General features: G+C 61.2%; 53 protein-coding genes and 1 tRNA gene (1 of these 54 only partly in view). 31 read left to right on the top strand and 23 right to left on the bottom strand.

The features are described from left to right. Positions 1-776 carry the 5' portion of a selenide, water dikinase SelD gene (gene selD, locus I6J28_RS09810; protein ID WP_204609585.1) on the bottom strand. The gene continues 208 nt to the left of window position 1, outside the view, so only the first 776 of its 984 coding nucleotides appear in the window; the start codon lies at positions 774-776; the stop codon falls past the left edge of the window. 169 nt (positions 777-945) lie between these two features. On the opposite strand from selD, the gene I6J28_RS09805 reads away from it, so the two are divergent. The 3 genes from I6J28_RS09805 to selB all read left to right on the top strand — a co-directional run bounded on the left by I6J28_RS09805 (position 946) and on the right by selB (position 4,155). Next, positions 946-1,040, top strand: a tRNA-Sec gene (locus I6J28_RS09805). Positions 1,041-1,065: 25 nt separating this feature from the next. Further along, on the top strand, positions 1,066-2,382 hold the full coding sequence (gene selA, locus I6J28_RS09800) for an L-seryl-tRNA(Sec) selenium transferase (RefSeq protein WP_204609583.1): 1,317 nt from the start codon (positions 1,066-1,068) through the stop codon (positions 2,380-2,382). Next, positions 2,383-4,155 carry a selenocysteine-specific translation elongation factor gene (selB, locus tag I6J28_RS09795; RefSeq protein ID WP_204609581.1) on the top strand — a complete coding sequence of 591 codons (1,773 nt, stop codon included), beginning with the start codon at positions 2,383-2,385 and terminating at the stop codon, positions 4,153-4,155. A 27-nt stretch (positions 4,156-4,182) separates the two neighbouring features. On the opposite strand, the gene I6J28_RS09790 is transcribed toward selB, so the two are convergent. Continuing rightward, positions 4,183-5,268: a hypothetical protein gene (locus I6J28_RS09790; protein WP_204609579.1), complete on the bottom strand. Its 1,086-nt coding sequence runs from the start codon at positions 5,266-5,268 to the stop codon at positions 4,183-4,185. Between the two features lie 194 nt (positions 5,269-5,462). Here I6J28_RS09790 and I6J28_RS09785 point away from each other — a divergent pair, with 194 nt between their 5' ends. Beyond that, a complete protein-coding gene (locus tag I6J28_RS09785) occupies positions 5,463-7,400 on the top strand; it encodes a BCCT family transporter (protein WP_204609577.1) in 1,938 nt (645 codons plus the stop codon). 34 nt (positions 7,401-7,434) lie between these two features. Further along, on the top strand, positions 7,435-8,232 hold the full coding sequence (zupT, locus tag I6J28_RS09780; protein ID WP_204609575.1) for a zinc transporter ZupT: 798 nt from the start codon (positions 7,435-7,437) through the stop codon (positions 8,230-8,232). A gap of 27 nt (positions 8,233-8,259) precedes the next feature. Here zupT and I6J28_RS09775 read toward each other — a convergent pair whose 3' ends face one another. Genes I6J28_RS09775 through I6J28_RS09765 form a run of 3 tightly spaced genes read right to left on the bottom strand, consistent with a single transcriptional unit; the run spans position 8,260 to position 10,476 of the window. Next, positions 8,260-9,207: a DUF808 domain-containing protein gene (locus I6J28_RS09775; RefSeq protein ID WP_204609573.1), complete on the bottom strand. Its 948-nt coding sequence runs from the start codon at positions 9,205-9,207 to the stop codon at positions 8,260-8,262. A gap of 3 nt (positions 9,208-9,210) precedes the next feature. Beyond that, positions 9,211-9,747: a DUF402 domain-containing protein gene (locus I6J28_RS09770; protein ID WP_204609571.1), complete on the bottom strand. Its 537-nt coding sequence runs from the start codon at positions 9,745-9,747 to the stop codon at positions 9,211-9,213. Beyond that, positions 9,748-10,476 carry an Rv1157c family protein gene (locus tag I6J28_RS09765; protein WP_204609569.1) on the bottom strand — a complete coding sequence of 243 codons (729 nt, stop codon included), beginning with the start codon at positions 10,474-10,476 and terminating at the stop codon, positions 9,748-9,750. 275 nt (positions 10,477-10,751) lie between these two features. On the opposite strand from I6J28_RS09765, the gene typA reads away from it, so the two are divergent. Next, on the top strand, positions 10,752-12,662 hold the full coding sequence (gene typA, locus I6J28_RS09760; protein ID WP_204609567.1) for a translational GTPase TypA: 1,911 nt from the start codon (positions 10,752-10,754) through the stop codon (positions 12,660-12,662). An 11-nt stretch (positions 12,663-12,673) separates the two neighbouring features. Here typA and I6J28_RS09755 read toward each other — a convergent pair whose 3' ends face one another. Beyond that, positions 12,674-13,336 carry a GOLPH3/VPS74 family protein gene (locus I6J28_RS09755; protein WP_204609565.1) on the bottom strand — a complete coding sequence of 221 codons (663 nt, stop codon included), beginning with the start codon at positions 13,334-13,336 and terminating at the stop codon, positions 12,674-12,676. Between the two features lie 89 nt (positions 13,337-13,425). Between I6J28_RS09755 and I6J28_RS09750 the strand changes: the two genes are divergently transcribed. The 7 genes from I6J28_RS09750 to I6J28_RS09720 are packed head-to-tail and all read left to right on the top strand — an operon-like array spanning position 13,426 to position 19,188. After that, entirely contained in the window at positions 13,426-15,057 is a 1,632-nt protein-coding gene (locus I6J28_RS09750; RefSeq protein WP_204609563.1) for an ABC transporter family substrate-binding protein, read from the top strand. After that, the gene (locus I6J28_RS09745) at positions 15,047-15,916 is read left to right on the top strand and encodes a PIG-L family deacetylase (RefSeq protein ID WP_204609561.1); all 870 of its coding nucleotides are present in this window, start codon (positions 15,047-15,049) and stop codon (positions 15,914-15,916) included. The genes I6J28_RS09750 and I6J28_RS09745 overlap by 11 nt, the downstream gene beginning before the upstream one ends. Continuing rightward, a complete protein-coding gene (locus I6J28_RS09740; RefSeq protein WP_204609559.1) occupies positions 15,916-16,293 on the top strand; it encodes a hypothetical protein in 378 nt (125 codons plus the stop codon). Before I6J28_RS09745 ends, I6J28_RS09740 begins: the two co-directional genes overlap by 1 nt. Positions 16,294-16,346: 53 nt before the next feature. Continuing rightward, positions 16,347-16,670 (top strand): ferredoxin, encoded by a 324-nt coding sequence (gene fdxA / locus I6J28_RS09735; RefSeq protein WP_005327491.1) that lies wholly within the window; start codon positions 16,347-16,349, stop codon positions 16,668-16,670. Between the two features lie 3 nt (positions 16,671-16,673). Further along, the gene (gene dapC / locus I6J28_RS09730; protein WP_204609557.1) at positions 16,674-17,762 is read left to right on the top strand and encodes a succinyldiaminopimelate transaminase; all 1,089 of its coding nucleotides are present in this window, start codon (positions 16,674-16,676) and stop codon (positions 17,760-17,762) included. Further along, the gene (locus I6J28_RS09725; protein ID WP_239280077.1) at positions 17,719-18,594 is read left to right on the top strand and encodes a pseudouridine synthase; all 876 of its coding nucleotides are present in this window, start codon (positions 17,719-17,721) and stop codon (positions 18,592-18,594) included. The genes dapC and I6J28_RS09725 overlap by 44 nt, the downstream gene beginning before the upstream one ends. Before the next feature lie 30 nt (positions 18,595-18,624). Further along, positions 18,625-19,188, top strand: coding sequence for a GtrA family protein (locus tag I6J28_RS09720; protein ID WP_204609555.1), 564 nt, complete (start codon positions 18,625-18,627; stop codon positions 19,186-19,188). Between the two features lie 311 nt (positions 19,189-19,499). Here the strand turns inward: I6J28_RS09720 and I6J28_RS09715 are convergent, their stop codons facing one another. The 6 genes from I6J28_RS09715 to I6J28_RS09690 all read right to left on the bottom strand — a co-directional run bounded on the left by I6J28_RS09715 (position 19,500) and on the right by I6J28_RS09690 (position 25,196). Next, the gene (locus I6J28_RS09715) at positions 19,500-19,982 is read right to left on the bottom strand and encodes a transcriptional regulator (RefSeq protein ID WP_204609553.1); all 483 of its coding nucleotides are present in this window, start codon (positions 19,980-19,982) and stop codon (positions 19,500-19,502) included. Further along, complete coding sequence (locus tag I6J28_RS09710; protein ID WP_049377975.1) at positions 19,975-20,184, bottom strand: helix-turn-helix transcriptional regulator; 210 nt, start codon at positions 20,182-20,184, stop codon at positions 19,975-19,977. The genes I6J28_RS09715 and I6J28_RS09710 overlap by 8 nt, the downstream gene beginning before the upstream one ends. Before the next feature lie 57 nt (positions 20,185-20,241). After that, complete coding sequence (locus I6J28_RS09705; protein ID WP_204609551.1) at positions 20,242-21,099, bottom strand: type IV toxin-antitoxin system AbiEi family antitoxin domain-containing protein; 858 nt, start codon at positions 21,097-21,099, stop codon at positions 20,242-20,244. A 318-nt stretch (positions 21,100-21,417) separates the two neighbouring features. Next, positions 21,418-22,749 carry an amino acid permease gene (locus tag I6J28_RS09700; protein ID WP_239454674.1) on the bottom strand — a complete coding sequence of 444 codons (1,332 nt, stop codon included), beginning with the start codon at positions 22,747-22,749 and terminating at the stop codon, positions 21,418-21,420. Positions 22,750-22,848: 99 nt separating this feature from the next. Continuing rightward, entirely contained in the window at positions 22,849-23,820 is a 972-nt protein-coding gene (dapD, locus tag I6J28_RS09695; protein ID WP_204609547.1) for a 2,3,4,5-tetrahydropyridine-2,6-dicarboxylate N-succinyltransferase, read from the bottom strand. 17 nt (positions 23,821-23,837) lie between these two features. Continuing rightward, a complete protein-coding gene (locus I6J28_RS09690; RefSeq protein ID WP_204609545.1) occupies positions 23,838-25,196 on the bottom strand; it encodes an amino acid permease in 1,359 nt (452 codons plus the stop codon). Between the two features lie 89 nt (positions 25,197-25,285). Between I6J28_RS09690 and dapE the strand changes: the two genes are divergently transcribed. From dapE to I6J28_RS09655, 7 genes are read left to right on the top strand one after another with little or no spacing between them, the layout of a single operon-like run. After that, positions 25,286-26,374, top strand: a complete 1,089-nt coding sequence (gene dapE, locus I6J28_RS09685) for a succinyl-diaminopimelate desuccinylase (protein WP_204609543.1) — start codon at positions 25,286-25,288, stop codon at positions 26,372-26,374. A gap of 3 nt (positions 26,375-26,377) precedes the next feature. Then, the gene (locus tag I6J28_RS09680) at positions 26,378-27,142 is read left to right on the top strand and encodes a TIGR00730 family Rossman fold protein (RefSeq protein WP_198492838.1); all 765 of its coding nucleotides are present in this window, start codon (positions 26,378-26,380) and stop codon (positions 27,140-27,142) included. A 14-nt stretch (positions 27,143-27,156) separates the two neighbouring features. Beyond that, on the top strand, positions 27,157-27,969 hold the full coding sequence (gene folP / locus I6J28_RS09675; protein WP_200435252.1) for a dihydropteroate synthase: 813 nt from the start codon (positions 27,157-27,159) through the stop codon (positions 27,967-27,969). Further along, on the top strand, positions 27,966-28,688 hold the full coding sequence (locus I6J28_RS09670; RefSeq protein WP_204609541.1) for a glucosyl-3-phosphoglycerate synthase: 723 nt from the start codon (positions 27,966-27,968) through the stop codon (positions 28,686-28,688). The genes folP and I6J28_RS09670 overlap by 4 nt, the downstream gene beginning before the upstream one ends. 3 nt (positions 28,689-28,691) lie before the next feature. Further along, positions 28,692-28,985 carry a DivIVA domain-containing protein gene (locus tag I6J28_RS09665; protein ID WP_005327512.1) on the top strand — a complete coding sequence of 98 codons (294 nt, stop codon included), beginning with the start codon at positions 28,692-28,694 and terminating at the stop codon, positions 28,983-28,985. A 12-nt stretch (positions 28,986-28,997) separates the two neighbouring features. Then, complete coding sequence (locus I6J28_RS09660; RefSeq protein ID WP_005323535.1) at positions 28,998-29,165, top strand: DUF3117 domain-containing protein; 168 nt, start codon at positions 28,998-29,000, stop codon at positions 29,163-29,165. A gap of 9 nt (positions 29,166-29,174) precedes the next feature. Beyond that, positions 29,175-30,041, top strand: a complete 867-nt coding sequence (locus I6J28_RS09655; protein WP_204609539.1) for a methyltransferase domain-containing protein — start codon at positions 29,175-29,177, stop codon at positions 30,039-30,041. A 353-nt stretch (positions 30,042-30,394) separates the two neighbouring features. On the opposite strand, the gene I6J28_RS09650 is transcribed toward I6J28_RS09655, so the two are convergent. Together I6J28_RS09650 and glgA are read right to left on the bottom strand one after the other, a co-directional pair. Next, positions 30,395-31,837, bottom strand: a complete 1,443-nt coding sequence (locus I6J28_RS09650; RefSeq protein WP_204609537.1) for a GH32 C-terminal domain-containing protein — start codon at positions 31,835-31,837, stop codon at positions 30,395-30,397. A gap of 12 nt (positions 31,838-31,849) precedes the next feature. Further along, positions 31,850-33,004 carry a glycogen synthase gene (gene glgA, locus I6J28_RS09645; protein WP_204609535.1) on the bottom strand — a complete coding sequence of 385 codons (1,155 nt, stop codon included), beginning with the start codon at positions 33,002-33,004 and terminating at the stop codon, positions 31,850-31,852. A gap of 109 nt (positions 33,005-33,113) precedes the next feature. On the opposite strand from glgA, the gene glgC reads away from it, so the two are divergent. After that, a complete protein-coding gene (gene glgC / locus I6J28_RS09640) occupies positions 33,114-34,331 on the top strand; it encodes a glucose-1-phosphate adenylyltransferase (RefSeq protein ID WP_204609533.1) in 1,218 nt (405 codons plus the stop codon). Here the strand turns inward: glgC and I6J28_RS09635 are convergent. Further along, positions 34,328-34,975, bottom strand: a complete 648-nt coding sequence (locus tag I6J28_RS09635) for an O-methyltransferase (RefSeq protein WP_204609531.1) — start codon at positions 34,973-34,975, stop codon at positions 34,328-34,330. The two genes, glgC and I6J28_RS09635, sit on opposite strands and share 4 nt — an antisense overlap. A 151-nt stretch (positions 34,976-35,126) precedes the next feature. Here I6J28_RS09635 and sigE point away from each other — a divergent pair, with 151 nt between their 5' ends. The 3 genes from sigE (at position 35,127) to I6J28_RS09620 (ending at position 36,899) form a co-directional block, all read left to right on the top strand. Beyond that, a complete protein-coding gene (gene sigE, locus I6J28_RS09630) occupies positions 35,127-35,756 on the top strand; it encodes an RNA polymerase sigma factor SigE (RefSeq protein WP_204609529.1) in 630 nt (209 codons plus the stop codon). 100 nt (positions 35,757-35,856) lie between these two features. After that, positions 35,857-36,306 carry an anti-sigma factor family protein gene (locus I6J28_RS09625; RefSeq protein WP_034668126.1) on the top strand — a complete coding sequence of 150 codons (450 nt, stop codon included), beginning with the start codon at positions 35,857-35,859 and terminating at the stop codon, positions 36,304-36,306. Between the two features lie 23 nt (positions 36,307-36,329). Beyond that, entirely contained in the window at positions 36,330-36,899 is a 570-nt protein-coding gene (locus tag I6J28_RS09620; protein WP_204609527.1) for a twin-arginine translocase TatA/TatE family subunit, read from the top strand. Between the two features lie 4 nt (positions 36,900-36,903). Here the strand turns inward: I6J28_RS09620 and I6J28_RS09615 are convergent, their stop codons facing one another. Continuing rightward, entirely contained in the window at positions 36,904-38,034 is a 1,131-nt protein-coding gene (locus tag I6J28_RS09615) for an Mrp/NBP35 family ATP-binding protein (protein WP_040425048.1), read from the bottom strand. Between the two features lie 106 nt (positions 38,035-38,140). Between I6J28_RS09615 and I6J28_RS09610 the strand changes: the two genes are divergently transcribed. Next, on the top strand, positions 38,141-38,881 hold the full coding sequence (locus tag I6J28_RS09610; protein ID WP_204609525.1) for a hypothetical protein: 741 nt from the start codon (positions 38,141-38,143) through the stop codon (positions 38,879-38,881). 343 nt (positions 38,882-39,224) lie between these two features. On the opposite strand, the gene I6J28_RS09605 is transcribed toward I6J28_RS09610, so the two are convergent. Both I6J28_RS09605 and I6J28_RS09600 read right to left on the bottom strand, forming a co-directional pair. Further along, entirely contained in the window at positions 39,225-42,947 is a 3,723-nt protein-coding gene (locus tag I6J28_RS09605) for a multifunctional oxoglutarate decarboxylase/oxoglutarate dehydrogenase thiamine pyrophosphate-binding subunit/dihydrolipoyllysine-residue succinyltransferase subunit (protein ID WP_410493291.1), read from the bottom strand. Positions 42,948-43,124: 177 nt separating this feature from the next. Then, positions 43,125-43,859 carry a hypothetical protein gene (locus I6J28_RS09600; RefSeq protein ID WP_204609521.1) on the bottom strand — a complete coding sequence of 245 codons (735 nt, stop codon included), beginning with the start codon at positions 43,857-43,859 and terminating at the stop codon, positions 43,125-43,127. A 116-nt stretch (positions 43,860-43,975) separates the two neighbouring features. Between I6J28_RS09600 and I6J28_RS09595 the strand changes: the two genes are divergently transcribed. The 3 genes from I6J28_RS09595 to I6J28_RS09585 all read left to right on the top strand — a co-directional run bounded on the left by I6J28_RS09595 (position 43,976) and on the right by I6J28_RS09585 (position 47,626). After that, entirely contained in the window at positions 43,976-45,679 is a 1,704-nt protein-coding gene (locus I6J28_RS09595; protein ID WP_204609519.1) for a carboxylesterase/lipase family protein, read from the top strand. An 81-nt stretch (positions 45,680-45,760) separates the two neighbouring features. Next, positions 45,761-46,609, top strand: a complete 849-nt coding sequence (locus tag I6J28_RS09590) for a DNA primase (RefSeq protein ID WP_204609517.1) — start codon at positions 45,761-45,763, stop codon at positions 46,607-46,609. A 174-nt stretch (positions 46,610-46,783) separates the two neighbouring features. Further along, positions 46,784-47,626 carry an ECF transporter S component gene (locus I6J28_RS09585; RefSeq protein WP_204609515.1) on the top strand — a complete coding sequence of 281 codons (843 nt, stop codon included), beginning with the start codon at positions 46,784-46,786 and terminating at the stop codon, positions 47,624-47,626. Here the strand turns inward: I6J28_RS09585 and I6J28_RS09580 are convergent. Beyond that, complete coding sequence (locus I6J28_RS09580) at positions 47,623-48,141, bottom strand: hypothetical protein (protein WP_234447197.1); 519 nt, start codon at positions 48,139-48,141, stop codon at positions 47,623-47,625. The two genes, I6J28_RS09585 and I6J28_RS09580, sit on opposite strands and share 4 nt — an antisense overlap. 113 nt (positions 48,142-48,254) lie before the next feature. On the opposite strand from I6J28_RS09580, the gene I6J28_RS09575 reads away from it, so the two are divergent. Continuing rightward, positions 48,255-49,496, top strand: coding sequence for an MFS transporter (locus tag I6J28_RS09575; RefSeq protein ID WP_204609513.1), 1,242 nt, complete (start codon positions 48,255-48,257; stop codon positions 49,494-49,496). Positions 49,497-49,510: 14 nt separating this feature from the next. On the opposite strand, the gene I6J28_RS09570 is transcribed toward I6J28_RS09575, so the two are convergent. Continuing rightward, on the bottom strand, positions 49,511-50,320 hold the full coding sequence (locus tag I6J28_RS09570; protein ID WP_204609511.1) for an Nramp family divalent metal transporter: 810 nt from the start codon (positions 50,318-50,320) through the stop codon (positions 49,511-49,513). Between the two features lie 232 nt (positions 50,321-50,552). Here I6J28_RS09570 and I6J28_RS09565 point away from each other — a divergent pair, with 232 nt between their 5' ends. Next, positions 50,553-51,287, top strand: coding sequence for a hypothetical protein (locus tag I6J28_RS09565; protein WP_049361434.1), 735 nt, complete (start codon positions 50,553-50,555; stop codon positions 51,285-51,287). 743 nt (positions 51,288-52,030) lie between these two features. Here the strand turns inward: I6J28_RS09565 and I6J28_RS11910 are convergent. Continuing rightward, entirely contained in the window at positions 52,031-52,273 is a 243-nt protein-coding gene (locus tag I6J28_RS11910; RefSeq protein WP_255712070.1) for an Nramp family divalent metal transporter, read from the bottom strand. A 153-nt stretch (positions 52,274-52,426) separates the two neighbouring features. Then, positions 52,427-55,549, bottom strand: coding sequence for a DEAD/DEAH box helicase (locus tag I6J28_RS09555; RefSeq protein WP_204609509.1), 3,123 nt, complete (start codon positions 55,547-55,549; stop codon positions 52,427-52,429). Positions 55,550-55,864: 315 nt separating this feature from the next. Here I6J28_RS09555 and I6J28_RS09550 point away from each other — a divergent pair, with 315 nt between their 5' ends. Continuing rightward, positions 55,865-56,119: a hypothetical protein gene (locus I6J28_RS09550; RefSeq protein ID WP_239454591.1), complete on the top strand. Its 255-nt coding sequence runs from the start codon at positions 55,865-55,867 to the stop codon at positions 56,117-56,119. Here the strand turns inward: I6J28_RS09550 and I6J28_RS09545 are convergent. Next, positions 56,106-56,501, bottom strand: coding sequence for a (deoxy)nucleoside triphosphate pyrophosphohydrolase (locus I6J28_RS09545; RefSeq protein WP_204609507.1), 396 nt, complete (start codon positions 56,499-56,501; stop codon positions 56,106-56,108). The two genes, I6J28_RS09550 and I6J28_RS09545, sit on opposite strands and share 14 nt — an antisense overlap. Positions 56,502-56,570 lie beyond the last annotated feature (69 nt).

Below are 56,570 nucleotides of genomic sequence, written 5' to 3'. Positions count from 1 at the left end.
GCTTCCTTTGCGCTCTCGATGGTGGGCACGGCGGAGAAATCGAGCTCGGCGGCGATGCCGGAGGCGCGGCACATCTTGTACAAGTGGCCGAGCAGCCCGAAGCCGGTGACATCGGTGGCCGCGCGTACGCCCGCCTCCACCGCGGCGTGGGCGGCCTCGCGGTTCAAGGCGGTCATGGAATCTACCGCGGCCTGGGATACCTCGCCGGTGGCCTTGTGCTTGTTATTGAGGATGCCTACGCCGATGGGCTTGGTCAGCGTGATAGGAAGACCAGCCTTAGCGGCGTCGTTTCGCATGAGCTTATCGGGGGCGACGATACCGGTGGCGGCCATACCGTAGAGCGGCTCAGGGGCGGTGATGGAATGGCCACCGGTAATGGAGATGCCGGCTTCGGTGGCTATGTCCATGCCGCCGCGCAAGACCTCGCGCAGGACATCCAGGCCAAGCTTTTCATTGGGCCAGCCCACGAGGTTGATGGCGGTAACCGGGGTACCGCCCATGGCGTAGACATCAGAGAGTGCATTGGCCGCGGCCACCCGTCCCCAGTCATAAGGATCATTGAGCATAGGAGTAAAAAAGTCAGCGGTGGAGATAACCGCCAGACCATCTTGAATCTTGACGGCCGCGGCATCGTCGCCATCGTCCAAGCCAACCAGCACGTTGGGGTCGGCCTTGCCAATGAGGCCCTCGACGGCGGATTCGAGCTGGCCAGCGGGGATCTTACAAGCGCAGCCGCCGCCGGCGGCAAAAGAGGTGAGCTTAATATCTTCGGTCATACGGCTATTTTACTAGTTCTACGGGAGCCCCTTGCTGCGTATTAGCGGGAATAATGCGCAGCAAAGGAATCTCCTCGGGCGCCGCAGGAGCCACCGTGGCGCACCGCGGTGAATGTAGCGTCTGGTAGGTGTCTCGGTACCGAGGAATGCCCGTGTAAGGTGAGCACACGGAGGCGTACGTGTCCTGGTGGGCGCCCCGGTCTTCAAAACCGGTGAGGCCGAGCATCTCGGTCTGGCAGGTTCGATTCCTGTCCGTCTCCGCCACCCGCGCGCAAGGAGGAATGCCACAGTGCCCACGCCCACGCCTGCTGCCAGCCCGGATCCCCGCAGGAATATCCCCCGCATGGACGAGCTACTCCAGCTGCCGGAAGTAGAATCCGCGCGCCACCGCCTAGCCGAGCACACCATCCGCGCGATAATCCAGGGCGCAGTCACCCAAGCGCGCCGCGGTCAGCTGCCGGTCAGCGATATACCCGCAGAAATTGCGCAGCGCCTGGAACAAAAGAATGCGCATTCCCTGCAGCCGGTCATTAACGCCACCGGCGTCATCATTCATACGAACCTAGGGCGTGCCCCGCTTCCCGGCGCCGCGGTAGAGGCCCTGCACGCCGCTGCCTCCTATACGGATGTGGAAATGGACCTGGACTCGGGCAAGCGATCCAGAAATCGCGGTACCGGCGCCACGGCAGCGCTGCTCGCAGCCTGCCCCGGTGCAGAAGATGCCCTCGTGGTCAATAACGGCGCTAGTGCCCTGTTGCTGGCCACCGCTGCGCTCGCTCCCGGCAAAGAGGTCATCATCTCGCGCGGCGAGCTCATTGAGATCGGTGCGGGCTTTCGCCTGCCGGAGCTCATCGAGTCCACGGCCACGCGCCTTAAAGAAATTGGGGCGACTAACCGTACGCACCTGGCCGACTACGAGCGCGCGCTGGGCGTCAACACCGGCGCCATCTTGAAGGTGCACCCTTCCAATTTCCGCATCGAGGGCTTTACCTCCGCAGTCGGGGTAGAGGAACTGCACCGCCTAGCGGTGGAGCACGATACGCGACTCATCGTGGACTTGGGCTCCGGCCTGCTCACCCATGACCCGGCGCTGCCAGAAGAACCAGATATCCAGGCTCAGCTGCGCGCCGGGGCCGATATCGTCATAGCCTCCGGCGATAAGCTACTTGGTGGCCCGCAGGCAGGAATCTTGCTCGGCACCAAGGAAGCGATTGCCGCGGTGAAGAAGCACCCGCTGGCGCGTGCGGTGCGCATAGATAAGCTGCGCCTCAACGCGCTGGAGGCGGCCATTTCGACGCCCTCGAATGCGGTGCAGGACGCCCTCCACCTCGATCCTCAGACCCACCGCGAGCGCACGGAAGCCATCGCGCAGGCAGTTGGGGCAGAAGTGGTGCCTCATGATGGCCGCGTGGGCGGTGGCGGGGCGCCCGAATACCCGCTGCCGGGCTATGCAGTGAGCCTGCCTGAGCACTATGCGGACGCGCTGCGCCGCCAGGACCCGCCCGTGGTAGGCCGCGTGCATCAGGGCCGCTGCTTGGTGGATATTCGCTGCGTTCCCGCTCACCACGACGCCACGGTTATTGCCGCTATTAAGGCGGTGGGCTAGGTGTACGTCGTCGCTACTGCCGGCCATGTGGACCACGGCAAATCCACCCTGGTCCGGGCTCTTACGGAGATGGACCCGGACCGCTGGGAGGAAGAAAAGCGCCGCGGCCTGACCATTGATTTGGGGTTTGCCTGGACCACGCTGCCTTCTGGCGCGGATGTGGCTTTCGTAGATGTGCCCGGCCATGAAAAATTCCTGGGCAATATGCTCGCTGGCGTGGGCCCAGCCCCGGTCGTCCTCTTCGTGGTGGCGGCCGATGAGGGATGGCAGGCCCAGTCCACCGACCACCGCGATGCCTTGCGTGCGCTGGGAGTAAAGCATGGCATTATTGCGCTAACTCGCAGCGACCGCGCCACCGTGGACCGCACCGCAGAAATCCGAACGCAGCTGGCCGGCACCCCGCTTGCCGACGCCCCCATTATCCCCGTATCCGCCCCTACCGGCGACGGCATTGCGGCGCTGCGGCAGGCGCTCGATGAGGTCCTTGCCACTGTGCCCGCTCCCGATGAGCAGGCACCCGTGCGCCTGTGGGTGGACCGCGCCTTTAGCGTGAAGGGCGCGGGCACCGTGGTGACCGGAACGCTTGCCGCGGGCACTCTGCGCGTGGGCGATAGCCTTAAGGCGGCCACGGCTGGTGGGGAAAGGGCCGTGGAGATCCGTGGCCTGCATAGTGAAAATCGCGCGCAGGATTCACTCGGCCCCGTCACCCGCGCGGCCGTCAATCTGCGTGGGGTGGACGCTGCCGATATCCACCGCGGCGACGTGCTGCTTACCCCAGGTGCGTGGCGCATGGTGAACCACCTGGATGTCCGCCGCACCTTTGGCGCGGAGCTCGATGCGCTTCCCGATAACCTCGTCATCCACACCGGTACCGCCGGAGTCGAGGCTCACCTGCGGCCGCTGTCCGCCGATTTCGCGCGTCTCAGCCTGGCGCATCCGTTGCCGCTGCAGCTCCTTGATCGCTTCGTAGTGCGCAGCCCTGGTGGCCGGCACGTCGTCACTGGGGTAGAAGCCGTAGATCTCCGCCCGCCGGAGCTTAACCGGCGCGGTGCCGCCCGCCGCCGCGCAGAAGAGCTCAGCACCCAGGACTCATTCCGGGATCCTGCCTCTTACCTGCGCCGCGTCGGCTTCGCCCGGGTGGATGGCCTAGCTCGCGACGGCTTTACCACAGCGGCGCCGCCGCAAGGCATTATCGCCTTCCGCGACTGGTGGATTGCCGCCTCCCAAGTTACGCGGTGGAAGCAATCGCTTATCGACGCCCTGCATGCCCACACCGCCGCACATCCCCTGGCACCGGGAATGCCCCGCAAGGCTGCCATGGACGCCCTCGGCCTGCAAGAAGAAGGCTTGCTGGGGCTAGCCATCGCCGCTGCGAAGGCGGAAAGCAGCGAGGGAGTGTTGCGCCTTCCCGGGCAGCGGGCGGACCTCGGCGCGGCGGAGCGTGGGGTCGCTGCCATCGAGGAAAGGCTAAAGGCAGAACCCTTTGCGGCACCCGAGGCAGATGACCTAACGGAGCTGGGCCTGGGCCCAAAGGAACTTGCCGCCGCCGAGCGCGCCGGGCGCCTCCTGCGCCTCAGGCAGGGAATCGTGCTCTTGCCCTCGGCACCGGAGGAAGCGCGCCGGCGCCTTAGCGAACTGGAGCAGCCCTTTACGCTTTCGGCAGCCCGTAAAGCGCTGGGCACTACGCGACGGGTAGCCATCCCGCTGCTGGAATACCTCGACGCCCAGCGGATTACTCGCCGCGGCGACGGGGGCCAACGCACATTGCGTTAGCGTGGCCTCTGTGGCTGAGCATCGCACCTATTTGCGGTGATTGCCCCCGCGGTGGTGAGACGTGTCGCGTGCCACGCGCCGGGCCCGCACGCGCGCGGATTCGGAGGAAAAGCGGCCCGGTTCTTCGGCTACCGGCAGCGCACGCCAGCTGAAATTCTGCTCACCTGGGATAGAGGAGACCAACTCCGCCAGCTTGGCGCTGGCCTGCGGTTGTTGTGCTTGCTCATTGTGCTGCTGAGCTGGTGCATCTGGCTTAGCGGGTGCAGCCGGCTGGGCCTGTGGCCCTTTGGGGCGGCGCGAGCCGGTGGGCAGCGCCGTCACGATGACTTCGCCGGAAAGCGTGTGCTCCCAGACCTCGGGCTGAGCCGGCGTGGCTGCGCGCGCGGCGGCGGGAATCGCAGGTTGTGGCGCAGGCACGCGCAGTGGTGGAACAGCGGGGGAGAAGAGCTCCGCGGTGGTGGCCTCATCGGCGGGGATATCGACGGCAAGCATGCCGCGGCTCGCGTAGGCGCGGGCAGAAAGCCGCGCCCCAGAACCGTGTGCGGCAGCGAATGCGGCGCGCAGTCCAGGGAGCGCGGCACTGTCGCCGAGGGGGCCGAGAACCAGGTCATCGCAGGTCGCCACCGCGGTGCCGGCAAGGTCGTCCAGTGTGACGAAGAACTGCTGCGTGCCCATCTGCTCAAGCTGGGCGGACGATAGGTCGCCGGCGCCGGCATCGATCAGCACGCCTCGTCCGCCGGAGAGCAGCGCGGTTCCTTGCGGTTGGTCATTGACCGGCACCATCCACGGCCACAGGCCCAATGACACGGCAACCTCGACCTGGCCGTCAACTACCTCCACGGTGGCGATCGTCTGCGGCTGTGCAGAGGAGGCCTTCAAGCGCTCCAAGGCGGGATACTCCGCCGCCTCGACCTCGTCCAGAAACCCTAAGAAGCCGAAGTCTGAGCGAACGCGCCAGCCGTTGGTGTAGGTATCGGGTTCTAGGGAGACGTCGACAAGCGCAGCGTGCTCTGCCACGCCGGGGATGCTCAACGCGGTGCCCACCACTGGGTGCTCGAGGACCGCAACATGCTCCACGCCGAAGTAACTAGTCGCGAGCGGGTATAGCGCCATAGAAAGTCACTCCCAAGGTTAAAGGCCGGTAAACAATGCGTAGCTCATTTTACGCATATGGGGGATAGGGCTGGCGCCAGCTTTATATCCTGCGAGTTTTTATTAATGTATAGACAGCTCTCTTAAAGGTGAAACCCGGAAAACAGAATAGGAGTAGAACCATCTCTTCTTCACCGTCTTCCTCATCCCGCCCTATGCGTGGGGTAAATAATTCGGAGGAAAGCAAAAAGCGTACCCGCAACGCCAAGCGCATCTTAAAGGACATTATGTACCCGCATAATATCCACCCCGCGCTGGTACCGGGCGTCTCCATTGAGGACCAGAAGGTCAAGTACGGCGTGGATAAACCGATCCTCTTTGTGGTCGGCGGACTGGTCGTCGCCTTCGTAATCTGGGGTGTGATTGCGCCCGAGCAGGTCTTCGATGCTTCTTCGGCAGCGCTCGATTGGGTGATGCGCAACTTGGGCTGGATCTTTACCGCCCTCGCGACGTTCCTGATGTTTTTGCTCATCATCTTGGCTTTTTCAAAGTACGGCAAAATCCCTCTCGGGCTAGATGGGGAGAAGCCGGAATTTTCTACGGTGAGCTGGGCGGCGATGCTCTTTGGTGCCGGCATTGGCATCGGCATTATCTTCTTCGGCCCCTTTGAGCCGCTGAGCTACTACCTTTCGCCGCGCCCAGGCGCTTATGAGGCCGCGAGCGATGAAGCGGTGCTCGGAGCGATGGCGCAGGCCGCCATGCACTGGGGCATTAATGCCTGGGCAATCTACGCCATCGTGGGCCTGTGCGTGGCCTACGTGTCCTTCCGCCGCGGCCGCGTGCCGCTGATGAGCTCCATCCTGATGCCGCTCTTTGGCAATCGCTCCTCTGATTCCCTGCCCGCGCGCATCATCGATGGCCTGGCCATTATTGCCACTCTCTTCGGCACCGCCGCCACGCTGGGCATCGGTGCGCTGCAGATCGGCCGCGGCGTGGAATTGGTCAGCGGCTGGTCCACCACCGGCAATACTGCGGCGCTGGTGATCATCGTGGTGCTGTCCATCGGAACGATCTTTTCGGCCGTCTCCGGCGTGGCCAAGGGCATTCGGTGGCTCTCCAATATCAACTTGGTGTTGGCCATGGCGCTGGCCCTGTTCTTCTTCGTCGTGGGGCCGACCGTCTTCTTGGCCAATATGCTGCCGGCCGTGGTGATTGAATATCTCGATGAAATGCCCCAGATGCTCTCTGCCAATATGGGCCAGGGGGAAGACATGGTTGCGTTCCTGTCCTCCTGGACCACCTTCTACTGGGCTTGGTGGGTATCGTGGTCGCCATTCGTGGGCGTCTTCGTAGCCAAGATTTCGCGCGGGCGAACCATCCGCCAGTTCGTGCTCGGTGTGTTGCTTATTCCCTCGGCCATCATTGTTGCCGCTTATACCATCCTGGGCGGTACCACCATTTGGCTGCAGCGCCGCGATGGCGATATCGCCCCAGATGGCACTATTGATTCCATGCCGGCGGCAGAAGACATCTTTTTCAAGGTCTTGGACCACTTCCCAGGGGCGGAGTGGATGGCGCCCATCGTCATCGTCATGCTGGTGGTCTTCTTCATTACCACGGCTGACTCCGCATCCATTGTGAACTCCCAGCTCACCCAGCGCGGCAACCCCAAGCCCAACCCGGTCGTTACGGTCTTTTGGGTGGTATGTATGGCTGGCATTGCCGTGGTCATTTTGCTCGCCGGCGGCCGTAATGCGCTGCAGGGTCTGCAGAACCTTATTACGGTGACGGCGTTGCCTTTCGCGGTCATCATCGTGCTTATGTGCATAGCGTTGGTGCGCGAGCTGCGCCATGATCCTGCCTCCATTCGTCATTTCTACGAGGGCGAAGCGGTCTCTAATGCGATCGTGCGGGGCGTGCGCGATTATGGCGATAACTTTGCCCTGTCTATCGAGCCGACAGACGGCGACTACGCAACGGGCGCGCACTTTAACTCCACTGCGGCAGAGGTGACCGATTGGTACGCGCGCACGGACGAAGAAGGCCGCGCCGTGGGCTATGACTACGAGGCGGGCGAGTATGTGGACAACGATCCATCTATCAAGAATGGCGAGTTCATCTCTCCGGTGCCGGAAGATAAGAAAGAAAGTTAATGCTTGACAATTATTGTCAGGTAGGGTGCCAGCTATGACTTTTAGTACCTTTGCCTTTGCCTTCGCCTTGGTGCTGCTGTCGGGTCTATCGACCTCGATTGGCGGCGCTTTGGCGGTGGGAAGGCGCCAGCCTGGGCCGGCTTTTATGGCCGCTGCACTGGGGCTTTCGGCCGGCGTGATGCTGTATGTCTCCTTTATGGAGATCCTGCCGGAAGGCATTGCGCAGCTTTCCGACGCCCTCGGCGGCGAAACCACCGGCACCTGGGCCGCCGTCGGGGCGTTCTTTGCTGGCATCGCCGTCATCGCCATCATTGACCGGCTCGTGCCGGAGGAGATTAATCCCCATGAGCCGGCCACCACGGCCGAAGAAGCTCGCCGCAAGAAGCTAATGAAAACTGGCGTATTTACCGCCTGCGCGCTGGGCCTGCACAATTTCCCCGAGGGGTTTGCCACCTTCCTATCCGGCCTGGAATCTAAGGAAGTTGCGGTGCCGGTGGCGGTGGCCATCGCCATTCACAATATTCCGGAAGGCATTGCGGTGGCTGTTCCGCTGCGCGAGGCCACTGGCTCCCGCAAGAAGGCCTTTTGGTGGGCCACCTTGTCTGGACTGGCCGAGCCGCTCGGCGCGCTCATTGGCTTTGGCCTTCTCATGCCGGTCATTGGGCCGGCGACGATGGGTATTAGTTTCGCCGCCATCGCCGGCATTATGGTCTTCATCTCGCTGGATGAGCTATTGCCCACCGCTGAGGAGACCGGCGAGCACCATCACGCTATCTACGGCTTGATTGCCGGCATGGCCGTGATGGCGGTTTCGCTGATGCTGTTTATGTAGCCGGCTACGCAGCCGGGCTACGGCTTTTTAAGCCTCCGCCGGCTGGGCGGAGGTGGCCGAGGTCTTGCCAAAGGAGGCCTTGACCGCCATCACGATGGTGGCAACCACTACGCCTAGCACCAGGCCGCAGACCATGGACATGCCGGTATCTGCCAGCCACGCCAGGGCGCCATTGGAGATCTTCTCAGTTACGGACGCGATGAATTCATGTGGCTGATCCATACCGAATTCGTGCAGGCCCTTGACCACGATGTGGCCGCCTACCCACAGCATGGCGGCGGTACCGATGACGCCGATGATATCGAGAACGATCGGCATGCCCTTGACCAAGGCGTTGCCCACCGTGGACTTGCCATTGTGGCGCTTATTAAGGGCCATGCCAATATCGTCCATCTTGACCAAGAGGCCAACGGCGCCATAGACGCCCAGGGTCAGCAAGATGCCGACAAAGATGAGGGCTCCCAGGCGCATCCAGAATGGCTCGTTGATGACCTCATTTAGGGAAATAACCATGATCTCGGCAGACAAGATGAGGTCAGTGGTAATCGCGGACTTGACCAAGCTATCTTCGGCGTCTGCGCCCTTTTCCTGGACTGATTCAGTTTCCTTCTCTCGGTGGGGTAGAAGGTGATGCAGAATTTTTTCCGCGCCTTCGAAGCACAGATAGGTACCGCCACACATCAAGATGGGAGTAAGTGCCCAGGGGGCGATCCAGGAGAGGATCATCGCGATGGGCAAGATGATGACGAGCTTATTGATAAGCGAGCCCTTGGTGATGCGCCAGATCATCGGCAGCTCGCGCTGGGGCTTAATTCCCTCCACGTATTGTGGGGTTACGGCAGCATCATCGACTACCACACCTGCGGCCTTTACGGAGGTCTTACCCGCAAGGGCGGCCACATCGTCAACGCTAGAGGCAGCGGAGCGGGCGATCAGGGCGACGTCGTCAAGCAGGGCAAAAAGGCCACCAGCCATAAATTATCCTTCTGGGGTTAGGGTGATGTTATCGGACCACGTTAAGTGTATTCCCTGATGCGCCAACCAAGCCATCGCATCATCACCGCTGCGAGTAATGCCCTCGACCGCGGCAAGTGTAGTGTCGATCGCTTTCTCGGCGTCTTCGGCAGAAATCAAGCCGGCGGAGGTAGCGGCAGAGAGTTCATCAATATCGAGCACGGAAATGGGCTCGCCGCGCGTGGCTACTAGATCCACATAAAGGTCGCGGGTGGTCCACACCGTGCCATCGCGTTGGATTTCGGCCACATCAATATAAAAGTCCTGGTCGACGTCTACACCGGGGCGGAAATGGAAGATATTGGCGCGCAGGTTGAGATCGGGCAGCAGCCACGATTCCAGGTAACCAAAGCGCGGGTGATCGGCGCCGCGAGCCATGTAGAGGCCGAAATCCGTCTCGGTGTACGTGTCGACCTCGCGCAGGAATCCCTTGGGATCGGTATTGGTGTACTCGGCGGTATTAAAGGTCTCGCGCTTGACCGGATGGAGATCCACCGGCATCTACTTCACCTCAAGGAAGGCGGCGGTCGGGGCAAAATTGCAGCGGGATTCCTGGGTGTTCACGCCGCCAGAAAGCAGCGCGATGACGGTGCCCTTGCCGGTCTGGGCGGTGCCGGACAAGGTGGTAGGGCCGTCCTGATTGATGCCATTGTTATTCAGTGGGGTGACACCGCTGCGCAGGGTGTCAAGGTTGAACCACTGCACGTTCATCCCGCCTTGTTCGCGCGCGGCCGGTGGGGTGCCAAGAGCGGTGAAGAGGAATACGGTTTCACCGGGCTTTGCGCCCGGTGCCGGCATTTCGGTGGGGCCGGGAACGGCGATGGCCGAGCCCATGGCATCGCTGGTGCCGTCGATGCAGTGTGCGGAGACCGTGGGCCAGTAGAACTGGCGGAAGTTCGGGTTATTGCCCTCCGGCATGGCTACCCCGTCCTTGCCATCGCCGCCGCCGGCGAAGAACGCGAGGCCCGAGAGGATAGCGTTGCGAACATCCTCGGGAATCCACGGTTGTGCCGCAAAAGCGCGGATGCGGTCCTGGGTTTCCTGGTTGGGGCGGCCGAGCTCGTCCAGTGGGCTATGGGAGGACGCCTGCTGCACCAAGGAAGAAAGATCCGGTGCGGAAGCCTGCGCTGGGGCGACGAGGGGAGAGGCGAGGCCGATGAGCGCGGCCGTGGCAGCGGCGATATAACCGGTGCGGCCGGACAGGCGCCAGGTGGTGCGGGCGTGGCTCACGTTATCAATTCCTTGGGTGCGGTCTCGGGGGAGGGGGCTAAACCCCAGTTGTCACATTTGTAACAATATTACCTACAGTAACGATAGTGATGGCTGGGGGAGTGTCAAGTGCTTTGGCAATCTATAAGATTTTTCGCCCGTTCTATACGGTGCGTTACGGGGTAAAGCCATCCCCAATGCTGCACTTGGCCCTTTAAGGGGGTATCGTGGGAGCTCGTTCAAGATCAATTTCGCGCGCGCAAGCGCTGTAGATCCTCCGAAGGAGAACCCCACTAGTGAGTAATACCGAGTTCCGTAATGTTGCCATCGTCGCGCACGTTGACCATGGCAAGACCACCCTGGTCAACGGCATGCTGGAGCAGTCCGGCGCCTTTGGTGACCACGGTGAACACACGGACCGCGTCATGGACTCCAATGATCAGGAGCGCGAGCGCGGCATTACCATTCTGGCCAAGAACACGGCCATTCACCGCAAGGGCCTGGGCAAGGACGGCCAGGACCTGATTATTAACGTCATCGACACCCCAGGCCACGCCGACTTCGGTGGCGAGGTCGAGCGCGGTATTTCCATGGTGGATGGCGTTGTCTTGCTCGTCGATGCCTCCGAGGGTCCGCTGCCGCAGACCCGCTTCGTGCTCACCAAGGCACTAGAAGCCAAGCTGCCGGTTATCATCTGCGTGAACAAGACTGACCGCCCAGATGCCCGCATCGACGAGGTTGTCTCCGAGTCTCAGGACCTGCTGCTGGAAATCGCCGCCGGCCTGGAGGACGAGGAAGCTGCGGCCGCCGCCGAGGAGCTGCTGGACCTTCCGGTTCTCTACGCTTCCGGCCGCGCCGGCGTTGCCTCCACCGAGAACCCAGGCGATGGCAACGTCCCTGAAGGCGAGGATCTGCAGCCGCTTTTCGACGTCATCTACAACGTCCTCCCAGAGCCCTCCGCTACCGTCGACGCCCCGCTGCAGGCGCACGTGACCAACCTGGACGCCTCCGACTTCCTGGGCCGTATCGCGCTGCTGCGCATCTACGCCGGCCGCATCAAGAAGGGCCAGCAGGTGGCCTGGATCCACTACGACGAGGATGGCAACCAGCACACCAAGACCGTGAAGGTCGCCGAGCTGCTGCGCACCGTTGGCTTCGAGCGCCAGCCCGCTGAGGAGGCCATCGCCGGTGACATCGTTGCTATCTCCGGCATCTCTGACGTCATGATTGGTGACACCATCGCCGATCCAGAGCACCCAGAGGCCCTGCCGCGCATCACCGTGGACGAGCCGGCCATCTCCATGACCATCGGCGTTAATACTTCCCCGATGGCAGGCCAGGGCGGCGGCGATAAGCTCACCGCACGTATGGTCAAGGCCCGTCTGGAGCAGGAGCTCATCGGTAACGTTTCCCTGCGCGTGCTGCCTACCGAGCGTCCCGACGCTTGGGAGGTCCAAGGCCGTGGCGAGATGGCGCTGTCCGTGCTCATTGAGTCCATGCGCCGCGAGGGCTTCGAGCTGACCATCGGCAAGCCGCAGGTTGTGACCAAGGAAATCGACGGCAAGACCTACGAGCCGTACGAGATCCTCACCATTGACTCCCCGTCCGAGCACCAGGGTGCTATCACCCAGCTGCTGGCCGCCCGCAAGGGCCAGATGCAGGCCATGGACGTGCGCGAGGGCGACTGGGTACGCATGATCTTCCGCGTCCCTGCCCGCGGCCTCATCGGCTTCCGCACCCAGTTCATGACCGAGACCCGCGGTGCCGGCATCGCTAACTCCATCTCTGACGGCCTGGATGTCTGGGCCGGCGAGATCAAGTCCCGCCCAACCGGCTCCCTGGTGGCCGACCGTACCGGCCAGATCACCCAGTACGCGCTGATGCAGCTGGCTGACCGCGGCAACTTCTTCGTCGAGCCGGGCGCCGAGGCTTATGAGGGCATGGTCGTTGGTGCCAATAACCGCGATGAGGATATTGACATCAACATCACCAAGGAAAAGAAGCTGACCAATATGCGCTCCGCTACTGCGGATGCCACCGTCACCCTGGCCAAGGCGCACACCCTCTCCTTGGAAGAAGCACTGGAATTCTGTGGTAACGACGAGTGCGTCGAGGTCGCCCCGGACGTCCTGCGCGTGCGCAAGGTGGAGCTTTCCGCTACCGACCGCAAGCGTGCTGCTGCTCGCAAGAAGCAGATGAATAAGTAATAAGCCGCACCCTAGGTGGTGGTGATTGCCGCTGATGTGGCCACCATCGCCGCAACCGCTGCCGCCTCCTCAACTACGGCCTTGACCGCTGAGGAGGCGGTTTTGTCATACTCCACCTCTTTTTTGATGTCCTGAATGCGTGCCCGCATCTCCCGGCGCTTCATTCCCTCCGCATTGTTTTTCAGCAGGGTATAGGCGCCGCTGACCTCGCGGAGAATATCGAGAATAATGACGTCGTTGACCGCGGCTGGGCGCTGCGCCTCTAGCACCGCAACCAACCGTTCGCGCAGTTCCTTTTCCAGCTCTAGGTCCGTCATGATGTAGCGGTCGCCGCTTATCTGCCACCACTTGGCTTTTTCCACGTCGAGCTGTCCATTTGCGTGGAAATCCAACGCGATGATTTCCCGCGGGGTAAACCACGAGGCCTCCAAGAGGCTCTGCATGCTGGTGGCCTTGTGTTGCTGCAGCTCCTCCCAGGCCCAAGCCAACACGGGGTGCTCTGGGCGTTGTGCGGTAGTCTCGACCCTTTTCTTCTCACCGAGCTCTACGTGACCGCCCAGCAGCAGGTCCGCGAGTACGGTGGCGCGCAGGGCGGCCTCATTATTGGATACCCAGTCTTCCTTCTTGCCGTTGTCCTTGGTTAGTAGAAGGAACATTTCTTGGCAGATGAGCATCGGGGCCTCCTTAAAAGTTGCGGTCTATGGCCGAGTCTAGCGCCAATAATCTTCGTTTCGGCGGGGTAGAGGGACTAAAGTAGTCCGCGATGAAAAAGAATCCGGCTTCACCAAGGCGCGCGGCGTCGGCAATCGCAGCGGTACTCAGCACCGCCAGCCTTGCACTACTTAGCGCCTGCGCGGCTAACCCCGGCCCACCGCCGGTGGTGGAGGAAAATGCCTCCGTGCTGCAAGAAGATCAGACCACCACCACGCCTACCCCGGAAGAAGAGCAGCCGCAGGATGCCGACTCCGCCAAGCGCCCCACCATCTCGGTGGGTGTGGACCCTCTGCGCGCGGGATTGAACCCGCACTTGGTGGCCAATAACTCCGAGCTGGTCGACCAGATCGCAGAACTAGTTCTGCCCTCGGCGTTCCACAACGGACAAAGGGACGCCGATATCCTCGAATCCGCCTCTGAGGTCACCGCGCCTAAGGGCGTGGCGCAGCGGGTGCGCTACGTCATTGCCTCGCCCGCACAATGGTCCGATGGCACACCCATTTCCGGTGCGGACTTTAGCTACCTGTGGAAGCAGATGACCACCACCGCCGGTGTGCGCGATCCCGCCGGCTACCACGCCATATCGGCCGTCAATACCTCCGATGGCGGCCGCGTAGTCACCGTGGACTTTTCCCAGAAGGTGAAAGATTGGCACCTGCTTTTTCATAATTTGCTGCCTTCCCACCTGCTGCAGGACGATAACTTCGGCTCTGCCTTAGCCGATAAGATTCCGGCATCGGCCGGGCGCTTCCTCGTCGATAGCGTGGACCGCGGCCGCGGAGTCATTACCTTGAACCGGAACGACCGCTTCTGGGGTGCCAATCCGGCGCAGGTGGACGTCATCCAGCTGCGCGAGGTGCGCGATAGCACCCAGGCGCTTAATATGCTGCGCTCCGGGCAGATTGGTTTCGCGGACTTCACGCCTGGCCAAACCTCGCAGGAGGCACTGGGCCTTTTGGGACATGTTTCCGATAAGACACTGACACGCCCGCGCCAACTGCGCCTGCACATGTCCACTGCGGATGGAGCACTGGAAGAAAGGGCCGCGCGCCGCGGATTGGCCTCGCTGATTGACACGGACCAGGTCGCGCGCTTGGCCACCGGCCGCGCTTCTAACCTCCAACCGGGGAATAACCCTATAAGTAAGGACACGGACCTCACTGCGCTGCGCACTCGCGCGAGTAAGAAGCCGATTCGCTTTGCGGTAGACCCCACCAGCCCCACGGCCTTGGCCGCGGCCAATACGCTTTATGACGTCCTCGAAGCCCACGGGATCGGTGCCGAGGTGGTGTCCGAGCGCCTGACCACGATCACCTCCAAGCTCCTGCCCGAAGGTGAGGTGGATGCGGTAGTGACCTGGGAGGATATCTCCCTGAACTCGGTGGCCGCGGCAAATATCTTCAGCTGCGATGACAAGCAGCCGCTCGCCGGCGACCTGTCCGGAATCTGCCCGGAGAACGCGGAGGAGATTCGCGAGGAGATTTTATCCGGCGCCATGAGCCCGAAGGAAGCACTCGGACGCATTCGCGATGTGAACTCTAAAGAAGCCCTCTACGTGCCTTTGGTGGATGAGACGCGTATCCACGCGCTCGGGGAGGGTATTGTAGGCCCCGGCCAAAGCATCGATGATTGGGACGAGGGTCTTATCACCGCGCCCCGCTGGAGGATAGATGAAGACTAAGGACCTAACCGGCTACCGCGTGGTGGCAGTGCACGCCCACCCGGATGATGAAACCCTCTTTATGGGTGGCACCCTGGCAACTCTAGCCGCACGCGGCGCCGAGGTTATCGTCATTACGCTTACCTTGGGCGAGGACGGCGAGGTCATCGGCGAGCCTTACCAAGGCTTGGCCGATCATGATCAGCTCGGCGGTTTCCGCGCCCGCGAATTGGCCAATGCCCTCGATGCCCTGGGCGTCAAGGGCATCCAACTGGGCGGTTTCGGCCACTTCCATGACTCCGGCATGGCAGGCTCTCCCTCGCACGAGAACCCGCGTGCACTGGTCAATCGCATCGAGGAGGCGGCCGATTTCCTGAGCGACGAGCTCGAGGCCATCCAGCCCCACGCCATCCTCACCTACGGGCCCGATGGCGGCTACGGGCACCCGGACCACATTGCGGTGCATGAGGCGGTGATGAAGGCGGCGTCGCCAAGCACGCGCATTTGGTACGGCATTTTTGAAAGCGCCGCCAATTATGCCGGCCTGGACACCCTCGATGCGCCGGCCGGGTGGACCAAGCCCAGCCAGGAGTACTTGGACAATTTCACCAACGAGGGCGCCGATGTCACCATCGCTCTTTCCGACGCCGCCCTTGACACCAAGCGCTGCGCCATGCGCGCCCACGCCTCCCAAATCTGGGTGGCCGATGGCTCCACCACCCGCACCAACCCCGAGGCCGCCGTGGCCGCGCTGCATGAACCCGAGCGGGTGCCCGGAGCCTATGGACTGTCTAACCTGCTGGTCATGCCCCTGCTGCGCGCCGAGTACTTCCAGCTGGGCCAGGGCGAGCCGGCCGATGACCTGCTGGGTGGCCTATAATGCGCACGGAATTTAGCCGCGGCGAGCAGGTCACCGGCCTAGTGTGGCTGGCCATCGGCGCCTTGCTGTCGGTCTTCCTCGAGGTCATCTACCTCACCGCGCGCATTCCATTGTCTAACGGTGCGAGCGTGGCTTTTCCCATCACCATCCTGCTTGCGTGGTGGTTTAACTCCGTGCTCACCCGCACCGCCCGGCTATGGAGCCCCGCGCCGATGGTCGGCGCCATCCCGCTCATCGTTTGGTGCCTGGGCTTTTTCGCCTTCATGCTCCTCGTACCGATGACAGGAGACATGCTCTTGGCCAATAATATTCTCAGCCTGCTCCTGCTTTTGGCCGGGATAGGCGGGGGCGTTTGGCCATTTTTCAAGCAGAAGTGACATACTGTTAAACATCCCAAATCCGAGAAATCAGGAAGCTTCAAGGAATCTCCATGACATATACGATCGCACAGCCTTGCGTTGACGTAATGGACCGCGGCTGCGTTGAGGAATGCCCTGTTGACTGCATCTACGAGGGCAAGCGCATGCTCTACATCCACCCGGATGAGTGCGTGGACTGCGGCGCCTGCGAGCCGGCTTGCCCGGTCGAGGCCATCTTCTACGAGGACGACGTTCCCGATGAGTGGCTGGACTACAACGACGCCAACGCCGCCTTCTTCGATGACCTGGGCTCCCCAGGCGGCGCGGCGGCCCTCGGCCCGCAGGACTTTGACGTCCCGATGATTGCCGCGCTTCCGCCACAGAATCAGGAGTAAGACATGGCCCGCACACCGCTAGGAAAGACGCTTCCAGACTTCCCCTGGGATTCGCTGGCCGGCGCCAAGAAGAAGGCCCAGGCCCACCCGGGTGGAATCGTTGACCTCTCGGTGGGCAACCCCGTTGACCCTGTGTCCCCGGGCGTGCAGCTCGCGTTGACCGCGGCCGCGCAGAACCCTGGTTACCCGCAGACCGCCGGCACCCCGGAGCTGCGCGAGGCCATCGCCGCCGCGCTCACCCGCCGCTATAACATGCAGGTAGACCGCGTCCTACCGGTGGTCGGCACCAAAGAGGCCATCGCCTGGCTGCCCACGCTTCTGGGCATGCGCGGCGAGACCGTCGCCTTTCCCTCGGTGGCCTATCCCACCTATGAGGTGGGCGCCTTGCTCGCCGGTGCTAAGCCGCTGCGCGCGGATTCCGATTTCCAGGATGCCTCCCTGGTCTTTTTGAACTCGCCGTCCAATCCCACCGGCCGCGTGCTCGGCGTGGAGGAACTGCGCCGCATCGTGGCGTGGGCGCGCGAGAACGGCGCCATCATCGCCTCCGATGAGTGCTATATGAGCCTGGGTTGGAACGACGATAATCCGCCGGTGTCCATCCTTGATCCGCGCGTGACCGATGGCGATAACACCGGCCTCATCGCCATGCATTCGCTGTCCAAGACGGCGAATATGGCCTCCTACCGCGCCGGCTTCTTCGCGGGCGATAACGAGCTCATCGCCGAGCTGCTGCAGCTGCGCAAGCACGCTGGCCTCATCGTTCCAGGCCCCATCCAGGCCGCCATGGTCGCCGCGCTAAACGACGACGACACCGAGGCCCTCCAGCGCAACCGCTACGCCTCCCGCCGTGCGGTGCTCATGCACGCGCTTGTCGACGCCGGCTTTACCATCGACCACTCCGATGCCGGCCTGTACTTGTGGGCCACCCGGGGCGAGAATTGCCGCGAGACCATCGACTGGCTGGCTGAGCGCGGCATCCTCGCTGCCCCGGGCGACTTCTACGGCCCGGCCGGCGAGAAGCACGTGCGCATCGGCCTCAATGGCACCGATGAGCGCATCGATGCCGCCGTCGACCGCCTCGCCGGTGCCTAATTCGGGCAGGCCTCCCGCCCGCGCGGGCATCTCCCCGCGCAAAACGGTCCTGCGTGGCCGCGTGCCGGAGGAAGGGGAGTACTTCGCCGCCCGTGCCGGCGACTCTCCCTTTTCGCCCGGCACCGTGCTGCCGCCCGGCGCTGCACTTTCACACCCCGTGCCCGCCTGGTACCACCCCTCCGTTCCTCCGGAATGCCCGATTCCTTTCGACTACTCCGTGGTCCACGCCGACCGCGACCTCATCGTGGCCGATAAGCCGCACTTCCTGCCCACGACCACCAACGGCCGCCTCCAACGCGAAACGCTGCAAACGCGCCTGCGCGTGGACTTTGGCGAGGACGACATCGTACCCCTGCACCGCCTGGATCGCCTGACCGCTGGCCTCGTCATCTGCTCCCGCAATCCCGAAACCCGCGCCGCCTACCAGCGCATCTTCCTGGAGGGGAGTGCGGTGAAGAGGTATCGGGGCGTCGTCAAGCAGCCGCTTTTCATAGACCGGGAAATTGACCTGCGCATGCGCAAGCCCCGCGGAGCGCGCCAGGTGCTCGTGGCCCCCGAAGGCACACTGACCTCCACGTACGTACGCGCGGCCGGCCGGGAGGTGACCATGTGGCCGCGCACCGGCCATACCCACCAGCTGCGCGTGCTGCTCAATTACCTCGGCCACCCACTGCTTGGCGACGATACCTATCCTACCCCGCGCAAGCTCGACCTCTATGACTTCCGAACCCCGCTCGCCCTGCTCCACGAGGCTATAACTTTTATAGATCCTCTATCACATTCCGAGCGTCAATTTTTCAGTTCCCAGGCCTTAAGAACTACAATCGAGTAGTTATTTAATCACTGGCTAGAAAGGCGGCCCATGGCAGACCTCAGCGTCGCGCGCTTTGTGTCCAATTTTGGGCAGTTTCTCAAATTCGGCATCGTCGGCGGTTCCGGTACCGCGGTAAATCTCATCACCTCGGTCCTGGCGAAGAAGTGGGGCTGGGCATGCTTCGAAGCGATGCCCAATGACCCGCTGGTCAACCTCTTCGGAACCCAATTTCACCTGCGCTGGTTCATGCTCTATTCCACCATCGCTTTCTTAGTCGCAAATACGTGGAACTACCAGCTCAACCGCATGTGGACCTTCAAGTCAGTGTCTAAAGTGTCCTGGATCCGTGGATTCTTCCCCTTCCTGCTCGCCGGTATTGGTGCCTTCGTGGTGTCGATGGCGATTCAGCATCTGCTGATGAATCCCACCTCTCCGCTCCATTTGCCGGCCGATATTCTGGATGATTCCACCGGCCTGCGCACGATGTATTACTGGGCAAACGCCATTTCCATCATCGTGGCGATGCCCATCAACTTCGTCATCAACAAGCTGTGGACCTTCCGCTCGAAGCCGAAGGCGCCTCAGGTTGTCCAGGAAACTGAACCTGCCTAGCCAGGTCCCGGGCCGGCCTCATCCGCCTCGCTCTGTCCCGCCCCTTGGCCCCATCGCCTTTCGCCCCACCGCCCTTCGCGCTCACCAGCGCACGGCGATGGGGCTTTTTCTAGCTGCCGGTGAGCGGGAAGGGGGGCGTCGGCAAGCAATGCTCCCGTCGCGGACACCGGCATCCCTTCGACGACGGTGAGTGGGCCTCTCGGTGAGTGCGAGGGGGCGGTACCTCCCCACGCGCTCACTGGGGCAGAAAACGCGAGAACCCGCCGTCCGCGGTGAGCGCGAAGGGCGGGTGGAGGGGAGCGGGAGTGGGACTAGTCTTCGAGCTCGGCATCCAGGCGAGCCTGGTCGCGGCGGTGCTGGCGGCGACGAATGAAGGGGGTGAGGATGAGTACGGTGATTACACCGACGGCGGTGCCGAGGAGGTAAGAGGCGGGGCTGTGGCCGTCGGCAGGCGCGTAGGCGTTATAGGCAATGCCAGCGAACATGGCGATAAGTGGGATGAAATAGACGGCCATTGCGGTCCAATTTCGGCCCACTGGTGGGGTGGCGACGCGCTTGCGCATCCAAGCTGTGCCGATGGAATTGCCGAGGATGGACGGTACGAGCGCGAGGAAGCACAGCATGCTCATTCGGCCGGGGAGAACCCAGGCGAGGATTGCGGCGACGACGAGCTCGAGGAATGGGATGAGAGTGATGCCAATTGCGCAGGCTTTATAGAGCGTGTCGCGTTCGAATTCATCGCGAGTGGCGCGCTCGATTTCATTGAGGGAGTAGTTGGCAATGGCGTTAATCATGTTGTTCGGCTCCAAAGATTTCTTCGACGGATTTACCTAGTTCGTGGCAAATGTCCAGTGCGAGGTGCACCGAAGGGGAGTAATTGCCCCGTTCGATATTGGCGATGGTCTGGCGGGAGACGCCGGCTTTTTCAGCGAGTTCGGCTTGTGATAATTCGAGCCAGCGGCGCCATTTGCGGACCATGTTGGGGTGGTCGGCCATCTGGACTCCTTTACTGTGTGTCTTGCTTGCATATCCGAATGTAAAGGATAATTGTCATTAAAGCAAATGTTTCACACATAGATGCCATTTCCAGTAAGGCTGAGTTGCTGAGGTCGGAAGCTCAGGGTTGCGGCCTTTTAGCACCTCAAGAGTGGCTTTGATAAGTAGGATGGCTTCGCTGAGGTGGTAGTTGATGTCGTCGGCAGTAAAGCGCAAAACCGTATATCCGTGGGCGACGGCCGAGTTTTGTTTGGACCGGTCAGCTTGAAAGGCCTCGCTGTGCTTGTGGTATTCCCAGCCATCGACCTCCACAAGGAGCCTTCCAATCCTGAGATCAAAGCGGTACCCCGCAATGAGAGCATTGTGTTCTGGGAAAATTCCTTCAGTGCGCAGCTTTCTGCTTAAAGTGCGCTCCGGTGGGCTATCCGCTCCAATCGCGGCGTGCCGGATCGTCTCTTTTAGACTCCTTGGGACGCGCCGCATTCGCCGACGGTCCGTTTCTAGACGGCCGGGGCCGTGTTTTCCTCGGTAGTGTTCTTCCAGAAGAGGCCTGCACGCACGCGAAATCCTTCGCGCGGCCCACAACGGTTGCATCACCGGAAGGCCGTTGACATTGTGCGTGGCTTGAAGTCGCGAGTGTGAAACGCGAAAGCTCTTACCCTTCAAAGTGCGCGGTCCCTCCGCTTCCAGAGGAAATGTCAGCTGCCGGCCGAGGTAAATCTCTTGCGCCGTCTTTCCCGTGAAATGGATGCGGCTGAGCCCATGCGCCAGCGCCCGCGCCACCGCCCAGGGCGTCCATTCATCGGTATAAATCCCCCTGTGCACGCGATACAGCTTCCCCTCGCGCACTTTGCGACGAATCGCATCCTTGCTCAAACCTTGCCCGCGCAGTTCCGCGGTAGTCCATTCCCCCATGGGGCTTAACCTAAGCGGTCGTGGTGGGCTGTAGCTATGCGCGTCGCGGCATCCTGTGGATAACCCGGGGTTCGGGGGCGATTTTCCGCTGCGTGGTCCGGATAGCTGTGGATAACTGCCCTTCGCGCTCACCGGCGGCCCCGGGTTGCCCTGATTTGTGCTCCCCGTGAGCGCGACGGGAGGGGGCGTGGGCAGAGTTCGCCCTAGGCGCTCACCAGGTGACGAAAAAGAGAGACCCCGCCTCGTGCCGGTGAGCGCGAAGGGCGGGAGTGGCCGAGGGAGGACGGAGGGGCGAGGTGAGCCCCCTGGGATAAGGGGCTAGGTGAGGGGCAGCGTTGAGGTCGGGTTGATGCCGCGAACCTTGGAATTGATAACGCCGGCGATGGCGAGCACCACGAACATGGCGGCGGCGGAGAGGAGTTGGGTGCGGGCGGTGGCGTCGGTAAGCATGAGCACCGCGATGGCCGCAAAGAGGGCGAGGGCGAACCAGGTGAGGTAGGGGAAGGCCCACATGCGGATGGGGAGGGGGTGGAGGGCCTCGAGCTGGCGGCGCAGGCGTAGCTGGCTGACGGCGATGAAGACCCAGACGATGAGTAGGGAGGCGCCGGCGGCGTTGAGCATGAAGCTAAGCAGCCAGCCGGTATCGGCGTAGTTGAGCACCACCATGACGGCCGAGAGGAGGACAGAGAGGGCGATGGCGGTGGTGGGAACGCCGTCCTTATTGGTGGTGGTGAAGATGCGTGGGGCCTCGCCGCGGGAGGCTAGGGAATGCATCATGCGGGAGGAGGCGTAGATCTGCGAGTTGAAGGCGGAGAGTAGTGCGAGGACGATGACGACTTCCATGATGCCGGCCGCGCCCGGGATGCCGGCGCGCTCGAGAACCATGGTGAAGGGGGATTCCGCGGCCGTGGAGGCACCGCCCAGGATGGAATAGGGCAGGAGGAACGTGATGACGAGGACGGAGCCCAAGTAGAACACGGAGATACGCAAGATGGTGGAGCGCACGGCGTTGACTAGGGATTTTTCGGGGTCCTCGGATTCGGCAGAAGCGATGGCAACCACCTCGATGCCGCCGAAGGCGAAGGCTACGGCCAACAGGCCGGCCGCGACGCCGCCGAGGCCATTGGGCATGAAGCCGTCCTCCAAGAAGACGGAGGTACCGATGAAGGAATGGCCGGGCAGGAGGCCCAGGATGAGCAGCGCGCCGATAATGAGGAAGGCCACGATGACAACGACCTTGATGAGGGCGAACCAGTACTCGAATTCGCCGAAGCTGCGCACGCGCAGCAGATTGATGATTCCGAAGAGGACCACGCAGATGGCGGCGGGAATCCACGGCGAGACGTTGAACCAAGAGCCGATGAAGCCGGCCGCGCCGGTGATTTCGGCGCCCAGCACGGCGACGGTGGCTAGCCAATAGATCCAGCCCTGGGTAAAGCCCGCCCAGCGGCCGATGCCGTGTTCGGCGTATTCGGAAAAGGAGCCGGAGGCGGGGATAACGGTGCCCATCTCGCCCAGCATCTGCATCACCAAAATGGCCAGAAAGCCTGCGATGACGTAGGCGAGGAGCACGGCGGGGCCGGCGGCGGAAATGCCGACGCCGGTGCCCAAGAAAAGTCCGGCACCGATGGTGGAGCCTAGCCCCATCATGGTCAGGTGGCGGACCTTCAGGCCAGAACCGAGGGTGGAGGAGTTATCAGTCACCCCTCCATCTTATTTTGCCCGATTGGGCTATAGGAATCGGGGGTGTTAATTCTTGTGCAGCTCGTCGTTAAGCGCGACGGCCTCAGCCTTCCACTCCACGGCCTCAACCGCGCCGGAGACGGAGTTGCGGCGCAGCAGCATGCCGGAGGCACCGGAGAGCTGGGAGCCCTTGACGTTCTCGCCATTGTCGACGCCCAGTGCTTCCGCGACCTTGCCAAAGACGGCCACCTTGGTGCCGGCGGTGACGTAGAGGCCGGCTTCGACCACGGCGTCGTCGCCAAGCGAAATGCCAATGCCGGAGTTGGCGCCGAGGAGGCAGCGCTCGCCGATGGAGATGACCTCCTTGCCGCCGCCGGACAGGGTGCCCATGATGGACGCGCCGCCGCCGATATCGGAGCCATCGCCTACGACGACGCCCGCGGAGATGCGGCCTTCCACCATGGAGGCGCCTAGGGTGCCGGCGTTGAAGTTGACGAAGCCCTCGTGCATGACGGTGGTGCCCTCAGCCAGGTGGGCGCCCAGGCGGACGCGGTCTGCGTCACCGATGCGGACGCCGGACGGCACAACGTAGTCCACCATGCGGGGGAACTTGTCCACGGAGTAGACAACGACCGGGCCGCGGGAGGCCAGGCGGCCGCGCACCATCTGGAAATCGGACACGGCGCACGGGCCGTAGTTGGTCCAGACAACGTTGTTGAGGTGGCCGAAGATGCCATCCATATTCAGGCCGTGCGGCTTGACCGCGCGGTGGGAGAGCAGGTGCAGACGCAGGTAAGCATCGTAGGTATCGACGGGGGCGTCATCCAGATCCTTGATGGAGGTCTCAACGGCGACGCGGGCTACGCCGCGCTCCTCGTCCGGGCCGGCCAGCGCGGAGAACTGCTGGGGAACCTCCTCCAAGCGCTTGGTCTCGGTGGTCTCTACGTTCTTATCGGTGTATACGGCCGGGAACCATACGTCCAAGACGGTGCCGTTATGGGTAATGGTTGCTAGGCCACGTGCGGATGCAGAAGTCATGCCCGCTAGCTTAGCAACTACTTCCGCGCCCCCGCGCGCTGGCCGGTGGGAAGCACGAAGGACAAGATGACGAGCACCGCAGCCAGGATGAGCACCGAGATGACCTGGTTGCGCGCGGCCGGATCAAAGAGCATGAGCAGGGTCAGTCCGGCCAGGGCGGCGGCCGTAACCCACGGAAGCCAGGGGAAGCCGGGTACGTGGATCTCGGTCAGCTCGCCATTATCGCGCAGGACGGGGTGCAACTTGATAAAGGAAGCCACGATGAAGGACCAGATGACCAGCAGGCACCCTCCGACCGCGTTGAAGAGGAAGGCCAGAAGCCCTGGCGGGTTCCAGAACTGCAGGCCCACCGAAGCGAAGGCGAAGACCATGGACAAGATGACGGCGTTGATGGGGGAGCCGGCACGATTTTGCTTCAGGAAGAATCCCGGGGCGCAGTGGTCTTTGGCCATATCGAAGACCAAGCGGGAGGTGGCGTAAATCTGCGCGTTGAAGGCAGACAACAGTGCTAGGGCGATAATCGCCTCCATGAAGCCGGCCGCAAATGGAATCTTGGCGGCCGCGAGCACCAGGGTGAAGGGGGAATCGGCCGCGACATCGGCGTCTTGGATGGAGCTAAATGGCAGCGCCATGGTAATCACCACGATGGAGCCGATGTAGAAAATCATGATGCGCACGATAATGGCGCGCACCGCGGTGGCTACGTTGTGCGCCGGATCCTCGGACTCGGCCGCCGCGATGGTCACCAGCTCGATGCCGCCAAAGGCAAAGGCAACGGCCAGCAAACCGGCGGCGAAGCCCGGCATGCCATTGGGCAGGAAGTTCTCGGTGAAGTTGGTACCGGCCAAGGAGAAATCCATGCCCGGCAGGATGCCCAGCGCCATGAGTACGCCGATGACGAGGAAGGCGACGATGACGCCAACCTTGATGATGGCGAACCAGAACTCGAACTCACCAAAACCGCCCACGGCCGCGAAGTTGACCACCGCGAAGAAGGCCACGGCAATAAGCGCTGGAATCCACGGGGCAATATCGAACCAGTTGGAAATGATGGCGGCCGCGCCGGTGATTTCGGCACCCATGACCATGATCAGCATGAACCAGAAAATCCACCCCATGGTAAAGCGCGCCCAGTGGCCATAGGCCTGGCCGGCGTAGGTGGAAAATGACCCTAAAGAGGGGCGGGCGGCGGCCATCTCACCGAGCATCCACATCACCAGTGCGATAAGCGCGCCGGCTACGGCATAGGAGATGAGCACGGAGGTGCCGGAAATCTGGATGCCGAGGCCGACGCCGAGGAAAAGGCCGGCGCCTACGGCAGAGCCAAGGCCCATCATCGTGAGATGACGGGATTTCAATTGAGTGGCTTCGGCCATTGTTATCACCTTAGGGAGGACGAATTATTTGCAGTGAAGTGAACTTTACACAATGCGGTGAGCTGCGCGGGGCGCTAGCATGGCGCTTTGTGACTTTAGATCTATATGCAGACCCCATCGAACTAACCAAGGCGCTCGTGGATATTCCGAGCCCCTCCCACCATGAGGAGGCCATCGCAGACGCCATCGAAGAAGCGCTGCGCGGATTGGACATCGAGGTTGCCCGCTACGGCAATACCGTGTGCGCCCGGACGAACCGCGGGCTAGATTCCCGCGTAGTACTCGCCGGCCACATTGATACCGTTCCGTTGGCAGAAAATGTACCGCATCACATGGAAACCTCTGAAGACGGGGTAGAGATTATGTGGGGCTGCGGCACTGTGGACATGAAGTCCGGCATGGCCGTCTACCTCAATGCCTTTGCCCAGCTGCACGAAGCGGACGAGCTCAAGCATGACCTCACCGTCATCGCCTACGAGGGCGAAGAAGTGGCCACTGAATTTAATGGCCTGGGCCACCTGCAAAAAGACCACCCGGAGTGGCTCGAGGGCGACTTCGCGCTCTTAGGCGAGCCCTCCGGCGCCATGGTGGAGGCTGGCTGCCAGGGCTCCATTCGCCTGCGCGTGACCGCCCATGGCACCCGCGCGCACTCGGCCCGCGCCTGGCTCGGCTCCAACGCAGCACACAAGCTCGCACCCATTATGAGCCGCATCGCCGCCTATGAGTCCTGCGATGTCACCATCGATGGCTGCACCTACCGCGAGGGCCTCAACATCGTCCACCTCGAGTCCGGCGTGGCCACCAATACGCTGCCGGATGAGGCATGGATGTTTGTAAACTTCCGCTTCGCCCCAGACCGCACGAGCGAGGAGGCGCTGGACTACATGAAGTCCATCATCGGCGAGGAAGAAGACGTCACCTTCGAGATCGACGACATCGCACCGGCCGCCCAGCCCGGTTTGGGCCAGCCAGCGGCCAAGGCTCTTATCGACGCCGTCGGGGGCAACGTCCGCGCCAAGTACGGCTGGACCGACGTCGCCCGCTTCTCCGAAATGGGCACCCCAGCCGTAAACTTCGGCGCCGGCGACCCCGGGTTCGCGCATAAGAAGGACGAGCAGGTCCCCACCGCCCAGATCACCGAAGTATCCACTGCCCTCTTGAACTACCTGAAGGGATAGACCATGACCCCTGAGCAGATGCGCACCCTGCGCGGCCCGATGCTGCTGCGCACCGAAGGCGAGCAGGCCTCCACCTTTGACCAGCGGCTCTTGGAGTCCGGCGCGGACCATGAGTGGCAGCATGCCGATCCGTGGCGCGTCCTGCGCATCCAAGGCGAGTTCGTCGCTGGCTTCGATGCGCTTTCCAAGCTGCCGAAGGCCGTGACCGTCTTCGGTTCCGCACGCACCACGCCGGAGGATGCGAGCTACCAGTTGGGCGTCGAGGTTGGCCGCAAGCTGGCCGAGCACTCCTATGCCGTCATCACCGGCGGCGGCCCCGGCATCATGGAGGCAGCCAACCGCGGCGCCCACGAGGCCGGCGGGCTATCCGTGGGCCTGGGCATCGAGCTTCCCCACGAGCAGGGGCTTAATGAGTATGTGGATCTGGGCCTGAATTTCCGCTACTTCTTTGCCCGCAAGACAATGTTCTTGAAGTACTCGCAGGCTTTCATCTGCCTGCCTGGCGGCATGGGCACGATGGATGAGTTCTTCGAGGTCATGTGCATGGTGCAGACCGGAAAGGTAACCAATTACCCCATCGTGCTCATGGGCACCGAGTATTGGTCCGGCCTGCTGGAATGGATGGATAACACGCTCGCGGCCAGCGGCTATATCAACGAGGGCGACCGGGAGCTTTTCCTGCTTACCGACGACCCCGATGAGGCCCTCTCCCACATCATCCAGCGCCACCAAGTCATGAGCGATAAGCGCATCAGGGAGCCGCGTTGAGCCTCGCGCGTGTGATGGCGATTGTCAATCGCACCCCGGATTCCTTCTATGACAAGGGCGCAACCTTTGACCTCGACCCGGCGCTGCGCCGTTGTGATGAGGTGATCGCAGCGGGTGCGTCGATCGTCGATATTGGCGGTGTGAAGGCTGGCCCCGGCAAGGCCGTGGACGCGGCGGAGGAAATCGACCGCGTGGTGCCGACCATCGAGAAGGTGCACGAGCGCCACCCGGACGTGCTCATCTCCGTCGATACTTGGCGCAGCGAGGTAGCCGAGGCAGCCATCGCAGCCGGCGCCGGCCTGGTCAATGACACCTGGGCCGGTTGGGACCCCGAGCTCATCGAGGTCGCCGGCCACCACCGCGTGGGCTACGTGTGCTCGCACACCGGCGGCATCACCCCGCGCACCCGGCCCCACCGAGTGCACTTTGATGACGTGGTGGCCGATGTCATCGCGGAAACCACCCAACTGGCCGAGCGCGCCGCCTCCCTCGGCTGCCCGGAGGACCTGACGTTCATCGATCCGACGCATGACTTTGGCAAAAACACCTTTCACGGGCTCGAGCTCCTGCGGCGCATCGACGAGGTCGTCGCCACTGGATGGCCGGTGCTCATGGCGCTATCCAATAAGGACTTCGTGGGCGAGACCCTTGACCGCGGGGTAGGCGAGCGCGTGGCCGGCACCCTGGCCGCTACCGCGTGGTCTGCCGCCCGCGGCGTGGCCGCCTTTCGCGTGCACGAGGTGGCCGAGACGGCTGATGTCATCCGCATGACCGCCGCCATCCAAGGCGAGGTCGCCCCGCTAGCAACCACGCGAGGCCTTGCATGAGCGTCTCCGTTATCATTCCAGCGCTCAACGAGGAGGGCACCGTCGCGGACGTCGTGCGCGCCTGCCTGGCCGATGAACCGCTCGAGGTGCTCGTCATCGACGCCGACTCCACCGACGACACCGCCTCCCGCGCTGCTGATGCCGGAGCGGATGTGCGCAATTGGCGCGATATCCTCCCAGAGGAACCGCGACCCGGTAAGGGCGAATCCCTCTGGCGCGGGGTTGCCGCGGCGAAGGGAGATATCGTCGTCTTTGTCGACGCCGACCTCGAATCCGCCGCGCCCGGCATGGTCTCGGCCTTGGCCGCGCCCTTCGCCGACCCCGCGGTGGAGATGGTCAAAGCCTGCTACCGCCGCAGCCTCAACGGCCAGCCCACCGGCGGCGGCCGCGTGACCGAACTGACCGCCAAGCCGCTCATCAAGCAGCTCTTTCCCGAGCTCGCCCACATCGATCAGCCCCTTGGAGGCGAATACGCCCTGCGCCGCGCCACCGCCTTAGAACTTCCCTTCGTGGAGGGGTATGGGGTGGAAGCGGGGCTAATGGTGGACGTCGCCAAGCGGGGCAAAGTCGCACAGGTAGACCTGGGCACGCGGGTACACCGCAACCGGCCGCTGCACGAGCTGGCGCCGATGGCCGAGGTGGTTGCGCGCACGCTGCTCGCCCGCGCCGGGGTCCTCGCGCCCGTTGCTCAACGCCCGCCGCTAAAAGGTAAGGTTTAAGCCATGCTGTCTTGGATTATGCTCCTCCTTGTCCTCATCGCCCTGACCGTCATCGGCACCTGGGTATGGGGCTCCATCTTTGGCCGCGGCGAGGTCATGCACCCGCTCGACGAGCCGCAGAAGGTGCGCGAAAATAACCGCGCCGCCCTCCGCGAAGGCCGCCTTGACCAGGTGAAATTCGAGGTAGTTCCCCGTGGATACCGCCAGGACCAGGTAGACGATCTCCTCGCGCAACTGGAAGAACAACTATCTTCCGCGCAGAAAAGGTCTAAGCTGGAAGGAAAAGAAGTTAACTAAAGGAGACTCACTATGGCAGCAATGAAGCCGCGCACGACGGGCGGAGAAATGGAAGCAGTAGAGGAGTCCCGCAAAATTGTCATGCGCATCCCCTCGGATGGCGGCGGTCGCATCGTCATCGAGCTGAGCAAGGACGAGGCCGCCGAGCTCGGTTCCCTGTTGACCGAGGTTTCTAGCTAGTCTAGGTACATGCTTTCTCATATCGTCGACATTCTGGCCGATCCCAACGATGGCACCGCGCTTTCTGGTGCCGATGATTTCTCTCGCCTCGTTTCGGAATCCGGCCACTCTTATGATGTGGCCAAGCAGGGCTACGTCACCCTCGCGGCCGGCGCCGGACTCAAGCACAAGGGCGATGACATGGATATGGTCAACGCCCGCGAGACCTATTTGGCCATGGGCCACTTCGCGCCCTTCGTTGAGGCCGTAACCGGGGCCGTCCAGGACGGACTGGATTCCGCCTCCCTGGCCGAGTCCACGCCCGCCTCCCTCCTCGAGGTGGGTGCCGGCACCGGCTACTACCTGGCCCACACCCTGGACTCCATCGCGGAGGCCCGCGGCGTTGGCCTCGACATTTCCCCGCACGCTGCGAAGCACTTGGCTAAGTGCCACCCGCGCGTCGGCGCCGTCGTGGCCGATGTGTGGGAGCGCCTTCCCATCCAGGATGAGTCCGTCGACGCAATCTCCGTCGTCTTCGCCCCGCGCAATCCCGCCGAATTCCAGCGCGTGCTTGCCCCAGGCGGCCAGGTCATCGTCTTGACCCCCGGCGCCGGACACCTGGATGAGCTGCGCGAGCCGCTCGGCATCCTCGGCGTGGAAGAAGGCAAGGTCGAGCGCATGTATGAGCAGGCCGAGGGCTTCCTCGAGCAGGCGGCCGACCCGGTCGATATCTCGTTCCCCATCGAGCTTGATAAGGCCTCCGTCGCCGCTCAGGTAGGCATGAGCCCGTCCGCGCGCCACATCAGCGCCGGCGAACTCGCCGAGCGCATGGCCGCGCTGCCCCCGACGCTCACGGTCACCGCTCGCGCCCGCTTGGACCGCCTCCGCGCCGTCTAGCTCCCGGCTGGCCCCAGCCACCTCACCGCCCTTCGCGCTCACCGGCAGCGCGTGGGGCGGTTCTTTCGTCTCCCCAGTGAGCGCGAGGGGAGGTTTTCGCCTTTGCCGCTCACCGGCACACGCTTTCCGACGCCCCAGCTTCTCCCCGTGAGCGCGAAGGACGCGTATGAGGGAGCGAGGACAGACGCGGCTCAGCGGAGTGAGGCCGAAAACGCGCAACCCCGCCCTTGCCGCTCACCAGGGGAGGCGGAACCGCGGTGGGCGGCCGCGCCGGTGAGCGCGAAGGGCGGGGAGGGGCAGGGGAGGGACGGGTTAGGTGAGGAGGGGCAGGCCGGCGTTGAGAGCCTGGCGGATTAAAGCTTGGAGCCGGAGCGCTGCCAGTCCTGTTCGATGACGGCATCGCCGGAAGTCTCGACTCGCAGGCCGGAGCAGCCGCCTTCGAAGTAGACGCGGGAGGCCATGGCGATGAGACCGCCGTCGACGAATACCTCAACGGTGGAGCCGTCTTGGATGATGGTGAGGGTATCGGAGTCGCCTTCGGCAAGCGTGGCGGTGGCGGGCTCGGAATCGGCGAAACAGTGGTCGAAGGCCTTGTTCATGGAGCGATCGAGGCTGATGTCATCGCCGGAGTGGCAGATGGTGGCGGCGGGGTCACCGGCGCCGTCGAGAAGTGTGACCGTTACGCAGGAACCGGAAGGGACCTCCATGACGCCGGTCCAGGAACGGGCGTAATCGGAGAGGTTGACGGCATCGGGCAGGCCGCGGGCGGGGGCTTGGTAGAGGACGCCGCCCTCGAGGGTGACTCGGCGGGGCAGGGACAGGGCATTGGCCCAGCCTTCGGCTTCCCAGGAGGCGTGCTTGGTGGCGTCGTCGCCGCGGCCGTTGCCGTTGAGGAGGCCGACGATGACGGCCCGCTCGTAGCGCTGCTCTGGGGTGAGAGTGCCGGTGGTCGTATTGGTATTGCGCGGACGGGAGAAGTCGTGGCCGAAGTCTACGCGGCGGAAGCCGGAGACCACGGTAAAAGTAGTGCCCTCCAGCCGGCCGACGAGGTAACCGGAGACGTCGCGGCCGCCGCGCTCTAGGGTGACGAAGAGGACGTCGTAGATATTGCCGTCGACCTCATCGCGCAGGCGGACCAAGCGCGGGGAGACGACCGGCGGGATGGGCGAGGTAGCGGGGACCTCGCCTTCGAGGAAGCCAGGGTCGCCGTCGAACTTGAGGCTGCCGCGCAGCCGCCAGGACACGCCATCGGCAGATTCGAGGATGACGGGAACCGGGGCGTCGGAGTGGCCGGTGAGCGCGAGCATGAGCCAGCCGTCGTGGCCGTCATCGCGGTCCTCGGAGGCCCAATCGGGCACCACGGAGGGGGAGCGGAAGTGATCAAAGTTGCGGGTATTGCCTACGACCTCGCCAAAACGGACGACATTGGGGTCGAGGGCTTGCGGGTCATCGGAGACCTCGCAGATTTCGTCCACGTCAGCGTAGCGGGCGAGGTGAACGGAGATACCGGCGGCGGTCACGGAAGTGAAGTAAAGGTGGATATCGTCCGGGCCTTGGGCTACGGAACCGGCACGCAGGGAGAGCTCGCCGCCAACGGGCGCGAGGGCATCGTCGCAGTCCAACCAGTCAAAGGGAGACTCTTCGGAGTAGGTGTGTCCCCAGCGGGCAGGGGAGTCCGCGGTGGGGCGGTACTGGTAGAACAGGTGCCAGGTATCGCCGTCGCGCAGGATTCCAGCGGGGGCGTCGAGGACGCCGTCTTCGGGGACAAAATGCAGTTCGGGGCGGTGAGTTGTCACGGCTATCCTTCCTTAAATCAAGCTGCGGTAGATATCGACGGTCTGGGCGGCAATGGTAGCCCAAGAGAAATCGCGGATGGCGCGCTCGCGGCCGGCGCGGCCAAATTGGGTGGCGCGCTCTTTATCGGCGGCGACGTCATTGACGGCGGCGGCGAGGTCGGCTTCGAAGGCGGCGGTAGCGGCGGCGTCGTAAGGCACCAGCACACCGGTCTCGCCATCGACCACAACCTCCGGAATGCCGCCTACGTTGGAGGCGACGACGGCCGTGCCGCAGGCCATAGCTTCTAGGTTGACGATGCCGAGCGGCTCGTAGATGGACGGGCAGACGAAAACATCTGCGCCGGAGTATATCTGCTGGACCTCATTGCGCGGGAGCATGTCCTTGACCCAGAAAATGCCATCGCGCTGGGCGCGCAGCTCATCTACCAGCGCCTCGGTCTCCGCCGCGATTTCGGGCGTATCGGGCGCGCCGGCGCACAGCACCAGCTGGATATCCGGGTCGAATTTCTGCGCCGCCTGCAGCAGGTGCTTTACGCCTTTCTGCCGGGTAATGCGGCCGACAAAGGCAACGATGGGGCGTTGCTTATCGACGCCCAGCTTGTCCAACACATCCCCCTCTCGCGGCTGCCACAGCTCGGTGTCGATGCCGTTGAGGACGACGTGGACTTTGGAGGCGTCGATGCGCGGGTAGGCATCCAGGATGGAGTCCTTCATGCCGGCGGAGACGGCGATGACGGCGTCGGCATATTCCATGGCGTTCTTCTCAGACCAAGAGGAAACGTCATAGCCGCCGCCGAGCTGCTCGCGCTTCCACGGGCGGTGCGGCTCCAGCGAGTGGGCGGTGACCACGTGCGGAATATCGTAGAGCTGGGCGGAAAGATGGCCGGCGAGGCCCGTGTACCACGTGTGGGAATGGGCGATGTCGATATCAGAGGCGGCATCGGCCATGCGAAGCCCGGTGGACAAGGTCTTAAGCGCGCCATTGGCACCCTCGAGTGCGGGGTCTACGCCGTGGACAAAGACGTCTTCTTCTTCGCGCGGGGAGCCCATGCAGTGCACGGAGACATCGATGATATCGCGCATAAAACGGGTGAGTTCAGCTACGTGAACTCCGGCCCCGCCGTAGATTTCCGGCGGGTATTCTTTGGAAAAGATTCCGGCTCTCATGCCCACCCAGAATACGTATCTCTGGTGCCGCGTGCAGAAATACGGGATGGGGGTAGAAATGTGCATATATCTGCTGCGAAATGTGGGATTTGCGGTTAGGTTTGGAAACGTGAGAAGCCTGCCAAATGTCCTAGCCATCGTCCTAGCCGGCGGCGAGGGAAAGCGCCTTTTTCCCCTGACCGAAGACCGCGCTAAGCCCGCCGTGCCTTTTGGCGGGTCCTACCGCCTCATTGATTTTGTCCTGTCCAATCTGGTCAACGCCGGCTACCTCAAGATTGCGGTGCTGACGCAGTACAAATCCCACTCCCTAGACCGCCACATTTCCCAGGCATGGAATTTGGCGGGGCCGACGCCGCAGTACATTGCCTCGGTGCCTGCCCAGCAGCGCCGCGGCAAGCGGTGGTACAACGGTTCGGCGGATGCCATTGTGCAGTCGCTTAACCTCATCTATGACGAGAAGCCGGACTACGTCATCGTCTTCGGCGCAGACCACGTCTACCGCATGGATCCGGCGCAGATGGTAGAAGAGCACATCGCCACAGGGCTAGATTGCTCGGTGGCCGGCATTCGCGTGCCGCGCTCGGAGGCAACGGCGTTCGGATGCATCCAGGCCGACGGCATGGGAACCATCACGGAGTTCGTGGAAAAGCCTGCGGACCCACCGGCTACGCCGGATGATCCGAATATGAGCTATGCCTCGATGGGCAACTATGTCTTTACGGCGCAGGCGCTTATTGACGCCCTCTTGGAGGACGAAAAGAACGAGGACTCCGCCCACGATATGGGCGGCGATATTATTCCGTACTTTGTGGAGCGCGGGCAGGCACACGTCTATGACTTCATGGCCAATGAGGTGCCGGGATCTACCGAGCGCGATCACGGCTACTGGCGCGACGTGGGCACCATCGATTCCTTCTATGAAGCGCACATGGACATGATTTCGGTGCACCCGATCTTCAACCTCTATAACCGGAATTGGCCGATTCACTCCACGGATGACTCCAATTTCCCACCGGCGAAGTTCGTGCAAAATGGCATCGCGCAGTCCTCGATGGTGGCGCCGGGTTGCATCGTCTCCGGCGGCACGGTGCGCAATTCCGTGCTGGCGTCTGACGTCCACGTGGCCGATGGCGCCACGGTCGAAGGATCGGTCATCCTGCCGGGCGTGCGCATCGGACGGGGTGCCGTGGTGCGCCGCGCGATCCTCGATAAGAACGTCGTCGTCAGCGATGGCGCAATTATCGGCGTGGACCGCGAGCGCGATGAGGAGCGCTTCAAGGTTTCTGACGGCGGCGTGGTTGTCGTCGGCAAAAACCAGAAGGTCTAAAGCTTCGTTACAACGGTGAGCCCGGACCCCAGTGGCAAGCGGGTGACGTTCGCGCCCTCGAGCTCGCGCAGGTACTCGTCTGCTTCGCGGGCAGCGGCGGTGTCGCGGTCGGTCCGGGAGGCGTCGGCAAGCGTGCCATCGAGCAAAGAATTAGCCAGGACCAGGGTGCCGCCTTGGTGCAGCAGTGGCCACGCGGCCTTGATGATGGCGGGGAGCTCGAGCGCGGCGACGTCGGCGTAGATGACCTGGTAGGCATCATTAGCCAGCCGGCCCATGACCTCGAGTGGGCGAGACGGCAGGAAGCGGCCGCGTGAAGGTGCATAGCCCGCCTCGCGGAAGGCGGTCTTGGCGCTGCGCTGGTGCTCCGCCTCGGGGTCGATGCAGGTCAAGATGCCATTATCGGGCATGCCGGCAAGCAGGTAGAGGCCTACCACATTGGCGGCCGGGGTGATCGCCACGGACTGGGGGCGTTCGGTAGAGCCGGACGAGGCGGCCGTCAGCGTGGTGAGCAGCTGGCCCGTTGATTCATCTGGAACGGGCAGACCGTACTCATCGGCGTGGTCGCGCGCGCCACGCAGGGCCGCGGAGGGCTCGCTGGTGGTCTCGATATAAGAACGCAGTGCTTCATATGCGGTAGTAGTCACGTAATAAACCTTAGGGAAAAGTGTCCGCAAATGTGGCAAAAACGCGCCTAGCCAGCGAGGTTGTGGTGGGTGGGGATAATGTGACGGACTCACAGGAAATTATCAGCACTGTGGCTGGAGTTTCACTTTGAAGTATAGAAAGATGACATGCATGACAACAACGAAGCGCGATGCCGAATCCCTTCAGCCCGCCACCCCTGAGGTGGAGTTGACCGGTACCGCGGCGTTCGATGCCGGTGAAGCCGACATGCCCGCCTGGGGTGACCTCGTGGCCGAACATGCCGATGGCGTCTACCGCTTGGCGTATCGCCTCTCCGGCAACCAGCACGATGCAGAAGACCTCACTCAGGAAACCTTCATGCGTGTCTTCCGCTCCCTGGATAAATACCAGGCGGGTACGTTTGAAGGCTGGCTGCACCGTATTACCACCAACCTCTTCTTGGACATGGTCCGCCATCGCTCCAAGATCCGCATGGAGGCCCTGCCGGAGGATTATGAGCGCGTGCCCGGCACGGATATGACGCCGGAGCAGGCCTATACCGTGGCCAACCTGGACCCAGCGCTGCAATCCGCGCTCGATGGCCTGGCTCCCGATTTCCGCGTGGCCGTGGTGCTGTGTGATGTGGTTGGTATGAGCTATGACGAGATTGCGGAGACCCTGGGCGTCAAGATGGGTACGGTGCGCTCCCGCATCCACCGCGGCCGTTCCCAACTGCGCGCGGCGCTCGAAAAAGAGGCGCAAACCAATGCGGAAACCCGCATGCTGCTGCGCACGCGTTAAAGCACCGCGCGCTAAACTTTAAAGAAACTGCATAGTCCCCGCTGCCGGCGGGGACTTTCCGTGTTACGGAAGGCCAAGCAACTAGTGGAGGAGGGTGTCGATGGACTCGCTGCGAGGACGCCGGACCGTGTCCACGCTGAGCGTGCGCGGCGGATTCGATGCCGCCCAGGCCAAAGCCCGCGATAAGGCGAAAGCCAAGGCGCGGCGCAGCGATACCATCGGGCACCTTGGCCCAGAGGCTGTCGTTGCCTTCGTAGACGGGGAGATGGAGCCGAAATTCATGCACCGCGTGCGCATCCACTTGGTGCACTGCGCCGAGTGCCGCGCGGATGTACATCAGCAGCGCCATGCCTCAGAGTGGGTTCGCCACTGCGCGGATTCCGCTAAGGTCAAGGCGCCGCAATCCCTGCTGGCAAAGCTCGCGGGCATTGCCACCGAAGAGGTTGCGCCCGGGCCGGATGCGGCAACGCCCGTGCACCGGCCGCAGCAGGATTTTTTGGACAAGGTGGAGATGGTGGTTCGCGCAATCAAGCACAATCAGCGCGGCTAAGAGTGAGGGACTAGTATTTAACCGTGTTTTCTTCCATTGGTTGGCCCGAGATTTTCGTCATCGTGGTCTTGGGCATCATCGTCATCGGCCCGGAGCGCATGCCCGAGGTGATTAAGGATGTGCGTGCAGCCATCTACGCGGCGCGCAAGGCCATCAATAACGCCAAAGCAGAGCTCAACGGCGAGATGGGGTCGATTACCTCGGAATTCGATGATATCCGCGGCCCGCTCACCCAAGCCGCACAGTGGACGCGCCTCGGCCCGAAGGGCGCTATTACCAAGGCGCTTTTCGACGGCGACGATTCCGCCTGGGACGATTTCAACCCCAAGAAAATGGCAGAAAACGTCAAGACCGCTACCGCTCCACAGGAGCCGGAGGAGCAGCCGCAGCCTCAACCGCAGCAGCAGCGCCGCCCGAGCTTCGACTACTCCCAGGTCTATGCCGAGCAGCCGCAGCCAGAGCCCCAGCCGCAGTCTCAGCCGCAGCAACACACCGAAGCCTCCCAGCCGACGGAGCAGCCCACGCCAGAGAAAAAGCCGCCACGCGGTGGGCAAGAATCCACCGGCGGCGGCTTGTGGGGCGATGTAACCTAGAGCGCTAGTTCACGCCCAAGTTGAGGTTTTTGCCCACCAGGGAATCAGAACGTATGGCCAGCTTATCGGCCACTGCCTGGATCTGTTGGGCGGCGGGGGACTCGGGGGAATCGAGAACAATCGGTGTGCCGGCATCGCCACCGCTGCGCAGGGTGGGATCCAACGGCACGGAGGCCAGCAGTGGCACCTCATGGCCCAAGATGACGCCTAGGCGATCGGCCACAATCTGTCCGCCGCCAGAGCCAAAGACATCCATGGTGGAGCCATCCGGCATCACCATGGCGCCCATGTTTTCAATTACGCCGGCCACGCGCTGGCGGGTCTGCTGGGAGATGGATCCGGCGCGCTCTGCCACCTCGGCCGCCGCGGCCTGCGGGGTGGTGACAATGAGTAGCTCCGCATTCGGGATGAGCTGGGCTACGGACAAGGCGACGTCGCCAGTGCCCGGAGGCAGATCCAAGAGCAGCACGTCGAGGTCGCCCCAGAAAACGTCAGCCAGGAATTGCTGTAGCGCGCGGTGGAGCATGGGGCCGCGCCAGACTACCGGGGCATTACCCTCCACAAACTGACCGATGGAAATGTGCTTAATGCCATGAGAAATCGGCGGCAGCAGCATCTCATCATCGAGCACGGTGGGGCCGTCGGTGCAGCCCAGCAGGTTGGGTACGGAGTGGCCGTAAATATCGGCGTCCACGATGCCAACCTTGAGGCCCTTCTGGACCAATGCCGCGGCAAGGTTGACGGTCATGGAGGACTTGCCTACGCCGCCCTTACCGGAGGCCACCGCGAAAACGCGAGTGGTGGAATCTGGCTTTGCAAATGGGATTTCCGGCTCGGCTTGGCCACCGCGCAGCTTCTTCTTCAGCTCGCGGCGCTGCTCGTCGCTCATGGCTTCCATCGTCACCGTGACGTTTCCAACGCCCTCGATATCCTCTACCGCAGCGCGGGTATTGGACTCGATGGTGGATTTCATGGGGCAGCCAGCGATGGTGAGGTAGATTTCCACGGCCACGTCATTACCGGTGACGGTAACGGACTTCACCATGTTGAGTTCGGTGATGGGGCGGCCGATTTCGGGGTCTTCGACGCGGGAGAGTGCCTCGCGTACGGCGGATTCAGTAATAACGCTAGACATAACCCTTGCCATCTTAGTCACGCCGCAACAGGAGGTAAACACGCCCTCGGTGTAGAATCAGCTAGACGCTCACGCGCCGCTAACCAAAAAGGAGAAGAGTATCGCTATGCGCAGCTTTGCCCGTCCCGCCCGCGCCATTGCCGGTGTGGTGCTGTCTGTAACGCTGCTTTCCAGCTGCTCTTCCCAGTTCGATACCAACCCCATTGCTAAGAGTCCCCAGAGCGAGCCGATTGGCATTTTGGTCGATGCCAATGAGACCGACCAGCTGGTCCTCGCGGAGATCTACCGACAGGAGCTGATGGGACAGGGCCGTGAGGCGTCCATTGTGAAGGAAGACATCTTCCAGAACACCAAGGGTGGGCGCTCCATGAACCCAGGCGGCAATTTCTATGTGGGCTGCACCGGCGCGTTTCTCAATATCTTAAACCCCGGTGAGGCACGGGCGATTTCGAAGGACTACAAGAAGGCACAGAAAGCCTCCGAGCCCGGCGGCGAGGACTACCTGGCCCGTACCCACATTGCGCTCATGTCGAGCTTGCCCACGGATACCTCCACGGTTGAGCCTTCCGGTGCCAGCGGCTGCGAGGACGCCGAGCCCGAATTGCCAGAGAATTTCGTGGTGCTCTATCAAGACGGTCTCTTCGACCGCGAAGAGCGCCAGGCTGTGGCCTCGCTGACTAAGTTCATTACCCAAAAAGACCTCTCTGACATGGCCGAAGAGGTAGAAAACGACGACTCCAGCGCGGAAAAGGTCGTACGCTCCTGGATGAATTCCTCCGGTGGCGACATCGCCCATGAAGAGGGCGACTCCGATTCTTCCGGCGGGTCGAATCTCACTGGTTCTTAATGATTGATCGTTGGCAGGTTTGTGTGAGTTTCCCGGGTTTGTTGGCAACTTGGAGCTCCTGATGGTTAGCAACCGGCAGACCAACACCTCCACAGAATCAAGGACACGTGTGACTCGATATGGAACCATTCTGGGCTTGTGAATGCCGACGCTAGTGCTTTTTCATTGCTCCCGGGTGTGAGTGACAAGCATCCGCGACACGATTGGACATATCGAGTAAACGCTCTAATTCTTAACCCGCTCCCTTTGCGCTCATGGTAAAGCGACCGTCAAGACGCTGGCGTCGGCATGAGTAAACCCCAGTGAGGCGGTCCTCACTGGGGTTTAAACGGGGCAGAGGCGACTAGATGTCGAAGGCCTCTTCCAGCAGGTTCTTCTGCTCAATCTGGTGAACCTTGGCGTTACCGGTGGCAGTCGAGGACTGAGCACGGCGGGAAACGCGAACCAGCTCCGGCATATCCGGAATCAGGGTGCGCAGGTGCTCGTTGTAGAACGGCCATGGGCCTTGGTTGGCCGGCTCGTCCTGAACGAAGCGGACCTGGTTGGCATTCGGGTAAGCCTCGAAAGCCTCGCGCAGGCGGTTGAACGGAATCGGGTGGAGCATCTCCACGCGGACGATGGCGATGTCATCGCGGCCGTCGGCCTCGCGCTTCTTTTCCAGATCCCAGTACAGCTTGCCGGAGACCAGCATGATGGTCTTGACCTTGTCGGTATCGCCGACCTTCTTGCCGTTGACATCAACGAAGTTCGGGTCGTTGATAACGGACTGGAAGCGCTTGACCTCGGTGAAGTCTTCCACGGCGGAGGTAGCTGCCTTGTTGCGCAGCATGGACTTCGGGGTGAAGACGACCAGCGGACGCTTCATCTCACCGAGTGCCTGGCGGCGCAGCAGGTGGAAGTGGTTAGCCGGGGTGGAAGGCTGAGCCACGGTCATGGAACCCTCAGCGCACAGCTGCAGGTAGCGCTCGATGCGGGCGGAGGAGTGGTCCGGGCCCTGGCCCTCGTAGCCGTGTGGCAGGAGAAGTACCAGGCTGGACAGCTGGCCCCACTTGGCCTCACCGGAGGAGATGTACTCGTCGATGATGGTCTGGGCGCCGTTGGCGAAGTCACCGAACTGTGCCTCCCAGGCCACGAGGGCGTCTGGGTTGCCCACGGTGTAGCCGTATTCGAAGCCCATGCCGGCGAACTCGGTCAGCGCGGAGTTATAAACCATGAACTTGCCGCCGTTGCCCTTGGAGGTGGCGATGGCGTGCATCGGGTTGTACTCGTTGCCGTTGCGTGGGTCGAAGGTGACGGCGTGGCGCTGGGTGAAGGTACCGCGTCGGGAATCCTCACCAGCCAGGCGGACAACCTTGCCTTCGCCGGCCAGGGAACCGAAGGCGATGAGCTCGCCCCAGCCCCAGTCGATGCCGCCCTCACGGGAGGACTTCTCGCGCTCCTTGGCTACCTTGCCCACGCGCTTGTGGTACTCGAAGTCCTCTGGTGGGTTGCCATAAGCGGCACCCAGCTCGGCGAGTTCCTCAGCGGTAATGGAGGTATCGAGGCCGCGGGTGAGCTCCTGGGAGGAAGTGATGCCGGTCTGCTCCTTCGGGCGAGCCTTGCCGGCTTCCTTGTGCTCAGCAAAGACGGATTCCATCTGGTCGTGGAAGTCACGTGCGGCTGCTTCGGCATCCTCAGCGGAAAGGTCACCACGGCCGATGAGATCGTTGGTGTAGTGCTCGCGCACTGCCTTGTGCTCGTCGATGACGGAGTAGAGCTCCGGCTGGGTCATGGACGGGTCATCGGCCTCATTGTGACCGCGCAGGCGGTAGACCATGAGGTCGATGAAGACGTCCTTGCCAAACTGGCGGCGGTACTCGGCTGCCATCTGACCAACCCAGACAACTGCCTCTGGGTCATCGCCGTTGACGTGGAAGACCGGGCAGTCGAAGCCCTTGGCCAAGTCGGTGGCGTAGTGGGTAGAGCGGCCGGAGTCCGGGGTGGTGGTGAAGCCCACCTGGTTGTTGACCACGATGTGGACGGTGCCGCCGTTGTTGTAACCGCGCAGCTGGGACAGGTTGATGGTCTCCTGAACAATGCCCAGGCCGGTGAAGGAGGCATCGCCATGCAGCATGACTGGAACAACGGTGTGGCCCTCTGGGCCCTTGTCCAAGATGTCCTGCTTAGCGCGGGCGATGCCCTCCATGACCGGATCCACGGCCTCGAGGTGGGATGGGTTGGCGGCAAGGGTGACCTTGATTTCGCCATCGCCAAACATCTGCAGGTGGTGGCCCTCGGAGCCCAGGTGGTACTTCACGTCACCGGAGCCGCCGAGCTGGCCGCCCTTGTAATTGCCGTCGAACTCGCCGAAGATATCGGCCAGTGGCTTGCCCACGATATTGAACAGGACGTTCAGGCGGCCGCGGTGCGGCATGCCGATGACGACCTCGTCCAGATCCTGGCCGGCGGCGGTATCGATGATGGAATCCAGCAGCGGGATGAGGGTCTCGGCGCCCTCGAGGGAGAAGCGCTTCTGGCCCACGTACTTGGTCTGCAGGAAGTTCTCGAATGCTTCGGCGGCATTGACCTTCTGCAGGATGTACTTCTGCTCCGCGTTGGTCGGCTTCGGCATGCCCGCCTCCAGGCGGTCCTGCAGCCAGCCGCGCTCATCGCGGTCCAGGATGTGGGTGTATTCGGAGCCGACCTTCAGGGTGTAGGCGGCGCGCAGGCGGGACAGCACCTCGCGCAGGGTCATCTGCTCCTTGCCGCCAAAGCCACCGACGTTGAAGGTGCGGTCCAGATCCCAAATGGTCAGGCCGTGGGTCGCGATGTCGAGGTCGCGGTGGTCCGGGTTAGGCAGGCCCGGCTGTACCCAGCCCAGCGGGTTGGTATCGGCCAGCAGGTGGCCGCGGGAGCGGTAGGACTCGATGAGCTGCATGACGCGGGTGTTCTTGTCCACGCCGGAGTTCGGCACGTCCTGTGCCCAACGGAACGGCTCATAAGGCACGCCCATGGAGGAGAAGAGGTCGTCCCAAAAGGCGCCGTCGACAAGCAGCTGGCCAATGGTGCGCAAGAACTCTCCGGACTCTGCACCCTGGATGACGCGGTGGTCATAGGTGGAGGTCAGGGTAACCAGGCGGCCGACGCCCAGGTCTGCCAAGCGGTCCGCGGAAGCGCCAGCGAACTCGGCCGGGTAATCCATAGAGCCCACGCCGATGATGGAGCCGGCGCCCTTAGTCAGGCGGGCGATGGAGTGGCGGGTGCCGATGCCGCCTGGGTTGGTGAGGTTAATGGTCACACCAGAGAAGTCATCCATGGTGAGCTTGTTCTTGCGAGAACGGGTAACGATGTCCTCATAGGCCTCAACAAACTCGGAGAAGGACTTGGTCTCGCACTCCTTGATGGCGGCGACGACCAACGCGCGGGAGCCATCCTTCTGCGGCAGGTCAATGGCCAGGCCCAGGTTAATGTGCTCCGGCTGGATGACATAAGGCTTGCCATCCTTTTCCTCGTAGCGCACGTTCATGTCTGGGTGCAGCTGTACGGCCTTAACCATGGCGTAGCCGATGATGTGGGTAAAGGAGATCTTGCCACCGCGAGTGCGCTTGAGGTGGTCATTGATCATGGAGCGGTTTTCCCACATGAGCTTGACCGGCATATCGCGCACGGTGGTAGCGGTAGGAATCTCCAGGGATTCCTCCATGTTCTTCGCAATGGCCTTGAACATGCCCTTGAGCTGGCGCTCGTCGCCGCCCTTGTAGTCTTCGATGCGGTCGAGCGGGGACTCGGACTTCTTCACGGACTGCTTTGCCTTAGCGGACTTTTCCTGCGCCTTGGCCACGGACTTATCCACGTTGGTCTCGCGGGCCTCCTGCTTGCGGGCGGTAGTCGTACCCTCAGTCTTCTTCGCGGCAGGCTTAGACGGCTTCTTCGGGGCTTCCTTGGCAGGTGCCTCAGACTTGGGCGCGCCGTTTGCTTCGAAGTAGTCGCGCCACTCCTTATCTACGGAGTTAGGGTCCTTGGAGTACTGCTGGAACTGCTCGTCTATCAGCCACGCATTGGGGCCGAAGATATTCGATGTGCTCACGGCAGGTATTCGCCTCATTTCTCTGCTTTAAAATGGTCGTTTATTCGACTTTAGTGCGGCCTTTGCACGAGCGCATGCGTCACTCGCCAAAGAGTCTGCCTACATGATACGGGTCATACCCCTAAACTCACTATGTTAGGGGTATCAATAGCCCCGCTTAGTGGTTTCCGGCTACCCCTAGGCTTGGGTGAGGGGAGAAAGCTGCTCGCTGGCGTGCTCGATGACCTGCTTGGCCAGCTTGCGGTTGGCGGTGGTGCCCAGCACGGCGCCGATGCCCATGGGCATGAGCTTGCTGATCCACGCCCACTTCAGGCGCTTGGTGATCTGCTTGGTAAAAAGCTTGGTCAGGCGGCCGTTGATGCCAGACAGCGTCGGGCCGGAGAAGCGGGAGAGGCTAGCGGCCGAGCGCATGCCCGCCACGCTATTGAGATCGCCCACAAAAGTATCCACCAAAGCGGACCCCTTCGAACCGGTCAGCACCAAAAGTACAAGGGCGCGGCGGCGCTCGGGGGACTTGATGTCATCGCCACGCAGGTAGGCCGAGGCCAAGATGTACCACGCGGCCGCCTCCAAGAAGACTACGGATTCGCCGGCGATGGTAGCTGCGCCGGTTACCAAACCGACACCAGGGATGGCAGCAGAAGCGCCCGCGGCCGCACCGGTGCCGGAGGTGATATTGAGGAAGTGCTTGTCAATGAGTTCTTGCAGCTGCTGCGGGCTCGCGTCCTTATTGCGCTTTTTCAGGTTGTCGACGTACTTGATGATGACACCGGACTGCACGGCTACTGCGCGGTCCAGGGAATTGAGGAGCGCGGAGGTAAAGCGGTTGGTATCTTCCGGATCGATGTCATAGGTATCGACGGTGTCGACCTCGGCGGAGTTGTCCTTCTTGTCTTTAGTAAAGAAACCCATGTGTCCTTTTCTTTCGCTAAAACTTATCTGCGCCCAGCATAGTAAAGGCTCTATTAATACGCCGTCGCGCCGCAAAGAGATCGCCGAGGGCGTGCAGGGCACCTAAGCTAGAGGGCATGGTTACGCCGCACGAGAACAACCGCGACTCTGAGGGTTTCCCTCTGGAGGAGTCTTCCGCGGCGGCGCGCCTGAAAGCGGAGCAGGCCCACGAACGCGCCCGCCGCGCGCATGAAGAGGCCCAAAACGCCTTGGCAGATGAGCTCACCGTGCGCACCACCTCCGGGTGGGTGCGCGGCGTTATAGAGGAGGACCTGCGCACCGATCGCCCCATTAGCGCCGGGCCGGTGCTCACTTGGCGCGGCATCCCCTTCGGCGATACCACCGCCGGGGACAACCGCTTCCGCGCCCCGCAGCCCGCACCGGCTTGGGAGGGCGTGCGCGATTGCAGCCAGTTCGGCCCACCGGCCCCGCAGACCACGTATTCCTGGACCGACCGCATTATCGGCTCCGAGGACTGTCTGCACCTCGACATCGTGCGCCCGCGCACCGAAGAGAAGCTTCCCGTGGTGGTCTACCTACACGGCGGCAGCTTCATAATGGGCTCGTCCCACATGCTTATGCTCCGCGGCTTTGAGTTAGCCACCCGCATGGACGTGGTCTACGTATCCATTAACTTCCGCCTCAACTCCCTGGGCTATTTGGATCTGCGCAGCCTGGGCGGGGACTGCAGCGCTAACCCGGCGGTGGCCGATCAGATCCTGGCGCTGCAATGGGTGCGCGACAATATCGCGGCCTTTGGCGGCGATCCTGATTCCGTCACCCTCATGGGCGAATCGGCCGGCGGCGCGGCGGTCCTCACCCTTATGACGAGCCCGGCCGCGGAGGGCCTCTTCCACCGCGCCATCGCCCAGTCCCCACCGATTGCGATGATCCATTCCCGCGCCCAGTCCACCTTGTGGGCGCGCGAGCTGGTTCACCGCCTGGCCTTGCCCCGGCGCACCTCGGTGGAGGACCTGCGCCAGGAAAACTTTGCCGATCTGGTGCGCTCGGGCCAATCCATGATGTGGCGGGCCGGCGAGCTCATTCACCTTAATTCCTGCTACGCGCCCACGGTGGATGATGAGCTCATTCCGGAACACCCCATCGCCGCCTTTGAAAACGGGAACCAGCACCAGATTCCGCTGCTCATCGGCACAAACTCGGACGAGGCTAGCTTTGGTAAATTCCTCTTCCAGCGGCAAAGCTCCCGTGAGCGCGCCGCCTTGCGCCTTCTGGCTTCCTTCGATCCCCAGCACGCCCCCGAGGTCGTCGCCGCCTATGACGGCGCGGTGGCCCGGGAGGACTTTGCGCACCTGCTTGCCGACGCCCTCTTTTGGGCACCCTCCACCCGCATCGCCACCGCCCATGCAAAAGTGGCGCCAACGTGGATGTATCGCTTCGACTTCGCCTCTGCCGTGCTCAAGTGGCTCGGCCTCGGCGCGATGCATTCGATGGAGCTCGGCAATGTCTTCGGTGACCCTTATTCCTCGCGCGCGTCTTTCCTGACCAATTGGGGCTCGCGCGCGGAGATGGAGGAACTTACCGCCACCATGCAGCAACACTGGTCCGCCTTTATCCACGGCGGCCGCCCGGAGATGAGCTGGCCGCGCTACGGATCCACTCACCGCGCCACCATGATCTTCGATGCCGAGGCCTATATTGAGCACGCCCCGCACGAGCTCAAGCGACAAGCCTGGGAGGGATACCACATGTTGGAGTGGGGAAGTGGGCGCCCGGAGCTGGTGAGATCTTTGGGCTTCCAACCATCCGGGTGGGAATAACGGTAGACTCCACAGTGACCGCGGGCGGCGGCTTGCCTACCGTGGGAACCTCTGCTTCCGAAGGATGGATTTTAAACCACCATGAGCTTTTTCGAAGATATTGCTTCTGCATTGGATGCCGAGGGCATCGAGTCCCGCGTCAACGATGACGTCATGTTCGTTCCAATCACCTCTGATCTGGAAATCCAATTTATTGAAATCGATCCGCTTCTCCCCGCCGCGAACGTCTACATTGCCGCGGCGGATGTTGATGAAGACGATGAGGAATTTGAGGCAGTCCTCGTCTCCGTCGCCTTCTCTGTAGATGATGCCGTGGAGGCGGTGTCCCGCCACATCGCTACCGACCAGGTGGTCACCGTTCTGCGGGACCTGCTGGAGGGCACCGATGAGCGCATCGCGGAACTAGAATTTGCCCAAGATGAGCTCAACCCGCACCTCGTCGTGGCCGAAGTGGCCAATGACTCGGAGCTGCGCGTGCTCGTGGAAACCATCGACGGCGTCCCGTCCGCCATCGTGCGCTTCCTTGCCTTCGATTTCGATGAAGACGATCTCGATGACATGGAGGATGAGGCAGTCGCCCTCGCCTGGGAAGTGGACGAAGAGGATGAGGACCTCGACGAGGCTGACCGCCTCGCCCTCTTTGATAACGCCGAGTTTGATGACGTTCCCATCGTGGAGGTTCCCGCCGAGGCCCTTGAACTTGGCACCTACACCGACTTCGATCGCCTCTTTGATGTCCTAGGCCTCGTCTCCGAGCAGGCCCTGGACTGGGAGGCACAGCTCGTCTCCTTCGATGACGAAGACTACGAAGAGCCCGATGTCTACGACATCTTCGGCGAAGACGACGAGGACGAAGACGAGGACTACTTCGACGGCGACGATGCCGACCTGGACTACGAATCCGACGCCCCCGCAGCCGGCGAAAAATAGTCCCCGCCTCCCCATAGTCCAGCCCCGCCGCCTTCCGCGGCCACGCTGGGCCTTTCCCGTTTTAGGGGCCCTTTTGTGTTGCTACTTTCGCGCGCCGCCAATTAGGCTTTAGGACATTCCCAGCCTGCAGCTGGAAAGCTGCCCTAAACCAAGCCTTATGAGGAAGAGAAGACCATGGCAATGACCCGCGATACCACGTGGCGCTACGTCCTCGTCGTTATCGCCGTGGCACTCTCGCTCGCCGCGTGGTTTTGTACCGTCCTTGGGGTGTACTCCACGGTAAATGTGACTTTCGAGTCCTACCTGACCGCCAGCGTCTGGGTCCTCCTCCTAGTGGCCGCGGTGCTGCTATATACCTCGCAGCATGGGTTGGTGCCTAACTGCATCCTCCTGTATCCCATCTTCGGCGCCTCCATCAACCTGCTATTGGGCTCGTTGACGGTGCGCACGCAGGTGCCGATGTTCTTCGACACCGTCGGCACCGCCATCGTCGCCATCATCGCCGGTCCCGTGCTCGGCATGGCCACGGGGCTTACCACCACCGTATTGGGCGGAGTGTACTTTGCCTATGATCTCGCCTTTGCGCCCGTAGGCATTTTTATCGGTGCCGCAGTAGGCCTGCTGGCTCGCCGCGGGGTATTCAACAAGCTGTCGTGGATTATTTTCTCCGGCCTCGGAATGGGCATCGGCTCCGGCGTGATGAGCGTGTACGTGCTCATCTTTTCCTTCAGCGGCCGACCGCGCAAGGGACCGCAAAACCTCACCAAGTTCTACGAGATGATTTTCCAAGACGAGCGCTTGGCCATCATCTTGCAAGGCCTTACCACGGACATTCTGGATAAGGTCTTTACCGTCCTCATCGCCTGCTTGGTCCTGCGCTTTATGCCAAAGACAATCGCCCGGCACTACACGGTGACCTTCAATCGCGAGGTGATGCGGAAGGTGCTCCACGCGCCTGACCCGCACGCAGGGCCAGACGCATCTGCGCAGTCAACAAAACAGCGCGCGACCGCCTAGGCGGCTTGGCTGAAGCCGGCGAAGAGTGACTCGGGGGAGTGGACCGGCTGATAGGAGCTATCCACGAGCCACACATAAGTGGCATTTGGACCACGGGAGACCTCGTGGACTGCGCCAACCATCTCTGCCGGCACGAGTGTACGCACCCAGCCCTCTGCCACGGCCGGATCTACCGGCTGGCCAAAGTTCTCGGTAATGCGAATGGTAATCAGATAGGCCGGAATGCGGTCTTGCCCAAAGCCGCGCACGCGAGCTTTCACGCGTGCGCCCACGCGGTGGCGGGTAATGCTCATGCAGTACTCTCCGCTCGGTCCACCGGCGGGCGTCGGCAGTTGCTTTATCGGTGGGCGCCAAGTGGGAGTAGGGCGCGCGAGGGAGCGTGGGTGGTGCATGATGGCGGCGATGGAGTTGATGGTGTCATATTCGTGGTAGAGCAAGTCTGCCGCAATCTCGGAGGCGGACTGGGGCAGGTTCATTGCGGTGGGCTGGGGAAATTTCTTTTGTACGTTGTGCATGGCCATAACACTAGAACCCAGTGCGGACATAGCCCCACCAAAAAACAAACACGTGTTCGAACGCAAGCTGCAAATGGCTTTCCCTGATGCCAAGGATTAGAGTTGCAGCCGATATGATGAATACACACAGTGGGGAAGTAGAACACGAGGAAGCACCTAAGATCCCACGCGAAATCTGGGTCATGGTTACCGCCGCTTTTATTATCGCTTTGGGCTATGGCCTCATCGCCCCGCTCCTGCCGCAGTTTGTGGTTAGCTTCGATGTCTCCATGGCCGCCGCAGGCCTTGTGGTCTCCATCTTCGCCGCCTCGCGCCTTATCTTCGCGCCCATGTCTGGTTCTTTGGTGGACCGCGTGGGCTCGCGCCGCGTTTACCTCATCGGGCTCATGACCGTCGCGGTGACCACGGGCCTCGTCTCCATCGCCCAAAGCTATTGGCACATCGTGGCCCTGCGCGCCCTGGCCGGCATTGGCTCGACCATGTTCACCGTCTCGGCCATGGGCCTTATCGTGCGCATGTCCCCGCCGACGATTCGCGGCAAGTGCTCTGCCACCTACGCCACTGCCTTCCTGCTCGGTAACGTCGCCGGCCCCGTTCTTGGTGCCAGCCTGTCCTTCCTGGGGTTCCGCTGGCCATTCTTCATCTACGGCGTGGGCGTGGCGCTGGCCGCGTTCGTCGTCTGGTGGCAAATGCCTCGCGTGAACCACAAGCAGGCCAGCAAGGACAAGCTGCCGCCCATGCGCTTGCAGGAGGCCTGGGGTGATACCGCCTACCGCGCGGTGCTGACCTCCAACTTTGCCCATAGCTGGATCAATATGGGCGTGCGCGTATCCGTCCTGCCGCTTTTTGCCGCCTCCATCTTCCACAATGGCGCGGCCGCCTCCGGCCTGGCGCTCGCAGTCTTCGCGGCCGGCAACGCCATCGTGCTGCAGTTCTCCGGCAAGTGGTCCGACATCCATGGCCGCAAGCCGCTTATCCTCATCGGCCTCTTTGGTTCGGCCATCTTCATGGTGCTCATGGGCATGGCCACCAGCGTGTGGTTCCTCCTGCTCGTCTCTGCCTTTGCCGGCGCCTCTTCCGGGCTTATCAACCCCTCCCAGCAGGCCGCGGTGGGCGACATCGTGGGCAATGACCGCTCCGGCGGCAAGGTGCTATCCACCTTCCAGATGGCCGGAGACTTCGGCCAAATCTTGGGCCCCATGCTCATTGGCCTGCTTGCCGACGCCTCCGGCTTCCCCCTCGCCTTCACCGTCTGCGGTGCCATCGCCTTCATCGGCATCATTGCCTGGGCGTTCGGCCGCGATCCGCACGCCGCGGTGGGGAACAAGCCGAAGCGGGTGCCGCAGGAGAAGTAGGCACGTATTCTCGGCTAGAGAATTTCACCCAATTGGGAAGCGCAAAGATAAACGAAGGCAACGGAGATTACCGCCATCAACGTGTTGACGATCCAGCCGTTTCTCCATTGCTTTGGGGTGTGTTTGGTGTTCAGCAGGACCAAAAGGGTAAGGCCTAAGAACGGCATAAACAAAGCGCCCAGGACTCCGTAGGCGATGATGAGTCCGGTTGGCTTTCCAAGGAGTAGAAGCAGCATTGGTGGGAAGGTCAGCCAGATGAGGTAAGCGCGGTAGTACTTTCCACCAGTACTGGTTCGGGGATCGCCTTGCGGGATCTTTTTGAGGTGACCGATGTAGTCAGCAAACATCAGGGATACACCGTTCCACACGCCAAGGCAGGAAGAGAATGCGGCGGAGAAGAACCCGACGATGAACAACTTAGACATGAACGTTCCGTAGCGGTCCTCGAGAACGTCTGCCATATCAACGAGTCCTTGGTCGTTATCGGACACAGCGACGTTAGCGCTGTAGAGCAGTTCTGCGCCCAGTGCGAGTGTAGCCAGAACAAAAATACCGGTAACCGCGTAAGCTACAGCATTGTCCATGCGCATAACCTTCATCCATTTTGGCGTGTACCATTCCTTTTCTCTCAGCCAGTAGCCATAAGCAGCAAGCGTGATTGTGCCACCTACTCCGCCGGCGATGGACAGTACATAGATGAAGGAGCCATGGGAAACTTGAAAAGTTGCAACATATCCAACCGCTAGGCCGCGTGAAACAGGTAACCACCAGAGGCAGAGTGGTAGGGGAATGAGGCTCGGGCCTGGGGTGACACGGTTACCCATTAGTGGGGTGTAGCCGGACAACGCGAGTAACTGGCGTGGTCATGGCTTCTATCGCGCAGGGTCTACTTATTGCTATGGCCTGAAGTCGGGGACGTGTATCCCAGGGGTGTAACGCCTGGTAGACTCCCCGCCTTGATTTACCCCTAATGGGTAACTTAAACGTCTACCGCCGTGCCCCAGGACGGCCAGGACGGGTAGCCCTCATGTCCGGCCCGTGTCGTATGGTGTGTTTATGAACCGGTTGCAATTCTGGGAATGGGGTTTATGGCCCTGGCTGGGTGACGTTATCGCCTCCCAGCCGTTCCTCACTCTCATGGTGCCCGTGGCCACTCTCACGGGCGTGGTAATCACCACGAAAAGTAATGAACGTATCCGCCGCCGGGAACTCCAGGGGGAGGGAGAACGGTGGCGTTATGAGGTTGTGAGAGATAGCGCGGCGGTGCAACGCCAGGCGGTCCTCACGTTCCTGGCGGAGGTGGCAAACCTACAGGGCAAAATGGAGGCTAAAGCCTACGGAGCCGCCCTGGGGTACGTGTCAGAAATAGATCAACTCGTTGATGGTGAACCCGGGGACTATGAGGTGGTTAACGGCCAAATGGATACCGCCCGCTGGTTTCTGAATGAGGCCATTACACGCGCCCTCACGCTGGAGTTGTCACTGGCGGATCCGGTGGTCCGTTCTAACGCCGTGGTCGTCCGCCAGGCTATGGAGACGGACAAGTCTAGGTACTACGCGCCGGAGGGAGAACCGAAACAGATACTCCCTAATCCCTATGTTGATGAATTACTAACGGAGACTTACCCCATGTCTAAGGCTGTAGAGACGGCCCTGGAGGACTTGAAAGAAACGGCCATTAACCGCCTCCACCCGCTCCCGCCGGAGCTGTCAGTGGAACAACCACAGTCGAACTGGTGGCCGTTCGGAAAGAGGGGCACTCCATCGACTGCGAAAAGAAGTAGAAGATGACATGGCCCACACCAGTTACCTTTATATGGGTTTTAGGGGAAGGTGCGCGAGTTTCCAGCGCCACAATCTAGTTGACTTCACAAACTTCCCGGGGCTCGTTTTTGACAGCCGGGACTTAAAGCCCTGCACCGTCCACCAAGGATTGTTGGTTCGTTCAAGTACCTTCATAACGTCTGCTTGCTGGGCCTGATTTTGAATACGTCGCCAATACCGTTTGAGCAATGGATTAGTGGGCCACACCGGTTTGTATGTCAATGAGAGAGACTCACCTAGCCCGATTGCGCAACCGACAACAATCTCTCCCCGCCCATCGCACCTCATTTCGCTTATGTGACCCCGAAAACCGTCTTTGGGATAAATCAGGTCACTACCTTTTTCGAGCGCGAAAGTGTCCCCAAAAACGACCGTGCGAAACCCGTTGTTCCGTAGTAGCGCCGTTTCGTCATCAATGCGTCGGAGTTCTAAGCGTGGGCGAGAGGTCCGTTCAATAAGACCGAGAGTAGAGGCAACCAAAAGACCAGATATAACGCCCGAGACGGTTCCGTCTGTGATCCCGTTTGACCAGCACATTGAATGAGGTTTCCTTTACATAAATTCCATCACTGGGCGTTTGGATATTCTACCTAACGCATACGAAAAGGACCCAGGCCTTGAATTGGCCCCCGAAAGTTGGATTGGTTTAATTCTAGGCGGTTAGGGTTTCAAGGGTCTGATTTCGAAATAGGGGGCAAAAACCAGGAAGTCTACCGACCCATTTCTCGGCACCCATGGAACATGGTGTTTCCGGTGGCAAGGCTATACCGTCCAACGCTTTCGGCTAGAACAATTTTCATAATCATACCGATTATGACTGCCCACAAGAGAGCGTAGCCATAGCGTTGGCCCGCAATCATGGTGGCAACTAAGTCAGCTGCGCCGACACCAGTCGCTGCGGCAACATATCCCGGACCAACTAAGGTCCATTTCTCCCTTGTCTGGTTCGTCATTCCTTTGCCGTGCATTCCCCCTGCAGGCCGGACGGCACTCGATTCGCTGGTTTGACTCATAGAACCCTCTCGATTGAGTGTGCTTTAAATCACTATAGGGAGAGCGGCGCTTGCTACCAGCAAAACGGGTGTATCCATTTCCTGAACGGATTTCTAGGCCACCGTTCTTCCCGCAGCATACAGAGCCTTAGGCATCGACCTTTGGAGCTTCCATTCAAATTGAATTGGTTTTTCCCCATGGTGGGATACATAGTCCACCGCGCCTAGATAGGTATAGGCGCTCGCTGTCCCGACTTCGTTCTTCTTAGTAAAGCGCGAGGCAATAAGTATTTTTCCTTCACGCTCCCGATGGCCGATGTATCGCCTAGCCGCCTTCGATTTCAAAGTTGTTGTTGATTGAGATTCCCAGTGCAAAAGGTCGGGTGAAATTGGGTAGTCGCGGTAATTTGTCGAAGCACTAACCTGGTCGTCTTTTTGAAATGTCACCAAGAAGAGATCTGTGTTGATATCGGGAAAGTACTTCACTCCTTCGCGTGGCAGGTTTACAAGCTGCTGAAGGCTTCCTGACTCTAAAGCACCAATAAGCTCGGCCAACGAGTAATCCGCATGCGTTTCCAAAACTGAACTATCGCTATGCTGTGGAACGATGCGCGAGGAGTCACTGCTCAGTTGCATAACCTGCTCCAACTCCCAAGCAACTTGTGGATGCTGGCGCAAAGTCGTCAGGGCGGCGTCATAGGAACCAGGGTGCGGAGAATTTGAGTTCGCCCAGAATCCGAGTACGAGCATTCGGGTGAAGGCCTGGTCGGATGGCCCCATGTCGGAGTAGCGAAGATTTGAGGAGGAAAGGATACGCAGATAGGCATCGATTCGGTGTGGATCGTTGACGTGAAGGAAGACCCGAATTCGGTTAAGTAAAAACGATTCGGTCTCATCCGTGTTTTGCTGTAGTAGCCCTTCTTCTCGAAGTAGCCGGGTCCATGAATATTTGGATGGACGGTAGATATCCTCTAATTGCAGGTTCGAATCCTCAAGGAACTCTTTGAGATTCGTGGTTCGAATTTCAGAGAGCAATGCACGCACTTTGCGTAAGGAATTCCGTGAGACCTTCTTGACGTTTCGGAGAACCTGCTCGGTCGTCGATTGGTCGAACTGGATATGCGAACCCGGTGGGGTGGTGGGGAAGCCCTGCTCAATTTCTTCAGCTAAGCGCTTGCCCCGCTTCCGGGTTAAGGCATGGAATTTTCGCTCAAAATCAAAATCGACGTGCTGCTGTCCAATGAAATCGAGAATGACGCAGGAGTCCTTGCCTGGAGATAGACGAAGACCACGACCCAGTTGTTGTAGAAAGACCACAGGGCTTTGTGTCGGGCGGAGCAAAAGAAGGGTGTTAACAGAAGGAATATCAACGCCCTCATTAAATATATCTACAGAGAACAGGACTTTGACGTCGCCAGTCTCCAGATCTTTGATGGCCTGAGCACGCTCGGTGGCGGTGAGATCGCTTGTGACAGCTCGCGCTGGGATTCCAAATTGCTGGAATTGCCGCGCCATATATTCTGCGTGGGCAATCGTGACGCAAAAGCCGATAGCTTTCATCTCTGAGAGATCGAAGATGCGTCGGTTTAGCTCGTTAACAATGAAGCGGGTGCGCTTTTCTCCCGCTTTGATGTAGAACTCGGAGAGCTCTTCGGTGTTGTAGTCCTTTTTTCCTCGGCTCCAAGTCAATGAGGAAAGGTCCGTTCCATCGGCAATCCCGTAGTAATGCATAGGGACTAAGAGCTGTAGACGCAAGGCATCCCACAAACGCAGTTCATGTGCTACGCGATAGTCAAAGTATTTCTGGACGTTTTCGCCATCACCACGTTCTGGTGTTGCCGTTAAACCCAGGAGCTCTTGTGGCTGGAGGTGGTCCAAAAGTGCTTTATAAGTGGGGGCTTGTGCGTGATGAAACTCGTCGATTACTACGGCATCAAAATGCTTGCTATTTAGGTTTTGTAAACGGGAAGCGCTGAGAGATTGCACGCTGGCGAACACATAGTCCCAGCGGCGAGGCTGAGCGCCGTCGACTAGCAGCTCGCCAAAGTCCGCGTCTTTAAGCACTTCCTGGAATGTCCGGCGGGCTTGTTGAAGAATTTCTTTCCGGTGTGCAACGAAAAGCAGCCGAGGGCGTCGCTTCCATTGTTCGCATAGGTTCCGGTAGTCCAATGCGGCAACTACTGTCTTTCCTGTTCCTGTAGCAGCAACCAGGAGGTTCCTATGCCGATCTTTTACCTCACGCTCTGAGCGTAGCGCTTCGAGCATTTCTTCTTGGTAGGGGTAAGGAGTTACCTCAAGGCCAGATAACTCCAGTTGGCGAAGTGCTCCGGAGTTTTCGCCACCCTTGGCAACGCGAAGAGACCGCTCGAGTCTCTCCATGTCGCGATTTGGGTCGAAGGTCTTGAAATGACTGTCGTGCCAGTAGCTATCGAAAGTCTTGATGAACTTATCGATTACTTCAGGAGTCGCGGTATTGGACCCGCGGACATTCCACTCCCAACCATCGACGAGAGCAGATCGGGAAAGGTTGGAACTGCCGATAAAGGCAGTATCGAATCCGGACTTTCGGCGGAATAGCCAAGCTTTGGCATGAAGGCGAGTGGATTTGTGCTCATAGCAAATCTTTACTTCGGCCTGATACTTTTCAACCAATCGCTCGAGCGCAGCTGCGTCGGACGCACCGCAGTAGGTAGAAGTGAGTAGCCGGAAAGGGATCTCGTTATCGCGAAGGTACTCGAGTTGTCTATCAAGAACGCTGATGCCGGAGTTCTTGATGAACGCACAGAGCAGATCAACCGAATCAGCAGTTTTGATTTCTCTCTCGATTTCGCTGGTTAAACTAGATTCTCCTTGGGTGTTAGTGAATAGTGCACTCTTGGTGAGTGAAACATCCGGAAGTAAGGGAGGGTCCGCCAATCCGGAGTTGTATACGGCGTAGAGGAGTTCTTCGGAATCAATTTCCTCATCTTCGCCCAGTAGAAGCGCGATGTTATTGATTAGGGCAACCCGGTCTTCGGGTGACTTCAAACCGTATAGCCGTCGCTCTAGGAGTGAACCAATATGTTGTGAAACCGCCGAGGTATAGCGGCCATGAGCCTCTTCATCGGAGCTTCTTCCAATACCGAATCCTGCAGCAGGATGTTGGCTTAGCGTTTCGTTCATTCGTTCACGAATTCGGGCCGTAATAGGGGTCTCGTAAACGCCGAAAGGTAGGGAAGAGTCAGGGTTGGTACTCATAATGACCAAATTCTAAAGGCTTCGGTATGCAAATTGGCTGATTCAAGGATTGGCGAAGTAAATTTTCTCCAGACGGTGTTGCCCTTCAGTGATCTTCATTATTCGCATTCCCCAGAGACTTTGAACTCGATTAAGAAGTGCAATCCCAGCAGTCTAAATTTTTATCCCTGTTGACTGGAGACTGGATTGAGAAGTCCAAAATGGCTACGAGATGAGATTCTTTTGGTCGCCGAAATTGGAATCCGTTTAGGATGGCCAGCTACAGGACCTAAGGAGGAAATATCTCGGGTTTCCAACCTTCTGGCCAGGGGAGTCATGTATGGAGATGAATTCCAGCCAGGTCCTAAATTTAGGAATGTCAATGGCGTGAGCCGGAAATACTTTGATCTCTACTCGGCGCGCCCCTCCTATCAAGGACAAACGACAAACGGAGGCAAGGCAACGCAGGAAATCGCAGCGTTGGCGGAATCCGATCCGCAATTGGTAGTGCGTTTGGCGGAGGATATCCGCCGCATGCTGGCAGAAGGAAAATACGAAAGGAAGAATCTTTCTTTTCTTAGCTGTGACTAGAAGCAATAGCTTCTACTGCCGGGATATCTGCGGGAGCCCACGTCAGGTGCGCGGCCTCTGTGGAGGTAACCCATTTTGTATCGTCGTGATCGGTCAGGCGTAGGTCGCCGTCGACAAGCGTGCAGTAGAAAGTGGTTAGCTCAATCGTCGCAAAATCGTACTCGTAGGTTGTTGTCGTCACTTTCTGGCCGACCTCGGCGATGAGGTTAAGCTCCTCGCGAATTTCACGAGCTAGGGCTTGCTCAGGGGTTTCACCAGGCTCGATCTTTCCACCCGGAAATTCCCAGTGGCCTTCCAGTGGCTTGCCTGGTTTCTTGCGGCAGGCGAGGAACCGCTCGCCGTCGTGGAAGACGGCGCCAACGACGCGAATGGGGTTAGACATGACTCCATTGTGCCTTGGATCTCGGAAACATCTAGACAGTGAACTGTTACTTAGATAACATATCCCCAA

This window comes from Corynebacterium tuberculostearicum, assembly GCF_016894265.1.
GTDB classification, from domain to species: Bacteria; Actinomycetota; Actinomycetes; order Mycobacteriales; family Mycobacteriaceae; genus Corynebacterium; species Corynebacterium tuberculostearicum_D.
This window is presented reverse-complemented; position numbering and strand designations above follow the sequence as displayed.

Excerpts from the sequence above, each read along its gene's own strand:
- I6J28_RS09790 (WP_204609579.1), bottom strand. The coding sequence starts at position 5,268 with ATGGCGCTATACCCGCTCGCGACTAGTTACTTCGGCGTGGAGCATGTT.
- I6J28_RS09785 (WP_204609577.1), top strand. The coding sequence starts at position 5,463 with ATGCGTGGGGTAAATAATTCGGAGGAAAGCAAAAAGCGTACCCGCAAC.
- zupT (WP_204609575.1), top strand. The coding sequence starts at position 7,435 with ATGACTTTTAGTACCTTTGCCTTTGCCTTCGCCTTGGTGCTGCTGTCG.
- I6J28_RS09775 (WP_204609573.1), bottom strand. The coding sequence starts at position 9,207 with ATGGCTGGTGGCCTTTTTGCCCTGCTTGACGACGTCGCCCTGATCGCC.
- I6J28_RS09770 (WP_204609571.1), bottom strand. The coding sequence starts at position 9,747 with ATGCCGGTGGATCTCCATCCGGTCAAGCGCGAGACCTTTAATACCGCC.
- I6J28_RS09755 (WP_204609565.1), bottom strand. The coding sequence starts at position 13,336 with ATGCTCATCTGCCAAGAAATGTTCCTTCTACTAACCAAGGACAACGGC.
- I6J28_RS09750 (WP_204609563.1), top strand. The coding sequence starts at position 13,426 with ATGAAAAAGAATCCGGCTTCACCAAGGCGCGCGGCGTCGGCAATCGCA.
- I6J28_RS09745 (WP_204609561.1), top strand. The coding sequence starts at position 15,047 with ATGAAGACTAAGGACCTAACCGGCTACCGCGTGGTGGCAGTGCACGCC.
- I6J28_RS09740 (WP_204609559.1), top strand. The coding sequence starts at position 15,916 with ATGCGCACGGAATTTAGCCGCGGCGAGCAGGTCACCGGCCTAGTGTGG.
- fdxA (WP_005327491.1), top strand. The coding sequence starts at position 16,347 with ATGACATATACGATCGCACAGCCTTGCGTTGACGTAATGGACCGCGGC.
- dapC (WP_204609557.1), top strand. The coding sequence starts at position 16,674 with ATGGCCCGCACACCGCTAGGAAAGACGCTTCCAGACTTCCCCTGGGAT.
- I6J28_RS09725 (WP_239280077.1), top strand. The coding sequence starts at position 17,719 with ATGAGCGCATCGATGCCGCCGTCGACCGCCTCGCCGGTGCCTAATTCG.
- I6J28_RS09720 (WP_204609555.1), top strand. The coding sequence starts at position 18,625 with ATGGCAGACCTCAGCGTCGCGCGCTTTGTGTCCAATTTTGGGCAGTTT.
- I6J28_RS09715 (WP_204609553.1), bottom strand. The coding sequence starts at position 19,982 with ATGATTAACGCCATTGCCAACTACTCCCTCAATGAAATCGAGCGCGCC.
- I6J28_RS09710 (WP_049377975.1), bottom strand. The coding sequence starts at position 20,184 with ATGGCCGACCACCCCAACATGGTCCGCAAATGGCGCCGCTGGCTCGAA.
- I6J28_RS09705 (WP_204609551.1), bottom strand. The coding sequence starts at position 21,099 with ATGGGGGAATGGACTACCGCGGAACTGCGCGGGCAAGGTTTGAGCAAG.
- I6J28_RS09700 (WP_239454674.1), bottom strand. The coding sequence starts at position 22,749 with ATGATGGGGCTAGGCTCCACCATCGGTGCCGGACTTTTCTTGGGCACC.
- dapD (WP_204609547.1), bottom strand. The coding sequence starts at position 23,820 with ATGACTTCTGCATCCGCACGTGGCCTAGCAACCATTACCCATAACGGC.
- I6J28_RS09690 (WP_204609545.1), bottom strand. The coding sequence starts at position 25,196 with ATGGCCGAAGCCACTCAATTGAAATCCCGTCATCTCACGATGATGGGC.
- I6J28_RS09680 (WP_198492838.1), top strand. The coding sequence starts at position 26,378 with ATGACCCCTGAGCAGATGCGCACCCTGCGCGGCCCGATGCTGCTGCGC.
- folP (WP_200435252.1), top strand. The coding sequence starts at position 27,157 with ATGGCGATTGTCAATCGCACCCCGGATTCCTTCTATGACAAGGGCGCA.
- I6J28_RS09670 (WP_204609541.1), top strand. The coding sequence starts at position 27,966 with ATGAGCGTCTCCGTTATCATTCCAGCGCTCAACGAGGAGGGCACCGTC.
- I6J28_RS09665 (WP_005327512.1), top strand. The coding sequence starts at position 28,692 with ATGCTGTCTTGGATTATGCTCCTCCTTGTCCTCATCGCCCTGACCGTC.
- I6J28_RS09660 (WP_005323535.1), top strand. The coding sequence starts at position 28,998 with ATGGCAGCAATGAAGCCGCGCACGACGGGCGGAGAAATGGAAGCAGTA.
- I6J28_RS09655 (WP_204609539.1), top strand. The coding sequence starts at position 29,175 with ATGCTTTCTCATATCGTCGACATTCTGGCCGATCCCAACGATGGCACC.
- glgA (WP_204609535.1), bottom strand. The coding sequence starts at position 33,004 with ATGAGAGCCGGAATCTTTTCCAAAGAATACCCGCCGGAAATCTACGGC.
- sigE (WP_204609529.1), top strand. The coding sequence starts at position 35,127 with ATGACAACAACGAAGCGCGATGCCGAATCCCTTCAGCCCGCCACCCCT.
- I6J28_RS09625 (WP_034668126.1), top strand. The coding sequence starts at position 35,857 with ATGGACTCGCTGCGAGGACGCCGGACCGTGTCCACGCTGAGCGTGCGC.
- I6J28_RS09615 (WP_040425048.1), bottom strand. The coding sequence starts at position 38,034 with ATGTCTAGCGTTATTACTGAATCCGCCGTACGCGAGGCACTCTCCCGC.
- I6J28_RS09610 (WP_204609525.1), top strand. The coding sequence starts at position 38,141 with ATGCGCAGCTTTGCCCGTCCCGCCCGCGCCATTGCCGGTGTGGTGCTG.
- I6J28_RS09600 (WP_204609521.1), bottom strand. The coding sequence starts at position 43,859 with ATGGGTTTCTTTACTAAAGACAAGAAGGACAACTCCGCCGAGGTCGAC.
- I6J28_RS09595 (WP_204609519.1), top strand. The coding sequence starts at position 43,976 with ATGGTTACGCCGCACGAGAACAACCGCGACTCTGAGGGTTTCCCTCTG.
- I6J28_RS09590 (WP_204609517.1), top strand. The coding sequence starts at position 45,761 with ATGAGCTTTTTCGAAGATATTGCTTCTGCATTGGATGCCGAGGGCATC.
- I6J28_RS09585 (WP_204609515.1), top strand. The coding sequence starts at position 46,784 with ATGGCAATGACCCGCGATACCACGTGGCGCTACGTCCTCGTCGTTATC.
- I6J28_RS09580 (WP_234447197.1), bottom strand. The coding sequence starts at position 48,141 with ATGCACAACGTACAAAAGAAATTTCCCCAGCCCACCGCAATGAACCTG.
- I6J28_RS09575 (WP_204609513.1), top strand. The coding sequence starts at position 48,255 with ATGATGAATACACACAGTGGGGAAGTAGAACACGAGGAAGCACCTAAG.
- I6J28_RS09570 (WP_204609511.1), bottom strand. The coding sequence starts at position 50,320 with ATGGGTAACCGTGTCACCCCAGGCCCGAGCCTCATTCCCCTACCACTC.
- I6J28_RS09565 (WP_049361434.1), top strand. The coding sequence starts at position 50,553 with ATGAACCGGTTGCAATTCTGGGAATGGGGTTTATGGCCCTGGCTGGGT.
- I6J28_RS11910 (WP_255712070.1), bottom strand. The coding sequence starts at position 52,273 with ATGACGAACCAGACAAGGGAGAAATGGACCTTAGTTGGTCCGGGATAT.
- I6J28_RS09555 (WP_204609509.1), bottom strand. The coding sequence starts at position 55,549 with ATGAGTACCAACCCTGACTCTTCCCTACCTTTCGGCGTTTACGAGACC.
- I6J28_RS09550 (WP_239454591.1), top strand. The coding sequence starts at position 55,865 with ATGTATGGAGATGAATTCCAGCCAGGTCCTAAATTTAGGAATGTCAAT.
- I6J28_RS09545 (WP_204609507.1), bottom strand. The coding sequence starts at position 56,501 with ATGTCTAACCCCATTCGCGTCGTTGGCGCCGTCTTCCACGACGGCGAG.